At 43.2% G+C, this 57,671-nt stretch carries 53 protein-coding genes and 1 tRNA gene (1 of these 54 running past the window's edge); 36 read left to right on the forward strand and 18 right to left on the reverse strand.

The window, feature by feature from the left end; all coding sequences use genetic code 11:
• The 3 genes from ACTUJY_RS18305 to ACTUJY_RS18315 all read right to left on the reverse strand — a co-directional run.
• On the reverse strand, positions 1 to 657 hold a 657-nt coding region (locus ACTUJY_RS18305; RefSeq protein ID WP_463617580.1), incomplete at its 3' end, for an Ig-like domain-containing protein.
• Positions 658 to 901: 244 nt separating this feature from the next.
• Positions 902 to 1,093, reverse strand: coding sequence for a hypothetical protein (locus ACTUJY_RS18310; protein ID WP_463617581.1), 192 nt, complete (start codon positions 1,091 to 1,093; stop codon positions 902 to 904).
• A gap of 179 nt (positions 1,094 to 1,272) precedes the next feature.
• Complete coding sequence (locus ACTUJY_RS18315; protein ID WP_463617582.1) at positions 1,273 to 1,446, reverse strand: hypothetical protein; 174 nt, start codon at positions 1,444 to 1,446, stop codon at positions 1,273 to 1,275.
• Positions 1,447 to 1,727: 281 nt separating this feature from the next.
• On the opposite strand from ACTUJY_RS18315, the gene ACTUJY_RS18320 reads away from it, so the two are divergent.
• The 16 genes from ACTUJY_RS18320 to ACTUJY_RS18395 all read left to right on the forward strand — a co-directional run bounded on the left by ACTUJY_RS18320 (position 1,728) and on the right by ACTUJY_RS18395 (position 15,815).
• A complete protein-coding gene (locus ACTUJY_RS18320) occupies positions 1,728 to 2,003 on the forward strand; it encodes a hypothetical protein (protein WP_463617583.1) in 276 nt (91 codons plus the stop codon).
• 435 nt (positions 2,004 to 2,438) lie between these two features.
• Positions 2,439 to 2,993: a hypothetical protein gene (locus ACTUJY_RS18325; protein ID WP_463617584.1), complete on the forward strand. Its 555-nt coding sequence runs from the start codon at positions 2,439 to 2,441 to the stop codon at positions 2,991 to 2,993.
• Positions 2,993 to 5,083 (forward strand): DNA polymerase, encoded by a 2,091-nt coding sequence (locus ACTUJY_RS18330; RefSeq protein WP_463617585.1) that lies wholly within the window; start codon positions 2,993 to 2,995, stop codon positions 5,081 to 5,083. The genes ACTUJY_RS18325 and ACTUJY_RS18330 overlap by 1 nt, the downstream gene beginning before the upstream one ends.
• A gap of 21 nt (positions 5,084 to 5,104) precedes the next feature.
• A complete protein-coding gene (locus ACTUJY_RS18335; protein ID WP_463617586.1) occupies positions 5,105 to 5,407 on the forward strand; it encodes a hypothetical protein in 303 nt (100 codons plus the stop codon).
• A 105-nt stretch (positions 5,408 to 5,512) separates the two neighbouring features.
• Positions 5,513 to 5,719 (forward strand): hypothetical protein, encoded by a 207-nt coding sequence (locus tag ACTUJY_RS18340; RefSeq protein WP_463617587.1) that lies wholly within the window; start codon positions 5,513 to 5,515, stop codon positions 5,717 to 5,719.
• Between the two features lie 132 nt (positions 5,720 to 5,851).
• The gene (locus ACTUJY_RS18345; protein ID WP_463617588.1) at positions 5,852 to 8,365 is read left to right on the forward strand and encodes a DUF5906 domain-containing protein; all 2,514 of its coding nucleotides are present in this window, start codon (positions 5,852 to 5,854) and stop codon (positions 8,363 to 8,365) included.
• Between the two features lie 9 nt (positions 8,366 to 8,374).
• Positions 8,375 to 9,283, forward strand: a complete 909-nt coding sequence (locus tag ACTUJY_RS18350) for a RecB family exonuclease (RefSeq protein WP_463617589.1) — start codon at positions 8,375 to 8,377, stop codon at positions 9,281 to 9,283.
• Entirely contained in the window at positions 9,280 to 9,507 is a 228-nt protein-coding gene (locus tag ACTUJY_RS18355) for a glutaredoxin family protein (RefSeq protein WP_463617590.1), read from the forward strand. The genes ACTUJY_RS18350 and ACTUJY_RS18355 overlap by 4 nt, the downstream gene beginning before the upstream one ends.
• Entirely contained in the window at positions 9,507 to 10,868 is a 1,362-nt protein-coding gene (locus tag ACTUJY_RS18360) for an SNF2-related protein (protein ID WP_463617591.1), read from the forward strand. Before ACTUJY_RS18355 ends, ACTUJY_RS18360 begins: the two co-directional genes overlap by 1 nt.
• A 183-nt stretch (positions 10,869 to 11,051) precedes the next feature.
• Positions 11,052 to 11,399 (forward strand): hypothetical protein, encoded by a 348-nt coding sequence (locus ACTUJY_RS18365; RefSeq protein ID WP_463617592.1) that lies wholly within the window; start codon positions 11,052 to 11,054, stop codon positions 11,397 to 11,399.
• A gap of 3 nt (positions 11,400 to 11,402) precedes the next feature.
• Entirely contained in the window at positions 11,403 to 11,777 is a 375-nt protein-coding gene (locus tag ACTUJY_RS18370) for a gp33 family protein (protein ID WP_463617593.1), read from the forward strand.
• 80 nt (positions 11,778 to 11,857) lie between these two features.
• The gene (locus tag ACTUJY_RS18375) at positions 11,858 to 12,562 is read left to right on the forward strand and encodes a hypothetical protein (protein WP_463617594.1); all 705 of its coding nucleotides are present in this window, start codon (positions 11,858 to 11,860) and stop codon (positions 12,560 to 12,562) included.
• Between the two features lie 63 nt (positions 12,563 to 12,625).
• On the forward strand, positions 12,626 to 13,045 hold the full coding sequence (locus ACTUJY_RS18380) for a hypothetical protein (protein ID WP_463617595.1): 420 nt from the start codon (positions 12,626 to 12,628) through the stop codon (positions 13,043 to 13,045).
• Between the two features lie 50 nt (positions 13,046 to 13,095).
• Positions 13,096 to 13,719: a helix-turn-helix domain-containing protein gene (locus tag ACTUJY_RS18385; protein ID WP_463617596.1), complete on the forward strand. Its 624-nt coding sequence runs from the start codon at positions 13,096 to 13,098 to the stop codon at positions 13,717 to 13,719.
• 146 nt (positions 13,720 to 13,865) lie between these two features.
• A complete protein-coding gene (locus ACTUJY_RS18390; protein ID WP_463617597.1) occupies positions 13,866 to 14,273 on the forward strand; it encodes a DUF3310 domain-containing protein in 408 nt (135 codons plus the stop codon).
• A gap of 282 nt (positions 14,274 to 14,555) precedes the next feature.
• On the forward strand, positions 14,556 to 15,815 hold the full coding sequence (locus ACTUJY_RS18395) for a tyrosine-type recombinase/integrase (RefSeq protein ID WP_463617598.1): 1,260 nt from the start codon (positions 14,556 to 14,558) through the stop codon (positions 15,813 to 15,815).
• On the opposite strand, the gene ACTUJY_RS18400 is transcribed toward ACTUJY_RS18395, so the two are convergent.
• Positions 15,794 to 15,870, reverse strand: a tRNA-Pro gene (locus ACTUJY_RS18400). The genes ACTUJY_RS18395 and ACTUJY_RS18400 overlap by 22 nt on opposite strands.
• Positions 15,871 to 16,044: 174 nt before the next feature.
• Here ACTUJY_RS18400 and ACTUJY_RS18405 point away from each other — a divergent pair.
• The 7 genes from ACTUJY_RS18405 (at position 16,045) to ACTUJY_RS18435 (ending at position 28,167) form a co-directional block, all read left to right on the forward strand.
• On the forward strand, positions 16,045 to 18,252 hold the full coding sequence (locus ACTUJY_RS18405; RefSeq protein ID WP_463617599.1) for a M3 family metallopeptidase: 2,208 nt from the start codon (positions 16,045 to 16,047) through the stop codon (positions 18,250 to 18,252).
• A 73-nt stretch (positions 18,253 to 18,325) separates the two neighbouring features.
• Positions 18,326 to 20,497, forward strand: a complete 2,172-nt coding sequence (locus tag ACTUJY_RS18410) for a prolyl oligopeptidase family serine peptidase (protein ID WP_463617600.1) — start codon at positions 18,326 to 18,328, stop codon at positions 20,495 to 20,497.
• 261 nt (positions 20,498 to 20,758) lie between these two features.
• Positions 20,759 to 24,808, forward strand: coding sequence for an EAL domain-containing protein (locus ACTUJY_RS18415; RefSeq protein WP_463617601.1), 4,050 nt, complete (start codon positions 20,759 to 20,761; stop codon positions 24,806 to 24,808).
• 130 nt (positions 24,809 to 24,938) lie between these two features.
• Positions 24,939 to 26,105 (forward strand): MFS transporter, encoded by a 1,167-nt coding sequence (locus tag ACTUJY_RS18420; protein WP_463617602.1) that lies wholly within the window; start codon positions 24,939 to 24,941, stop codon positions 26,103 to 26,105.
• Position 26,106: 1 nt separating this feature from the next.
• Positions 26,107 to 26,310 carry a CPXCG motif-containing cysteine-rich protein gene (locus tag ACTUJY_RS18425; protein ID WP_463617603.1) on the forward strand — a complete coding sequence of 68 codons (204 nt, stop codon included), beginning with the start codon at positions 26,107 to 26,109 and terminating at the stop codon, positions 26,308 to 26,310.
• A gap of 63 nt (positions 26,311 to 26,373) precedes the next feature.
• A complete protein-coding gene (gene yaaA / locus ACTUJY_RS18430) occupies positions 26,374 to 27,150 on the forward strand; it encodes a peroxide stress protein YaaA (protein WP_463617604.1) in 777 nt (258 codons plus the stop codon).
• Between the two features lie 168 nt (positions 27,151 to 27,318).
• Positions 27,319 to 28,167 carry a DNA ligase gene (locus ACTUJY_RS18435; protein ID WP_463617605.1) on the forward strand — a complete coding sequence of 283 codons (849 nt, stop codon included), beginning with the start codon at positions 27,319 to 27,321 and terminating at the stop codon, positions 28,165 to 28,167.
• Between the two features lie 82 nt (positions 28,168 to 28,249).
• On the opposite strand, the gene ACTUJY_RS18440 is transcribed toward ACTUJY_RS18435, so the two are convergent.
• Together ACTUJY_RS18440 and ACTUJY_RS18445 are read right to left on the reverse strand one after the other, a co-directional pair.
• Positions 28,250 to 28,747 (reverse strand): DUF6942 family protein, encoded by a 498-nt coding sequence (locus ACTUJY_RS18440; protein WP_463617606.1) that lies wholly within the window; start codon positions 28,745 to 28,747, stop codon positions 28,250 to 28,252.
• Positions 28,747 to 29,118 (reverse strand): DUF2750 domain-containing protein, encoded by a 372-nt coding sequence (locus ACTUJY_RS18445; RefSeq protein WP_463617607.1) that lies wholly within the window; start codon positions 29,116 to 29,118, stop codon positions 28,747 to 28,749. The genes ACTUJY_RS18440 and ACTUJY_RS18445 overlap by 1 nt, the downstream gene beginning before the upstream one ends.
• Positions 29,119 to 29,242: 124 nt before the next feature.
• Between ACTUJY_RS18445 and ACTUJY_RS18450 the strand changes: the two genes are divergently transcribed.
• Positions 29,243 to 29,614, forward strand: a complete 372-nt coding sequence (locus ACTUJY_RS18450; protein WP_463617608.1) for a VOC family protein — start codon at positions 29,243 to 29,245, stop codon at positions 29,612 to 29,614.
• Between the two features lie 47 nt (positions 29,615 to 29,661).
• Here the strand turns inward: ACTUJY_RS18450 and ACTUJY_RS18455 are convergent, their stop codons facing one another.
• Positions 29,662 to 30,063 carry a YbaN family protein gene (locus ACTUJY_RS18455; RefSeq protein WP_463617609.1) on the reverse strand — a complete coding sequence of 134 codons (402 nt, stop codon included), beginning with the start codon at positions 30,061 to 30,063 and terminating at the stop codon, positions 29,662 to 29,664.
• Positions 30,064 to 30,233: 170 nt separating this feature from the next.
• Between ACTUJY_RS18455 and ACTUJY_RS18460 the strand changes: the two genes are divergently transcribed.
• Positions 30,234 to 32,252, forward strand: coding sequence for a M28 family peptidase (locus ACTUJY_RS18460; RefSeq protein WP_463617610.1), 2,019 nt, complete (start codon positions 30,234 to 30,236; stop codon positions 32,250 to 32,252).
• Between the two features lie 67 nt (positions 32,253 to 32,319).
• On the opposite strand, the gene ACTUJY_RS18465 is transcribed toward ACTUJY_RS18460, so the two are convergent.
• The 3 genes from ACTUJY_RS18465 to ACTUJY_RS18475 form a co-directional block, all read right to left on the reverse strand.
• Positions 32,320 to 33,228, reverse strand: coding sequence for a recombination-associated protein RdgC (locus ACTUJY_RS18465; protein WP_463617611.1), 909 nt, complete (start codon positions 33,226 to 33,228; stop codon positions 32,320 to 32,322).
• Positions 33,229 to 33,316: 88 nt separating this feature from the next.
• Complete coding sequence (locus tag ACTUJY_RS18470; RefSeq protein WP_463617612.1) at positions 33,317 to 33,874, reverse strand: DUF1415 domain-containing protein; 558 nt, start codon at positions 33,872 to 33,874, stop codon at positions 33,317 to 33,319.
• Positions 33,867 to 34,394: a prolyl-tRNA synthetase associated domain-containing protein gene (locus ACTUJY_RS18475; protein ID WP_463617613.1), complete on the reverse strand. Its 528-nt coding sequence runs from the start codon at positions 34,392 to 34,394 to the stop codon at positions 33,867 to 33,869. The genes ACTUJY_RS18470 and ACTUJY_RS18475 overlap by 8 nt, the downstream gene beginning before the upstream one ends.
• Positions 34,395 to 34,469: 75 nt before the next feature.
• Between ACTUJY_RS18475 and ACTUJY_RS18480 the strand changes: the two genes are divergently transcribed.
• Positions 34,470 to 35,135, forward strand: coding sequence for a type 1 glutamine amidotransferase (locus ACTUJY_RS18480; protein ID WP_463617614.1), 666 nt, complete (start codon positions 34,470 to 34,472; stop codon positions 35,133 to 35,135).
• A gap of 105 nt (positions 35,136 to 35,240) precedes the next feature.
• On the forward strand, positions 35,241 to 35,531 hold the full coding sequence (locus tag ACTUJY_RS18485; RefSeq protein ID WP_463617615.1) for a YebG family protein: 291 nt from the start codon (positions 35,241 to 35,243) through the stop codon (positions 35,529 to 35,531).
• A gap of 65 nt (positions 35,532 to 35,596) precedes the next feature.
• On the opposite strand, the gene ACTUJY_RS18490 is transcribed toward ACTUJY_RS18485, so the two are convergent.
• Positions 35,597 to 36,052 carry a DUF2141 domain-containing protein gene (locus ACTUJY_RS18490; protein ID WP_463617616.1) on the reverse strand — a complete coding sequence of 152 codons (456 nt, stop codon included), beginning with the start codon at positions 36,050 to 36,052 and terminating at the stop codon, positions 35,597 to 35,599.
• A 110-nt stretch (positions 36,053 to 36,162) separates the two neighbouring features.
• On the opposite strand from ACTUJY_RS18490, the gene ACTUJY_RS18495 reads away from it, so the two are divergent.
• From ACTUJY_RS18495 to ACTUJY_RS18520, 6 genes are all read left to right on the forward strand, one after another.
• Positions 36,163 to 36,759, forward strand: a complete 597-nt coding sequence (locus tag ACTUJY_RS18495) for a YdeI/OmpD-associated family protein (RefSeq protein WP_463617617.1) — start codon at positions 36,163 to 36,165, stop codon at positions 36,757 to 36,759.
• Positions 36,760 to 36,865: 106 nt separating this feature from the next.
• Positions 36,866 to 37,162 (forward strand): BufA1 family periplasmic bufferin-type metallophore, encoded by a 297-nt coding sequence (locus ACTUJY_RS18500; RefSeq protein ID WP_463617618.1) that lies wholly within the window; start codon positions 36,866 to 36,868, stop codon positions 37,160 to 37,162.
• 8 nt (positions 37,163 to 37,170) lie between these two features.
• Positions 37,171 to 38,055: an MbnB/TglH/ChrH family RiPP precursor modification enzyme gene (locus tag ACTUJY_RS18505; protein ID WP_463617619.1), complete on the forward strand. Its 885-nt coding sequence runs from the start codon at positions 37,171 to 37,173 to the stop codon at positions 38,053 to 38,055.
• Positions 38,030 to 38,761 carry an HvfC/BufC family peptide modification chaperone gene (locus ACTUJY_RS18510; RefSeq protein ID WP_463617620.1) on the forward strand — a complete coding sequence of 244 codons (732 nt, stop codon included), beginning with the start codon at positions 38,030 to 38,032 and terminating at the stop codon, positions 38,759 to 38,761. The genes ACTUJY_RS18505 and ACTUJY_RS18510 overlap by 26 nt, the downstream gene beginning before the upstream one ends.
• Before the next feature lie 324 nt (positions 38,762 to 39,085).
• Entirely contained in the window at positions 39,086 to 40,222 is a 1,137-nt protein-coding gene (locus ACTUJY_RS18515; RefSeq protein ID WP_463617621.1) for a S8 family serine peptidase, read from the forward strand.
• Between the two features lie 142 nt (positions 40,223 to 40,364).
• Positions 40,365 to 42,830 carry a DNA polymerase II gene (locus tag ACTUJY_RS18520; RefSeq protein WP_463617622.1) on the forward strand — a complete coding sequence of 822 codons (2,466 nt, stop codon included), beginning with the start codon at positions 40,365 to 40,367 and terminating at the stop codon, positions 42,828 to 42,830.
• A gap of 5 nt (positions 42,831 to 42,835) precedes the next feature.
• On the opposite strand, the gene ACTUJY_RS18525 is transcribed toward ACTUJY_RS18520, so the two are convergent.
• The 4 genes from ACTUJY_RS18525 to ACTUJY_RS18540 form a co-directional block, all read right to left on the reverse strand.
• Positions 42,836 to 43,357 (reverse strand): aminoacyl-tRNA deacylase, encoded by a 522-nt coding sequence (locus ACTUJY_RS18525; RefSeq protein ID WP_463617623.1) that lies wholly within the window; start codon positions 43,355 to 43,357, stop codon positions 42,836 to 42,838.
• A 209-nt stretch (positions 43,358 to 43,566) separates the two neighbouring features.
• Positions 43,567 to 43,773, reverse strand: coding sequence for a DUF2158 domain-containing protein (locus tag ACTUJY_RS18530; RefSeq protein WP_463617624.1), 207 nt, complete (start codon positions 43,771 to 43,773; stop codon positions 43,567 to 43,569).
• Positions 43,774 to 43,955: 182 nt separating this feature from the next.
• The gene (locus tag ACTUJY_RS18535) at positions 43,956 to 44,141 is read right to left on the reverse strand and encodes a hypothetical protein (RefSeq protein WP_463617625.1); all 186 of its coding nucleotides are present in this window, start codon (positions 44,139 to 44,141) and stop codon (positions 43,956 to 43,958) included.
• Positions 44,142 to 44,646: 505 nt separating this feature from the next.
• Positions 44,647 to 46,758, reverse strand: a complete 2,112-nt coding sequence (locus tag ACTUJY_RS18540) for a winged helix-turn-helix domain-containing protein (protein ID WP_463617626.1) — start codon at positions 46,756 to 46,758, stop codon at positions 44,647 to 44,649.
• An 867-nt stretch (positions 46,759 to 47,625) separates the two neighbouring features.
• On the opposite strand from ACTUJY_RS18540, the gene ACTUJY_RS18545 reads away from it, so the two are divergent.
• The gene (locus tag ACTUJY_RS18545; protein WP_463617627.1) at positions 47,626 to 48,129 is read left to right on the forward strand and encodes a GNAT family N-acetyltransferase; all 504 of its coding nucleotides are present in this window, start codon (positions 47,626 to 47,628) and stop codon (positions 48,127 to 48,129) included.
• 58 nt (positions 48,130 to 48,187) lie between these two features.
• The gene (locus tag ACTUJY_RS18550; RefSeq protein ID WP_463617628.1) at positions 48,188 to 48,991 is read left to right on the forward strand and encodes a response regulator; all 804 of its coding nucleotides are present in this window, start codon (positions 48,188 to 48,190) and stop codon (positions 48,989 to 48,991) included.
• A 15-nt stretch (positions 48,992 to 49,006) separates the two neighbouring features.
• On the opposite strand, the gene ACTUJY_RS18555 is transcribed toward ACTUJY_RS18550, so the two are convergent.
• The 3 genes from ACTUJY_RS18555 to ACTUJY_RS18565 all read right to left on the reverse strand — a co-directional run bounded on the left by ACTUJY_RS18555 (position 49,007) and on the right by ACTUJY_RS18565 (position 56,570).
• Positions 49,007 to 52,096: an efflux RND transporter permease subunit gene (locus ACTUJY_RS18555; RefSeq protein ID WP_463617629.1), complete on the reverse strand. Its 3,090-nt coding sequence runs from the start codon at positions 52,094 to 52,096 to the stop codon at positions 49,007 to 49,009.
• A 6-nt stretch (positions 52,097 to 52,102) separates the two neighbouring features.
• Positions 52,103 to 55,342, reverse strand: a complete 3,240-nt coding sequence (locus ACTUJY_RS18560; RefSeq protein WP_463617630.1) for an efflux RND transporter permease subunit — start codon at positions 55,340 to 55,342, stop codon at positions 52,103 to 52,105.
• Positions 55,343 to 55,472: 130 nt separating this feature from the next.
• Positions 55,473 to 56,570 carry an efflux RND transporter periplasmic adaptor subunit gene (locus tag ACTUJY_RS18565; protein ID WP_463617631.1) on the reverse strand — a complete coding sequence of 366 codons (1,098 nt, stop codon included), beginning with the start codon at positions 56,568 to 56,570 and terminating at the stop codon, positions 55,473 to 55,475.
• Positions 56,571 to 57,266: 696 nt separating this feature from the next.
• On the opposite strand from ACTUJY_RS18565, the gene ACTUJY_RS18570 reads away from it, so the two are divergent.
• A protein-coding gene (locus ACTUJY_RS18570) for an MATE family efflux transporter (RefSeq protein WP_463617632.1) crosses the window boundary here: on the forward strand, positions 57,267 to 57,671 show its 5' end (the start). The gene runs 1,005 nt beyond the window's last position; the window shows 405 of its 1,410 coding nt (coding positions 1-405); its start codon is at positions 57,267 to 57,269; the stop codon falls past the right edge of the window.

Genomic DNA, 57,671 nt, shown 5'->3' on the forward strand with positions numbered 1-57,671 from the left:
ATCATTAACGGCATTCACCGTGACCACAAAACTGTCACTGCGCGTTTTATTGCCATCGGACACGGTCACTGTAATGGTTGCACTGCCCGACTGATCCGCAGCTGGCGTAAAATACACCACTCGATTTGCACCGCTGCCACCAAAACTAATGTTACTGGTTGGGAACAAACTTGTGTTGCTTGAAGCTTTTGATAAGGTTAACGAACTGGCGCTGGTTTCCACATCACCAATGGTGAAGCTGGCACTTTGCTGGCCGGCGTCTTCATTAATGGTTCGATTGCCGATGTTGGAAATGGTGGGTTGATCATTAATACAACTGACCTGAACAGAAACATTTAATGTTTCAATGGTGACTCTTGATCTTCCGTATCTATCTGGCTCACCAACGTTGGCGGTGGTAATTGTAAAAGAGTCACCACCACAATAATTGCTATTAGGCGTGTATTTCACCTTATCGATGGTCGTGTCAACATACGTTGAACCGTGACTGGCTTCACTAACAGAAGTGTTCGTATCGGAATAACTGACCCCATAATTAGGGGGAAAAATAAGCAGTGTCGAATCTTCGTTAACCGTTAAGTTTGCCGAAGCAGCCGATAAAGTGGTAGCAAAAAACGCGGCCAAAAACAGACCGAGCGCAGATAAAACGCGGTGCATGAGTGTCCCCTGAAAAATCGGTGTGATACTTTTTTCGTTTACGAAATGTTTTTATTGGCGCAAACGGTTATTCATTTGGTGTCCCTGTGAAGCAACTACTCCCTGATGAGACGGCGCGAAGTATCGCAAAAGTGAAAAAGCCACTCAAGTAAGAGATCTCTCAAATGGATTACAGACAATCGCCTATTTGCGTTTTTATTTCTATCTGAGATACATCAAAAATCAAACGGAATAAAACGCCGTTTTAAAAAACTTTTAACCTCGAATCTCGCTCAATCCCATCGGCCAGTTGACGAAGGCGATCCGCCACTTCTTTCGCGGTCATTTGTTTTTCAAGACGAGCGCCATGATAGCGATCATTGATAAAAGAAATTGAAATCATTTTTCCAGAATCGTTTTCACAAACAATCTTCATATCCTTAAACGTAGGTTCCACAAAACTTCCTTAATAACTTCTAAAAAACTGTTGTTTATTACGCGCTTCCTTACGCAGCGCTGGAAGATCCTACTGAAGAAATTTTCCAACCGCAATAACAAAAAAAGCCCCTGATTCGGGGCTTTCTAACACTCGCATTGTGCGAGTTACAAAGTATGGGTATTACGGTCGGTTAACAATTACTGATGCACATCGAAGTATCCGGAAAATTCCTGGAACACTTGCAGCGCCTGTTCGTGAAACTGCAGCACATGGTGTTCATGTTCTGTCTGATCCTCGGACTCCAGCGCTTGATAGTACGACTTCAAACATCGCGCCATACTCAGTGCCATGGGTAATTGTTCATCAGTCATGTTGAACCTCTCTCCTAGCTTCGGTTAACAAGATCCAGTGGTTCAGGCCGGTGACGGCTTTCGGGGAACTGAAGGACAGAAATACTACTTGATTAAGTAGTTTATTGCAACCTGAAATACTCAATCCGCTGTACACCGCTTAAACAAAGGCCCACAGACAATCGACTGTTTTTTCACCTATACTTAGCCTGATTAAACGCCCTATATTGCCTATATTTAATTGACATTATAGACCTATATATTTATCATCCCTATCCACTTCAACACACAAGGACACTGCGATGAACTACCAAGACTATTACCAGGCCCTCTGCCAACACGACTGGTTCTTCAGCTACAGCGACGACCACAGCGCCTATCGCAAGGGTAGCAAGGAAGATACGCGATTACGTTCGATTGCGCGCTCTGACAGCATCGCCGATAAAATGTACTCCGCGTTTTGCAAACACCACCATGGTAGCCAAACGATTGATCTGCCTTCTCTCGATGAAGTGAAAGATTGGTTATTGGAACGTCGCATTCCACAAAACGACAACGCCTACCAGCAAGCGGCTTAATGGATCACACCATGCCCATCTGTCGTTTTATTTGTTTTAAATGCGATTTAAAAAAGGATAAAATAGTGAAAAGGACAAAACGGATACTGCCCTGTGACAATCCCAAGTGCAACGGACGCATGCTCAGACAATCGGTAACATCTGCGGAGCACTCTTTTCCCGCGACATAGTTTGTTAATTCTCAATTACGTTTTTTTCCCCGGCCTTCTATCACTGAAAACCCCGATGTTGGCCGGCTTTTTCACGCCCTAAAATCCGTAAAGGTTGAACCGCAAAGCGTCAAAGACCGAGCGGCGTACCTATAAACTCGGCGCCGTTGAGTCAGTAAGTGTTCTTGGCGGAAACGCTCAACGATGACACCCTGGTGAACCGCGTCGTGACCGGTCTTTGAGGCTTTATTTTACCACACAGGATTTTTAAAAACTGGAGCACCTTATGAAAAAAGTACGCACCGACTTGCGATTAAACGTCGCCCTTCGCAATGAATTTGCCGAAGCGGTGATTAACGAACAGTTCAAAGAAAAAGTGGTTGCCGTTCGCGATCTGACCGAGCAGCTGTGTCGCCATTTATTGGAAACTTATTGGCAACACTTTGGCGTCTCACACAATTGGGAGCACACGCACCCGCCGGGGATCACCCCATCCATCAAAGCACTCAATGTGTATTCGGGTGAAACGACACACGTACTGGAATTTGGTGAGCCCAGCACGATCCCTTTTGCGGTATTTATGGAACCGAAAAAATATTATTTCGAATTAGTTGATAACGACATGCAAAAAGACGTCGATACCGTACTTATGCGAAACAGCGAACTTAAAAGCGACATGGCCGAGAACCGTAATCGTTTGAAAGAGTTTTTAAGTCAGTTCACCTCGCCCGCCCGTGTTGTTGAAATCGCACCTGACCTTGAACGCTTTATGCCGAGCGAGTGGTTTGAAGACGTTGAAGATCACACCGTTACCCTTCACGATATTTTAATGGCCGCCTGATGAACAGCAAGTTACCAAGGATGGTTGAGCACAGCGCCCTGCTCACCTCGATTAAACAATTTTTTAAACTGGACGCCTTGTTGTTTCTCGACTGGGAAACCTTTTATCAATCGAAGCCTAAGGACGGTGAAAAAGCCTATTCGTTAAAAAACAGTACCTATTACGATTACATCTTCGATGAGCGATTTCAGCCCACCGGACTCGGCTTTGCATTTGATCTGGAGCCCTGGACCTATGTGCATCGACCCGAGGACATTAAAAAACAATTAAGCGCATGGAAATTAATGCGGTCACAAGGCCAAAGGATTGGCGTTATTGCCCACAACACCCAGTTTGATGCGAGCATTAATGTATGGCGTTACGGGTTCAAAGCGGACTTTTATTTTTGTACACAATTGATGCGCAAGTTTCACAGTGTGCATCGGAAAACTTCACTCGAAAAAACCTGCGAAGATGTGTGGCCGGATGATTTATCCATGCGCAAAGGTCGTGAGTTATCCAACTACGATGGCGTGCGTTATGAGGACATTCCCGAACACGATCAAAACCCGGAGAACCCGGATACGCTCGCCAGTTATTGTGTCAACGACAATCGTTTGATGCGCGAACTGTTTTTTCATTTCATGGCCAAAGGTTTTCCGCCCGGTGAAATTGAACTCATGCATGTGTCGTTGCGCGGCGCAGTCGAACCGCAATTTAATGTGCGCCGAGATTTATTAGGCGAAGTTATTGAGGATGAAACGCAGCGCGAACAAAGGGTTGTCGAAAACGCTGTTCGTTTTTGTGAAGACAATCAAATCCCTTTAAACGTCGAACGCGGCACCTTCAGCTCAAATCCGCAATACAAAATTTTGCTGGAACAATTCGGTGTCACAGTTCCAACGAAGCTTTCAAAAACGACGTTTCAGTTCACCCCTGCTTTGGGAAAAAACGATCCGGAATACATCCGCATGCAACTGGAACATCCGAAACTCAAGCCCTTGTATCAGGCGCGCGAAGTGGTGAAATCCACTCTCGCCAAAAGTCGCGCGGAAAAAATGACGACCGTTGCCAATCGCTTTCAACTGTTTAAAACCGAATTCGATGAATCTATTGCTTACAAGGCCGACATGCCGATGTTTTTAAATTATTACGGCGCCGAGAATACCGGTCGCTGGTCGGGTGGACAAAAACTCAACCAACAAAACTTACAACGCGGCTCCAAACACCGTCGTGCGCTTACCGCACAAACCGATCATGTTATTGCGGTGAACGATTTATCCAACATCGAACTGCGCGTGAATTTGTGGTTTTGTCAACAAAACGATCTGCTGCAAAAGTTTGAACAGGATCCGGATTTCGATATGTATTCGGATCTGGCCTCCGATATCTACAACCGATCCATTAATAAAAAAGACCATCCCGAAGAACGTCAGATCGGAAAAGCCGGCTCATTAGGTTTAGGTTTTGCAATGAGTTGGTACGGCTTTCAGCAATATTTAGCCGGAGGGCCATTGGGTATGGATCCCTTGTTCGTGTCCGATGACTTTGCGCAAAACGTGAAGCGTTCTTACGATTTGAAACACGCCGCCATCGTTGCCATGTGGCACACCATCAATCAACACGTACTGCCAACACTTGCGCACGGCGGTGAATACCGATTCGGTCGCAACGGTTGCGTTACGGTGATTAAAGATCAGATCCATTTGCCGAGTGGCCGCGTGCTGCAATATCCGAACACACGCGTGCAAGGTGAAGAAACCCAAACCGGTTTGCGGTTGCAGTATTCCTGCGACTCCACCAAATCGGATCGTTGGGGCCAACCGTTAACGCGCAATTTGCACAAAGGACTCATCATTGAAAATATTATTCAAGCACTCGCACGCGATCTGTTGGGTTGGCAAAAAGTGCAGATCAATCGCGCACTCGAACGCAAACAATTCGGTTGGGTGATTGGTTCGGTGCACGATGAAATTCTTGCCATGATCAAAGCCGCAAAAGCCGATGAAGGTTTTCAATTAATGCAACACTTTATGCAACAAAAACCCGACTGGGCGGCAGGCATTCCTTTGATGTCCGAAGGCGGTTACGCCCTCGACTATTCCAAGTAAATTTTTTAATACGGAGAACCCATGACGCAACACCTCAACGAACAGGTTAAAAGCGTTGTTGATGAACTGGAAAGTTTTGATACCACCGGTTACGACTATCTCAATGATGCTCTGGATATTGAGTTCATTTCCAATTCGCGCGGCCAGTACTTGGGTGCGCGAGTTTTGGTTACCTTTGGAGGACCGAACATCTGGGTCAATACCCGCCTACAACAGGTGGAAGGTTATTGGTGGAGTTCAGAGTTTCATGTCGCCTTTGAAGATAACATCGGACTCGATGACGCACTGGAAGAGCTGTTTGACTCAACGTCTCACCGATCGTAATTATCACCTATATTTCACCACCTATAATACCTATTTTATTGTTGCAAGCGACCTATATTATAGGTAAAATGACAGCCCTTCACTGATGAGATTGAGCTGTACCCTATGGATTGGATTGACCAGGCGTGTGAAACCGAAGCGCACATATTAAAGCTGCGCATCAAAGCACAAAGTGCACAGGCCAAGGAGCGGCCGTTACGCCCCATTCGTCGCTGCTACAACTGCAGTGAACCTTTTCCCGAGAACGATTTACGCCTTTTTTGCGACGCCGACTGTCGTATTGATTTTGAAAAATACGGGCAGGCTGCGTAAGTGGGTCTGTTAAAGTGCCATTTCCTCTCGGCGTCTCCGAGCGTTGGACCGCTGCGCAAGCAAATCGGCCTCAGCGATGGACGTTCGTACGCCTACCCCAACGCGCGGCTGTTAACCTCCATCGAAGAAACCGTGGCGATATCACCGCAAGGATTGCGCGATTACCGTGACCATTTGGAAACGCACGCAAGTTTGGGTCACGCACTCTATAAAGGTTTGTTCACTTATCCCCTGCGCAACGAAAGTCGCAAAGGACGTACCGACAAAGACGCGCTAACACAACTGTTGGTACTCGACATTGACGGCCTGCCCGTGCCGCATTTCAAACGCGGACCGGCAACTGGGATCAGCGTGCGTCAAGTGGCCGAGCACGTGCTGTCCCTGATGCCTTACGAATTACAAAACGTCAGTTTCGTTGCGGTCGGTTCTTCGTCGTTTGGTTTGAAAGACGATCAAGTGTCGATCCACATTCACATGCTGTTAAAACATCCGGTGTCACCAAGCAACTTAAAAACCTGGCTCACCAGTCTCAATTTCACGCAGCCCGGACTGTACGATCATCTGACACTGACGAGTGGCAAAGCGAACATCAAATCGATTGTTGATCCTTGCCTTGCTGATCCCTCACGCATTGTGTATTTAGCACCGCCATTTTTTGGACCGCAACAACCGAATCCCTTTGCCGATGATCGTGATCGCATTGTGTTGGTGGAAAAAGAACACGCAACACTTGATCTGTCCGCGCAATTTGCGCTGCTTGCGGAAAAAACCGCAGAGGTCACGCATAAGAAAACCGAAAAGTTTCGTGCACTTTTGAAAAAAGCCGGGATCAGCAAACGCAAATTCAAACGTGAAAAATTCAAGGTGAATGAATCGGAAGTTTGGGCCATTGCCGATCCCGAACCCATGATCATGGAACTGCACAGTTTCGACGACGATTACGTGCGGTACAACGTTAACGGCGGAACCTCCGGAGCCTGGTGGGTACGCCGTGACAATCCGGAAATTGTTTATTGTTTCAAACCCGACGAAGAACCTTTTTTATTTTCCAAAGCGGCCCCAGAAATGTACGCGCGTCACATCGAACGATTTGGCAGCGCGTATTCAGTGCAAACCACCGATGATGGTGTCACGCGTAAAATTCATCGACTGATGTTTATTGATCAATTGACCGATGCGTACATCACCTGCGAATACGATCCGGACAACGATGTGTTTATCGATGTGCGGGAGCGCAGAAACGCGGTGGTCTCCGGTGAGTGGATGAAAGATCACGGCATGGTGATCCCAGATCCGGTGCCCTCGGCTTACAAAGTCATGGTTCCCGAAAACCCGCAATCGCTGTACCGCGAAAACGGTCGCACCTACATCAACACCTTTCGACCCACAGTGTTTATGACCACAGAAAAAACGGCACCCTATCAAGGTTCTTACGGTAATGCCTGGTGCATTCAAGCCGACTGTCCGTTAATTACCGATCTGATTTTTCACATGCTTGGCAACGACTTCGAATGTTTCGAGCATTTCATTAATTGGTTAGCGTTTATTTTTCAAAAGAAAAACAAAACCGAAACCGGTTGGGTGGTTCACGGCACACAAGGCACGGGCAAAGGCCTCTTTTTCAAGAAAGTCATTCGTCCGTTATTCGGGGATCGTTATGCCACCATGCGCACGTTAGATCGCATCGCCGACGATCCCTTCAACGGCTGGATGGAAGAGTTGCTGTTTTTGTTTGTCGATGAATTCAATTTACGCAGCACTTCCTCCAGCGTCACCAAAACCGCCAACCTGTTAAAGAACATGGTCACCGAACCCACGCTCGCCCTGCGCAAAATGCAGCAGCAACAACGCGACATCCCCCATCGTACCAATTTGATGATGGCGACTAACGATTTCGATGCGCTCGATGCACGCGACAAACGCCGCTATAACATCGCCCCGCGTCAGGAGTTTGCGTTGGAAAATCGGGTCGCCTGCCCACAGCTCGACGAAGACGAAGCGGAATGGGCAACACGCGGTCATTTCAGTTTGCACCAAGCCGACCGACTTGCGTTCGACGCATTGCTCGCCGATGAACTCGATACCTTTGCCGCGTTTTTACGAGACTTTCAATACGACTTAACCAACGTCGCCAAAATTTTAAAGAATGACGCCAAAGAAAAAGCGCAACGCGCCAGCATGTCCGCTTCCGAATCCTTCTTCGACGATTTAAAGACCGGCAACTTCGCAGCCTTTGCAGACTTTCTGGATAAACCGGAAGCCGGATTAGGCCAGACCGATTTCATTCAGTTGAAAGAAGTCAAACGCATTTTGCGTGCCATGCTCTGTCATGTGAACACCGGCGAAACGGTTTACGTGTTGAAAGATGATCTGCGTACGCTCTACAGTTTTCTCGCCGGAAAACCCATCAATCAAAACGCTTTCGGTCGCATGGCCGGACAAAGCGGATTGCCGGAATTGCGTTGTAAAAATCCGGTAGGTCATCCACCCATGCCCTCGCGTCCGCGCTGCTTTCAAGTCAAATGGTTTTATCTGGAACAGGACGAACTCGACGCGCTCATTAAAGCGCATCTGAACACCGCGGATGTCACGCCGCTGGTTCCAAAAACCACCAGCGACAACCCAACGCACGCCACAGCCTGGTAAGGAAACGTTATGAATTTTGCTGATACTTTAAAATCACACGCGAAGGCCACCGGCCAGAAAACCATGATCCTGCCGGAGTCAAAGCCGATCACTAAATCCGACACCATGGCCGCGTTTGCCAACAACTTAAAACAGGCCAAAGCCACCGCGCCCAAGCTCGAAGAACGTATTGCTGTCTCGCAAACGGGTCCGGTTTCGGTGTGGAGTTTTTCAAGCTTAAAAAGTTTTGAAACTTGTCCCTGGTTGATCCATTTACAAAAAGTCGACAAACAGCCACAACCGGAAAGCCCCGCTGCCGACCGAGGGTCTTTGTTGCATAACGTGTGCGAGCAATACGTGCGCGGTGAAATCGACGAACTGGTCAACGATAAAAAAACACAGTTCTCGTTTTTTCAAAGCGACTTCGATGTGCTGCGTCATCAGTTTCAGGACGGTCGGATCCAATGCGAAGAACAATGGGGCATTCGTGACGATTGGTCGCCGTGCGATTGGAACGACGCCGAACTTTGGGGACGCGCCAAACTCGATGTGTTCGAACGCGAAAGCGGTACCAGTTGCCGCATCATCGATTACAAAACCGGACGTAAATTCGGCAACGAAATGAAACACGCCGATCAAGGGTTATCCTACGCCTTACACGCGTATCACCGTTATCCGGAACTGGATCATTTTCGCGTCGAATTCTGGTATTTGGATCACGCCGAAAAACTCATTAAAACCTTTAACCGTCGTCAACTCTCGGTGCTGCTGCCACGCTATCACAATCGCGCGGCGACCTTAACACAATGCCAGCACTTTCTACCGAAAACCAACGCACACAGTTGCCGCTTTTGTCCTTACGGCTCCAACACCAACAAAGACCATCGCGCTTACGGCACCGGCATTTGTGCACACGATCATTATCGAGGAATGGAATGATGAAACACCTTTTATTTACCGGAACCCATTGCGACGCTTGCGAATTGGCCAAGCGTGTCATTCACACCAAAAAACTGAGCGCGCATTTTGAATTTGTGAATGTAGAAGAGGATCCGCACGCAGCCCTGAACCACGGCATTCGGACTCTGCCCACGGTGTTGACCAATAACCATCGCTATCACGTCGGTGCGCGTGATGTGACTCAATTCGTTCGGAACCTGTAATGACTTTTGTCCCCTTTAAAGCGCAACACGCGTTTGCGAAACAGTGGTCGAAAACGCCGCGCCTGTTAAATTTATCCGACTGCGGAACCGGCAAAACCCTCGCCTGCATTCATGCGGTAAAAACCCACTGGCCAAACGCACGAGTTTTAGTGCTCGCGCCTTTGTCGATTTTAAAAAACGCCTGGGTCAACGATTTAACTTTCGGTTGGCCAGAAGCAACGCACAGCATCGCGTATCACGGCATAAAGCGACAAAAAAGTTTTGCCAGTGATGCCCAGTGGGTGATCACCAATCACGATGCGGTGAAAGAAATTGCGAAACACAACTGGCATCAAGATTTTGATGTGCTGATTGTCGATGAAGCCGATGCGTTTCGGAATCGTCAAACGCAACGTTCCAAAGCGCTGCAAAAAGTCGCGCGTCACATTCCCACTGTCACTCTGATGACCGGCACACCAACCCCGAAAAGCGTCACCGACATTTGGCATCTGGCGTATCTGATGGATAACGGCGAACGACTCGGTGTGAACTTTTTTCAGTTCCGCAATCAGATGTGTTCACCGAAACCCGTTCGCGGTGCACCGCCGGGTGTGATGCGCTGGCTCGACAAACCGGAAGCGAATGATTTAGTGACAGCCATGCTAGCCGACATCACCTTTCGCGTGCAGTTGAATGATGTTGTAGAACTGCCACAAACCATTACCCGCACCATCAAAGTCGATTTACCCAAATCCCTTCGACGCGATTACGAAACGATGCGCAAAGATTCGCTTCTGCAACTGAAAAACGGTGAATGCATCAACGCCCTGCACGCCGGCGTCAAAATGCAAAAGTTATTGCAGCTGGTTTCCGGTGGACTGTACAACGGTTTCGGTGAAGCGCGTGATCTGCATCCTGACCGTCACAAATTAGTTTTAGATCTGGTAGAAGAAACCGATCATGCGTTAGTCGCCTTTAACTGGAAACACCAAAAACAGGGACTCATTCGAGAAGCGCAACAACGCAAACTCGATTTCGCGGTGATTGACGGTGACACGCCGGTCAACGAACGCATCACCATTGTTGAGCAGTTTCAAGCGGGCGAGTTACAAGTCATTTTTGCGCATCCGCAATCGGCCGGTCACGGATTGACGCTAACAAAAGCCAATCGCGTGATTTGGGCGTCACCGCAACATCGCGCTGATTTGTACGAGCAATTCAATCACCGCATCGTACGCAACGGACAAACCCGTAAAACGGAAATCATTCACATTGCGGCCGACGACACGATAGAAACGCAAGTCTACGAAAAACTGATGGGCAAAAAAATTCGCATGGACGATTTGCTGAGTACTTTATCGGAGTTCGAGCAAGCCGCCTAAGGATTCTCTGGCACATGGAACGCTCGGTGTTCGTTTGCAGCTCAACCTCCTGCTATAAAAAACACACCGATGACTTTGAGTAATGTGCAAGCTAATGGCCAACAAGTTGAGCCATCTCATTCACGGTAGCCGCGCCGTGAGCGACAGAGCGGCCAACTTAAATAAGGATAAAGGAGACAACGCATGAGTCACGACACGGCCGAGCTGGCCACCTGGCATCATTACTTTTCTGAACAGATTTTACTGCAAGCGCCTTGGCTTGCCGATAACACCAGCCTCGGTGCTTTCTTTGCGATGGGCGAAGATCTTTTCCTGATGGATTTATTTTCTTACACCGAAGTGATCCAAAAGACATTCGATAACGCCTGGGAACACTGCAAAGATTTACCCGGCGTCGCTTTGTACGAGCTGCCGGAATTACTGGCAAAAACTTTTTGGCAATTGTATCAAGCCAACAATAACCGATGGCCAGAGTTAAAAGTATTCGAGAAAGCAATTCAAACCGTCATTACCGACTGGATGAAGGAATAAACCATGACCACACAAAAAGAATTAATCGAAGCGCTGTTCGATGTGCGCCGAGAAATTTCCGAATTGAACCAACGCATCAATCAACTCGATGAACGCAAAAGCGAACTCAATGCAGCGCTTTTAGCTTTGCTCACCGAACAAGGCGTCGACCAAACCACCATCAAAGGTTTGGGTTCGGTATCGATTAATGAAACAACAGTGCCGAGTGTTGAAAACTGGGACAGCTTCTATCGATACATCAAAGAACACGATGCGTTTTATTTATTAAACCGCGCACCGAACGCCGCCAGTTACCGCGAGGCACTGGAAATCGGTGAAGCCATTCCCGGTGTGGTGCCCTTTAAAAAGCGCACGCTCTCGGTTCGCAAAGCTGCTTAAACAATTTTTTGATTCAACGACTAACAATGTGACAGGGAAGCACACACTTCCAAAACCTAAACCAACGAAAGGAAATCCATATGACCCACCAATCTTTAACATTAACCGGAACCACCAACATCGCAGCACGCTCCGAGCGCGTCGGTCAGGGATCACAAAACGTTTCCGCCAGTGACATGGCCATTCCGCGTTTGAAACTGTTGCAAGCCATTAGCGGCGAAGTGACGCGCAGTGATCCAAAGTACGTCGAAGGCGCAGAAGCCGGAATGATTTTAAATTCACTCAACCGTGAACTCAGCACCAGTCTGTATGTGATCAATCTGCACTTCAGTCGTAAAACGGTGGTGTGGCGCAAGCGCAAAGCCGGTGGCGGTATGTTCGGCGTGTTCGACGATGAAGCGCAGGCCCTCGACGCCTTAGCCGAGGCCAAAGAGCCGCGAGAAAATTACGACATCAGTGAAAACCCAACACACCTGGTGTTGATCCTTTCAGACGAAGGTATGCCCAAAGGCATTGCCCTGCTCGATATGCCCGGCTCAAAAATCAAAGTTTCTAAAAAATGGAACTCATTGATTGCTGAACAGGAGGAAGCCGCTAACCCACGTTTCGGTTGTGTCTGGCAGCTGAAAGTTTGGCAGGACAAAAACAACGAAGGACCGTTTTACAACTTCGATGTGGAACTGGTGACGCAAGCGCCCGATGACATTTATCAAAGTGCGGTGGCGGCTTACGATAATTTCTTTGGCAAAACGTCGGTTGAAGTCGATTTGGCCGAAGCCGCTTAACCCATTGCAATCAACTTAAGGCTCACGTTTTGTGGGCCTTTATTTAAAAACAAGGAAGGATGTGTGATTGAAGCGGATTATACGGCCAGCGTTCACGCCCGGTTGCCAAAGAACATTTACCACTGGAAAATTTTTGATCCTTACTCAGGTGGCGTGCCCGATGCGTTTTATCGAAGGCTCGATGGCCCCGGTCGACCGCTCTGGGTGGAATACAAATTTTTAAAATCGCTGCCGAAACGCGATAGTACGCTCATCGTGCCGGAGCTTTCTGATCAACAAGCCCTGTGGCTGCACCAGGCGCTCGAAGCCGGTGAGCAGGCGATTGTCATTGTGGGTGTGGCAACAGAAAAAGTGGCTCGCGGCACCGGCGGTTTTGTGCTGACCCACAACGAATGGCTCACTGGTATTTCAACCCGTGAAGCAAAACGACGGCTGAAAAGCTATCAAGACATGACCTATATTATAGGTTCTCTATTGAAATAATATAGGTTATGCGATTAGAATATCCGTCCCCGAAACAAAAGGAACGCACGATGCGAAAGTCTGACAATCCAGAGTACGGTGCCAAAACACTAAAAGCGGTGCAGCGGATCTGGAAAAAACACAAACAGGAAACCAAAACCACTCAAAAAGAAATCTCCGATGCATTGGGCATGCGACAAGCGACCTTCAGCCAATACATCAATGGTGTCATTCCGCTCAATCAACAGTTTGTTGAAAAGTTTGCGACCCTTACCGAGTCGGATCCGAAAAACTACACTGACGTGGATAAACCCATTACGGAACCGTTGAAAGCAATGCCGTTGCCGATTGAGTACACCGTCAGCGGTAAAAAACCGAACGTTAAAAAAGTCATGGTTTCAACGACGGTGTCTTTGCCTGAGTGTTTAGGTGTGTTGGTGGACGTTCATGATCACCTAATGGGTTATGGCAGTGTGATCGTCATTGATCCCAACGCCGAAGTATCCAGTGGTGACTCGGTGTTATTGATTAAAAAAGATCAAGCCGTCATCGCCACTCTGCATTGTGAAAAGGACCAATGGCACGCGTTTACTCCGTCACTGACTGGCGTGAAGTGTCATAAGGTGAACAAGCAAGATTTCGTTCATCGTGTGGTATCCGTTTACTATCCCCCGAAAAAAGGCCCAACGTTTTAATTCATTCAGTTTAAGGAGAAACGCAACACAAAAACTTTTTTGCAGAAACTTAGACGCTTAACACTGAGACTCATCCCCTCAGTGTAAGTGCGTCACTAAAACACCGTACTGTGTTTGTATTTTTTATCAGGAGCAGGAGAAAGACATTGGAAGCACACACCGTAACCCACATCACTTTTTCAAACGAAATGGTGAACCATCCACCCCACTACAACCAACACGCCATTGAGTGTCAGGACTTTCGGCGCAAGCTCCCTGCTCCGTTAGCCGATGCCGCAAAATATCGCTGGCGCGCCGGTAACAAGTGGAACGCGCTCGAAGACCAACAGAAAATGGCCTGGTACATTCAGGATTATTTACTGCACCTCGACGATTTCAAAGACATCGATGCCAAAGTTGCCGAGCGTATGTCTGCACAAATTCTCGCGTGTTCGAAAACCATGTCCGACGATTGCGCGCTCACGCTGTTGAACATTGTTCGATTAGCGAGTGGCGACCGTGATGATGATCTCGACGCATGGCTCACCGACGTGACTGGGTTGCACTTCGCATAAACACAAAACATTTAACTGTTAAACAGGACGATGAGCCCCGCTCCAGGGGCTTTAACTAAGGACGGTGGTCATGGGCAACGTCGCCATAGAACCTAGAATATTACGACTCGAAGAAGCCAGAAACTATTGCGGTGCTGGTGAGAAAAGTTTTAACGCATATTTTCGTCCGTACCTCACGGAAATCCCCATCGGTCGACAAGGTGTCGGCTTTGATCGAAATGAATTGGATAAATTTTTAGATTGGCACATTGCTAACAACGGAATAAAAAGCAGGATTGGACAATGGCAAGAAACTCAAAAAGCAAAACCCAGGGTATTTACTATTCCAAGGGTGAATACATCATCGACAAAGTCTACAGAAAAGTGCGAATTCGCTGCAGCCTTGGACCGTGTAGCAAAAAAGAAGCAGTAAATAGACTAGAACTTGAAAAAAGAAAAATTGATAACGCTTTAATTTGGGGTAAAGCACCAGAGCGCACGTTAGGTGAAGCGATTATTAAATATCTGGAAGAAGCGACACATAAGTCTCTTGATACAGACATAAATATTGCTAAATCTTTTGCTAAGCACTCTTTCATTCTTAACCTTAACCTGTCGGAGATTCATGATGAAGCGCTACGACCTTACATAAAAGCCAGGCAGAGAGATAAAACAAAACACAATAAACCGGTTCGTAATAGTACAATCGGACGGGAAATTGAGTTAATTAGAAGAGTGTTAAATAAGGCAGCTAAAGTTTGGTGGTGCAAATTAACAAATAAACCTTGGTTACCACATGCTACACCAAAGTTAACAATTCCAAAGGATTCGTTGTATACCGAGACAGAAAGAAAAAAGAAAAAAGCTTATCCGTTATCTTGGTCAGAACAAGATCAGTTTTTTTCGCTTCTACCAGCTCAATTACAAAGAATGGCATTGGTGGCTGTTAATACCGGAAAACGGGATCAAGAAATCTGTGGTATGACTTGGGAAGACGAACGATACATTCCTGATCTCGATAAAAGTATTTTTATTGTTTGGGAGGATAGATCAAAAAATGGAGAGCCAACGGTATTAGTGCCAAATTCAATTGCTATGGAAGCTATCGAAAAACAACGTGGCCTTCATCCATATTATGTTTGGCCTTCGAAAGTAAAAGAAAATGCTCGCGTTCATAAAATACGATCACGTGCATGGGTTACTGCGTGGAAAAAAGCAGGTCTCCCTAGCGTTAACGAATACCGAACAGGACCACATAATCTTCGTCATACTTGCAGTCGCCGATTACGTGCAGCAGGCGTTTCAAATGAGACGAGAAAGGACATTTTAGGGCATAAAAGTAAGGACATTACTACACACTATTCAGCAGCAGAAATCGCAGAATTATTTGAAGCGGTAGAGAAGATTACAGTACGTAATGAAGGCATCATTTTGCGCTCTGTAACAGGGACAAATTTGCAAAAGTCCCCGAAATCTCCCCAAGGGTTTCAGAGCACAAAAAACAAACAGAACGTTAAATCATTGTTTTCAAAGGGAAAAAGTGGTCGGTGTGAGAGGATTTGAACCTCCGGCCCCTTCGTCCCGAACGAAGTGCGCTACCAGACTGCGCCACACACCGAAGCGAGAAGCTAACTCATTGACGAGTAAGAAAATATCCATCATTCGTAACATAGAAACTTATGCTCTTGCCGTCAATACCTAGATATTTAAATTCCTTAACATTTTTTGGGTATGTTCCCATCCGCAAAACCGCTACACTGGCGCAGTTTAATAATAAAGAGGCACTAGAACGATGAACGCTAAACTCACTTTACTCGCCGGTGTGGTTATGACCGCACTTATTGGCTGTGGGGAAAATCAATCGGAGTCCAACCAAATTAAAGCGGAAGCCCAGACCCAACAGCAACTTGAGCAACAACAATCGACAGAATTAAACTCAAACAACACCTTGCTTGCGGAGTGGACCGGTTCTTACCAAGGTGTTCCAGCTTTTGACAAAGTCAAGCTTGAAGACTTAAAGCCCGCATTTGAATATGGCATGCAACAACAGCTTAAAGAAATAGATGCCATCGCCAACAATACTCAAGCGCCTACCTTTGAAAATACCATTGTAGCGATGGAACGATCAGGTCAAACGCTTAATCGAATTTTCACTTATTGGGGCATTTGGCGCTCAAACATGTCGTCACCGGAATTTCGAGATATTCAGAAAGAATTAACCCCTAAGTTATCTGAGCTAACCTCTAAAATTAATCAAAATGAAAAGCTGTTCGCTCGGGTTAAAGCGGTTTATAACAGTGATGAAATGAATGCATTAAGAGCGGATCAACAACGTCTTGTGCAACTCACCTATGATGAGTTTGCTCGCAATGGTGCAACTCTCGATGCTGAAAAGAAAAAGCGTTATGCAGAAATCAATCAGCAATTAGCTGAGTTAGAGAACCAATTCTCCAACAACGTTCTTCATGATGAAGAAAACTACGTACTTTATTTGAATGATACGCAACTGAGTGGATTACCAGACTCATTTATAAAGTCAGCCGCATTAGCTGCAGAATCGCGTGGACAGAAAAACAAATACGCTATAACCAACACTCGCTCTTCCATGGATCCTTTTCTTACGTATTCCGATGAACGCGAACTGCGTGAAAAAGTTTGGAAAACATACTATAACCGAGGCGACAATGGTGACGAATATGATAACAATAATATCATTGCGCAAATATTGAAGTTACGCCATGAACGAGTTCAATTACTGGGGTATGAAAATTATGCCGAATGGCAACTCGAAAACCGAATGGCTAAAAATCCTGACAATGCGTTTAAATTAATGAAAGCCGTTTGGCCTGCCGCAATTGCACGAGTAAAAGAAGAAGTAGCCGACATGCAAGCCATTGCCGACGCTGAAAATGAAAAAGCCGGCAAGAAAAAAATCATTATTAAGCCTTGGGACTATCGCTATTACGCAGAAAAAGTACGTAAAGCCAAATACGATCTTAACTCAGAAGAAGTGAAACAATACTTGCAACTCGACAAACTGCGTGAAGCGATGTTCTACGTTGCAGGTCAGCTATTTAACTTCCAATTCACACCCGTTAAAGATGGTGAAGTGCCGGTATTCCATGAGGACGTTAAAGTATGGGAAGTCACCAATAAAATAAGTGGTGCGCATATAGGTTTATGGTACTTGGATCCTTTTGCACGTCCAGGTAAACGCTCGGGAGCTTGGGCTACAAGTTATCGAAGCCATACGACTTTTGACGGCCAGCAAAACGTATTGTCATCCAACAATTCAAACTTTATGAAAGGAGCGCCAGGTGAAGCAGTACTGGTTTCATGGGATGATGCCGAGACCTTTTTCCATGAATTTGGCCATTCTTTGCATGCCCTCTCATCAAAAGTCGTATACCCAACTTTAAACGGTGGTGTTCGAGATTACACGGAGTTTCAATCTCAACTTTTAGAGCGATGGTTATTAACCGACGAAGTCGTTAAGAATTACTTGGTGCATCATGAAACAGGAAAACCGATGCCTGCCGAATTGATTCAAAAAATTAAAAATGCGGATACATTTAATGAGGGCTTTAAAACAACGGAATATTTGGCCTCGGCAATGATAGACTTATTGCTACACACAACCGATCCTACACATATCGATCCCGATACATTTGAACGCGATACCTTAAAAGATTTAAACATGCCTGAAGAGGTCGTCATGCGACACCGAACGCCTCATTTTGGCCATATATTTTCTGGCGAAAGCTACTCTGCTGGATACTACGGCTATATTTGGGCAGAAGTGTTGACCTCCGATGCAGCCGAAGCATTTGCAGAAGCACCTGGAGGCTTTTACGACAAAAACGTTGCCAACAAGCTAGTAGAGCATTTGTTCTCAGTGCGCAACGCGGTGGATCCATCGGATGCTTATCGAGCGTTTAGAGGACGAGATGCGAATGTCAGTGCTCTCATGCGTGATCGCGGCTTTACGTCAAAACAATAAATATTCGTGAAGCTTTTCTCACGAAAAGTTTCACACTTATTTTTTTCCAATGATTAAAAACGAGAAACTACCCATGAACAAAACACTCATTGCGTTTTTATCTGTGGCTGTTTTAGCAGGTTGCTCTAAATCGCAAGAACAATCCACTGAGAATCGGCCCGAGCAAAAACACACTCAAAATCAAACTAAAACGACTCAACTTCAATACCCTCATACTCGAAAAAGTGAAATTGTTGATGAATATTTTGGCGAAAAAGTTGCCGACCCTTATCGATGGTTAGAAGACGACCGAAGCGAAGAAACAGCGCAATGGGTTGAAGCCCAAAACAAGGTTACTTTTGGCTTTCTTAATAAAATCAAGTACCGAGATGACATCAAGCAACGACTGGAAAAATTATGGAACTACGAAAAAGTCAGCTACCCATTCAAGGAAGGAAATTACAGCTATTTTTACAAAAATGACGGTCTACAAAATCAGAATGTTGTGTATCGAACCAATTCGGAAGGTGAAACCGAAGTTTTCCTAGACCCAAATAAATTCAGTGAAGATGGCACAACGTCACTTGATACATTGGCGTTTTCAAAGGATGGTAGCATAGCCGCATATACTATTTCAGAAGGCGGTAGTGATTGGCGAAAAATCATCATCATTGATGCGGAAACCAAACAGCAACTGGAAGCACCTATTGTCGATGTAAAGTTCAGTGGCATTTCTTGGAAAGGTAACGATGGATTTTTCTATTCCAGTTACGACAAGCCCGATGGTAGCGAACTTTCAGCGAAAACCGATCAACACAAACTCTACTATCACAAATTGGGAACAGCTCAACAAGATGATCAGGTTGTATTTGGTGGAACTGAAGAACAAAAGCATCGTTATGTTTGGGGAGAGGTCACCGAAGATGACAAGTACTTGTTGATCGCTGCGGCCATTTATACCAAAGGCAACCGGTTATTTTTAAAAGACCTCAGCGAAAATGATGCACCCTTGATTACCATTCAAGACAACATAGAATTAGACACGCATTTATTGGAATCAAAAGACAATACTCTTTATCTTGTGACCAACCGCGACGCCCCAAACAAAAAAGTGGTCACAGTCAGTACTGAAAACCCTGGCCCCGAAAACTGGAAAGACTTTATTCCTCATACTGAAAACGTATTAAATATTTCCAAAGGCGGAGGCTACTTTTTTGCAAACTATTTGGTAGATGCTATATCGCAAGTGAAACAATATGACTATCAAGGCAATTTAGTTCGCGAAATTGAGCTTCCAGGCATTGGGAATGTAAGAGGCTTTGAAGGAAAGAAAACAGACACAACTTTATATTACGGCTTCTCGAATTACAAAACCCCTTCTACCATTTACGCATACTCACTATCCGATGGTAAATCCGAAGTATATCAGAAGCCTGATATCGACTTTAAAAGCGAAGACTATGTATCAAAGCAAGTATTCTACACATCGAAAGATGGCACTCGAGTACCTATGATCATTACTCATAAAAAAGGACTGGAATTGAATGGCAAAAACCCCACTATCTTATATGGGTATGGTGGCTTTAATATCAGCTTAACGCCACGTTTTAGCGTTTCAACGGCTGTTTGGATGGAGCTTGGGGGTGTTTACGCAGTTGCCAATTTACGAGGTGGTGGTGAGTACGGAAAGGATTGGCATAAAGCCGGCACTCAGCAACACAAGCAAAACGTATTCGATGATTTTATTGCCGCTGCAGAATATTTGGTTAAAGACAAATACACCAGCTCAGATTATCTAGCCATTCATGGGGGTTCTAATGGTGGATTATTGGTAGGCGCGGTGATGACACAGCGGCCTGACTTGTTCCAGGTTGCACTTCCAGCGGTCGGCGTTTTAGACATGTTGCGCTATCACACCTTTACGGCGGGTGCCGGATGGGCGTACGACTATGGCACAGCCGAAGACAGTAAAGAAATGTACGAATATTTAAAAGAATACTCTCCGGTTCACAATGTGAAACCGGGCATTGAGTATCCAGCCACCATGGTCACCACCGCCGATCACGACGACCGTGTGGTACCGGCGCACTCCTTTAAATTCGCAGCAGAGTTACAAGCCAAGCACACAGGCACCAACCCCACCTTGATCCGTATTGAAACCAATGCAGGTCACGGAGCAGGTACTCCCACTAGCAAACGCATTGAGCTCGCCGCAGATATGTATGCCTTTGCTCTCTACAATATGGGCTACCACGATCTGCATTAAATGAAAGAAACAAAACCAATCCTCTAACTCTTGGGGATTGGTTCTTACCCCCCCTCTCCTCTTTACGACTCATACTCAGCAATCAACAAATCCATCCGCTTTAAGTAAGCTATACTTTGTTAATCAATGAAGGCTCTACTTTAACGCAATATGCGATTCACAAGGTGTGTTACGGTTTTCAAATTAATTTCTCTTACTCTGCTTCTTCTTCCATTTTATGGGTTTGCAAATGCAGATTTGTTAGGCACACCCGAACTAAAAGTGAAACACCTTCCCGAAAACTCGTTGTATCAAAATGCGTTCATCAACCATATCACGCCACTCGAGTCTGGCTTTTTATTATTTGCCACTCAGTCCGGAGCTCGACTTTACGACGGTTATCAGTTTATCCCGCTTACGCCTCAAAATGTCGATATTGAACAGTCTGCATTAAATAATGCTGTTCACTCTTCGCTTGAAGACTCAAATGGAACCATTTGGTTAGCAACGCAAACGGGACTGTATCGTCTTGTTCGAAATCAATCGCAATTAGAAAAAATACCATTAGAAATTAACCAAGATATTTCTAACGTTGATGTTCGTGAAATAATAGAAGACAAGAGTGGTCAGTTATGGCTTGGTACACTAAACGGAGTCATTCAACTGGATCCGACAACGCAAAACACCGTAACCTATCATTTAAAAAATAACGACGGAAATCAAATTCCGACAGGGAAGATTTTTACTTTACTGGAACATAAAAACAAAATTTGGATCGGAACCAATACCGGCCTTTACTTTATCGATCTGGCCGAGCCCGGCATAAAAAAAATTCACACTAAATTACCGAACACTTATATTACTTCAGGCGTCATTGTTGACAGCCATACTCTCTGGTTTGGTGCGGACGGTGTTGGCATTTACCAACTGAATACGAATACAGAAAACCTAACCAAACACACTCCGAGAAACAATAAACCATTTCAACTAAAGTCCAAGAACGTTTGGTACTTATTTAAAGACAGTTCCGAAAAAATATGGATTTCATATTGGAATGAAGGTGTTACCGTTTACGATCCAAAAACACAACAACAGTACAGCATAGAGCATCGAAGTCACGACAAAAGCGCTCTTCCCGGTGATTCCGTTGAAATGATAACCGGCGATCGCTCCGGTTTGGTTTGGATAGCCACTACTGAAGGCGCAGCACTGTTCGACCCTAAAACATTCCCGATTCAATATTTAAGACATATTAATGGAAAAAACATTAGTCTCGATGTCGCCAGCGTTTACAGTGTGGTAGAAGATAAGCAAAAAAATGTCTGGATTGGTACACCAAATGGACTTGACCGGTGGGATCCGGAAGCCAATAAATTACAGCACATTCATCATAAAGTTGAAGGACAACCAGACTCCAATATCGGGACCTTATGGAAAATAAAGAATGTCAATGAACAGTATCTTTTAATCGCCAGTGATTCCGGTGTTTATCGCTACGATAAAATACAGGATCGATTTAAAAAAATCACACTGAGCAACGCAACCAACATAGCACACTACGGTTTAATAGAGCTGCAATCACCTGAATTTATTACTGCCAGTAGTACTTCAAACCTTTACCGAGTCAATGCGTTAACGGAACAGAGCGAGTTGATCTTCGATGCAAGCCAGCAGAGTATTACACAACATAACGAATACTTTAATACTTTATTAGTTACTCGCGACGACTCTATTTGGCTTGGAAGTCCTACTGGTGTATATCGCGTTTCTTTTAAAAAAGGTTTTACTCAAGTCAAAAAAATTCATCATTATTTAAAAACTCACATCATTTACGATCTGCTCGAAGACAGTCAAGGACGAGTGTGGGTTGCAACCGCCAATGGAGGCATTCATATACTCACTCAAACGGAGTCAACGGTAAGCACTCGCCATATCACTCAAAAGCAAGGTCTGCCTAATAATGATGTTCGCAGTCTAACGCAAGTGAATGACGAAATATGGTTTACTACGATGAATAATCTTGGAAAAATTCACCACTCCACCTTCGATGTTCAGGTGTTTAACCAGATAAGCGCACGCGATCTCTACTTTTTTGAAGATTGCCACTTTCAATCGACTAATAACTTTTTGTATTTATGTGGTAGCGAAGTCGTTCGTGTAAGACCGACAGATTTAACTCTCGAAAAACGGCACTACCCAATACGTCTTACCAGCATCGAGCGAATGCATGAGCCCGATCATCGTTTTGCCCCCTTGCTTGAGCAACCCAATACTGAGTTTTATCCGGAAGACAGTTTATTGACGTTTAAATTCAGCCATTTGGCTTTATCGGCTTCAGAAAACCTTCGGTACCAATATCAACTTCTTGATTACGACAAAAACTGGTTAACACCTGGGCGTGGCCATAGCGCAAGTTACACCTATTTACCCAGCGGCCGTTACCAATTAAACGTACGATCGACGAATCAAGCGAATGAATGGTCAGCACCTAAAACGGTATTGGAGTTTACCGTTCATCCTCCATTTTGGAAGTCAAACTATGCGTATTTAATTTATGTAAGTATCAGCGCTATTCTAATACTTCTGTTAATTCGATATCGAAAGGAAAAACGTCGAAAAGAGCTCATCGCAATGGAAGCCATTCGGCAAAGCGAAGAAAAGCTCCGCGATGTGTTATGGGGAAGTGGCGATCAATTTTGGCGATGGGATTTGAACTCCAATATTTTATATCGAACATCAAACATCGAACTTGATGAGTTACCGAAAGAAGAAAGCTACCTTTGGTCAGAACAATTTAAACTCATTCACCCAGAGGATCAGGCATTAGTAAAAGAAATGATTGAACAATACCTCAAAGGACAAAGCGAATATTATGAGGTTCAATACCGAATGCGCAGCGTTGATGGAAAATCTTGGAACTGGCTGCTCTCTCGGGGCCGGATAGTCGAAAAAGATCAAGATGGCAAGCCGATTATGCTTGCTGGCACTACCAAAGATATTAATGAATTAAAAGTAACCGAGGGTCGTCTTCGTCACTTAGCTAATTTTGATCAACTCACGCAACTTCCAAACCGAGCTATGTTTCATGAACAAATGAAACACGCTATTCGATTGGCTAAACGCTTTAATGAAAAAGTTGCGCTGCTTTTTTTCGATCTCAATGGGTTTAAGATTATTAATGATTCATTAGGCCATGCCATTGGCGATCAATTGCTACAAGCTGTCGCACAACGACTTAAAATCATACTCAGAGAAACCGATAATATCGCCAGATTAGGTGGTGATGAATTTACTATCATTCTTGAGCGTGTCCATGATGAAGTAGAAATCAAACTTACTTTAGACCGCTTAATTCATGAAATTTCCAAGCCATTTGATTTACCACTACAAACAGTAATGACTTCAGCCAGTGTCGGTATCGCAGTTTTCCCCGACAATGGAAGCTCAACAGAAGCTTTACTGAAACATGCCGATATTGCCATGTATGAAGCGAAACGTAGCAGCAAAATTGACTACTGCTTCTTCAAAGAAGATATGAATGCTTCTTTAGCAAAACGACTCGATATCGAAAAGGATTTGGAAAATGCCATTACGAATGATGAGTTTGAGACATTCTTTCAACCCAGAGTGAGTGTGCTCACAAACCAGATCAAAGGATTTGAAGCTCTCATTCGCTGGCAACATCCAGAAAAAGGTTTAGTATCACCTGCCGACTTTATTCCTGTTGCGGAAGACAGTGGTAAAATCATTTATTTAGGCAGTTGGATACTTTTTGATGCCAGCAAACAATGTGCGAAATGGCACGCTCAAGGACATAAAGTTAATGTATCGATTAATATATCAGCGTTGCAGTTTCAACAGTCGGATCTCATTACCATCGTTAAACAAGCCATAGAAGCCGCAAAACTGCCGCCCGAATATTTAGAGCTTGAGATTACAGAGGGCACATTAATTCACAACTTAGATCATACACGCAGGGTACTTTATGACTTAAAGCAGCTTGGCATAAGAATCGCTTTAGATGACTTTGGCACCGGTTACTCCTCATTGTCTTACTTACAGCAGTTGCCCATTGACGTTTTAAAAATCGATCGCTCTTTTATAATTCAACTCAGCCGCTCAAGAAAATCCGCTATGCTATGTAAAGCCATTATTAATATGGCGCACAGTCTCGGTATGCAAGTGGTGGCAGAAGGCATCGAAACCAAAGAGCAGCTGGAGTTTTTAAAAGAATCGGACTGCGAAGAGTACCAAGGATTTTTATTTGGCAAGCCGCAACCCGCAGATGCTATTGCATTAAGCGTCGATAAAACACTTTCTGCTTGCAGTTAATTGAAAGCTACCGTTGAACTTTCGGTCTGTTCTTTGCTAAATTTTAAAACTTGTGCGCTTTCTGGAGCAAGTCATCGTTACACTCAAAAAGCAGTTCGGATACCTAATTATAATTATCGTTGCTGGTGAAATGATTTTCAGCCTGCCTTTTCATATTACACGTTTTTTCCGCCCTACCTTTCTGGAAACTTTTCAAATCAGCAATTCGGAACTGGGTGATGTTTTCGCACTGTACGGTATTGTGGCCATGCTAAGTTACTTTCCAGGTGGTTTAATAGCGGATAAGTTTCAACCCCAAAAATTGATGTCCTTTTCACTTTTCGCGACTGCACTCGGTGGTGTTTACCTCTATTCAATTCCAAGTGTCAATGGCCTGTATTTCCTGTTTGCTTACTGGGGCTTAACCAGCATATTGCTGTTTTGGGCGGCCATGATCAAATTCACTCGCATGACTGCAGGGCATGCTCATCAAGGCAAAGCCTTTGGCTTACTGGATGGCGGACGCGGTTTAATCGCGAGCCTTTTTGCTACAGCCGCTGTATTCTTGTTTGCCGTCCACTTAACCTCCGAAGCGGATACGTCCGCACACATCACCGCGCTTAAACAGGTAATATTACTTTATACATTCATAACAGCGTTAGCCGCGTTCATTGTGCTAACAATCAAAAGTGAACCAACAACACCAAGACCAAAAGAGACGAACGGCTTGACTTCCGTATTAAAAAGTCAACGCGTTTGGTTGCAAGGTGCGATTGTTATTTCGGCTTATTGCGGTTACAAAGCGCTGGATAACTATGGCCTTTATGCTGTCGAAGTACTGCGCATGTCTCATCTCGATGCCGCTGAATTTACCAGCTCACTCAGCTATTTACGGCCTCTGGGTGCAATTACAGCAGGGTTCTTAGCCGATCGTTGGCAGGCAAGTAAAGTGATTACCATAAGCTTTTTTCTGTTAGCCATACTATTTGCAACACTTTCTTTGTTGGGTACATTCATTATTATTGAAACGATCGTTCTGTTCAATTTAATGCTGTCCGGTTTTGCCGTATTTGCACTACGAGGAATTTACTTTGCCCTACTCCAGCAAAGCCAAGTGAAACCGCAAGTGACTGGCGCGGCCGTTGGTGTCATTTCCGTTATTGGTTACACTCCCGATGTCTTTTTCGCTCCCATCACTGGCAGAATTCTTGACGCGCACCCGGGGTTCATCGGGTTTCAACATTACTTTTTGGTTCTAACGTTGGTTTCGCTCGTCGGCTTAATAGCAACCCTTCAGCTCAACCGTTCAATGTCGTGAGATGGCTACGATAGCTCCCTATTGCGAATCGCCGGAGACGTGCCCCTATTGTGGAGAACCTATCACCTTGTTAATTGATTGCAGTGTGAGTCCGCAACAGTACGTTGAAGACTGCGAGGTGTGCTGCCGACCTATTCATATATTGATTGAAATTCATGCCGATGACTCAATCGCCATTCAGTTAAAAACCGAAAATGAGACCTGATCCTAAGCCTGATTTTTGATAAGCTTGCCCACTTTCCTTATTTTAGAAGTTGTTGTTTGCCTTATGTTGACGGTCATTTCGCCAGCCAAAAGCCTAGATTTTGAATGCCCTCTCGCTGCATCAAAATACACACAACCAGAGTTTCTGGTGCATTCTCAAGCACTGATTGAAGAGCTTAAGACATTAACCCATCAAGATGTTGCGGGGCTTATGAAACTCAGTGATACCCTCGCAGAGCTCAATGTTCACCGATTTCAGTCGTTCCATACGCCATTTACTCCAGAGAATGCACGACAAGCCGTGCTTGCTTTTCGTGGAGATGTTTACCAGGGCTTAGATGCCGACAGCATGAAATCAAAAGACTTCGACTATGCGCAAAAACATTTACGTATTCTTTCTGGTCTATATGGCTTACTAAAGCCACTGGATTTAATTCAACCTTACCGCTTGGAGATGGGTACTCGATTTGGTAACCGTCGCGGCAAAAATCTCTACGAATTTTGGGGTACCTTGATTCATGAACGGATTATTCAAGAGCTAAAGAAACACCCTTCCGCCCAACTGATCAACCTTGCGTCTAACGAATATTTTAAGGTCGTAAAAGCCAAACAATTGCCGTTTGAAGTGATCACTCCGGTATTTAAAGACTACAAAGGGGGTCAGTTCAAAGTCATTAGCTTTTTTGCCAAACGAGCCCGAGGAATGATGGCCCGTTTTATCATCGATCAGCGAATAGACATACCTGAAGGGTTACGCGAGTTTAATATTTCGGGTTATCAGTTCGACCAAAAATCAAGTAGCGACAACGAGTTAGTGTTTTTACGCAAAGAGCCACAATAAACGGCCGGCTAAATAACACTCTCGATGCTACTCGCTGTCAGATATTTCGCGTGATGAAATAGGCCGATCGCTGATCGCATTCATGCGCCCTTTCCTATCCCAAATGGCGATACAAAAAGCCATAATACACATCGACAAGGTAACTTATTCAATCAAGGACGATACATTATGGAAAGCCTAAAGCTGAGTTATTCAGCACTGTTAATCTCGCTTATTTGCCCAGCGATAAACGCCAACGCCCCCCTACAGCCTCCACTTCAACACGCTAAACATTACCTACCGCAGTCAGAGCTCACACAATTTTGGGTAAGTGAAAAACTCGATGGTGTTCGAGCCTATTGGAATGGCAAACGATTAATCACGCGAGCTGGCAATATCATTCACGCGCCGAATTGGTTCATTGAAAACTTCCCACAACAACCGCTCGATGGCGAGCTATGGATAGATCGCGGGCAGTTTGAACAGGTATCCGGCATTGTTCGTCGCCTCAAGCCAAATGATAAAGACTGGAAAAGTATCAAATATATGGTCTTCGACTTACCGGCAAGTCTGGAAACCTTCGACCAACGGAAAAACCAACTTCATTCCTTATTGCAACAAAGTCCAGCAAGGCACATTCTGCCTGTGAAGCAATTTCAGGTTACCGATCACCAATCGCTACAAGACGCTTTAGCAACGGTCATTGCCAAAGGCGGCGAAGGACTGATGCTACACCGTAAACACGCACTTTATCAGGCACGACGCAGCAGTGATTTACAAAAATTGAAACCGCACAACGACGCCGAAGCGAAAGTCATCGCTCACATATCAGGAAAAGGGAAATACCGAGGTAAATTGGGTGCCTTATTAGTAGAAACTAAAGACGGCATTCGATTTAAAATCGGCTCAGGCTTTTCCGATGCCGAGCGCAGTAACCCACCTGCCATTGGTTCTTGGATTACCTATCGCTATCGCGGAAAAACAAGTAAAAAAACACCCCGGTTTGCAACTTATTTAAGAATCTATAACGATCATTAAACCGCTAGGATAACGAGATGATCCCGCTCCAATATCGGAATATGACAATGAAAAACGACTAAACGCTCTGTCAGTAATCAATTCAATAACGTGTGGTTGCGTGTAGTGATTTGATAATCTCAACCAGTTGTTCTATTCGCTGGTTGCTTAACTGACGATAATCCAAATAAGGACTCACAATACGCGATTGGTTGGGGTGAACGGCGAAGTGTTCGTTCATCCACCGAAAAGGATTTTCTGGAAATAGTGATAAGGCGTGGGTTTTTCCGGCAATGATTTGAACTTCGGTAGTTGGTTCTACTGGCTTACTGAATAATAAGCAAACGTTAGATTCATTTCTTAATAGATTGTGATCACGATAATGTTGCCAACAGGTAAACTCCAAAGCGTTCAGTTGAAACATTAGCTTAGCAAGGCAATTGAAAATTTTTCGCCAATGATTACCACAATGCTGATTAATATGCTCAATCTTATGTTGATCCAAACCCACTACCGAGCTAAGACTTTCGTATTCATCCATAGAAGGACGATTCGCGATATAAACTTTTATTAATGCGTTTGGATTTCCGAATCCAACCATTAATCCGTTTCCAACAAGTCGAGCGACAACTCCAATGGTTCTACTTCCGCTCCTTCCAACTCGGCGGTCCAATTAACACCCACTAAAAGCCCATCTTTTTGCATGCCTGGCAACCAGTTATCGATGAAGTCATCCACGTCAACCGCTCGAGGCAAGTAACCGCTCCATTCATCGCTGCAAGCAGACTTTGCGAATGATTCCCGCGACCAAAAGGGCATCACTTCAATCTCGGAACTCTCTTCCGAACCGCAAAGCGCAAACTCCGCATTCTCATCGTTACCCGTCACTAATCCCCAAACGACCCCCGTATCAATTGCATCCTCTAAAAACAACTCATAATTTGAGTCAAAATCATCGCTCAGTTTTGTCATCTTTACCCTGTCCGAAAAAATCATTTATAGAACAAAATCTCAAAACACTACTGACAGTAGGCTGTCAGTAGCCTGAATTATAGTGTTCTGGAAGCTAACCTCAACTCATTTTAAGGAGTGTACCATGCAACACAAATTAACCTGGTGTGAAATTCCTGTCGTTGATATGCAACGCGCAATCACCTTTTATCAAGAAGTTCTTCAGTGCACAATAAAGGAAGAGCGAATGGAAAACTTCGATATGGCCATTTTCGAAGCCGACACGGAAGCCGTTTCTGGCATGTTAGTGAAAGGGCAAGGTTACATGCCTTCCACTACCGGCGCAGTAGTTTACTTACAAGGCGCTGGTGGAATTGATGCGACGCTTGCGCGCGCAGTTGCTAAGGGCAGTGAAGTACTTTGGCCAAAAACAGCAATAGACGGTGGTGAAAAAGGATTTTTCGCGCAGCTTATTGATAGTGAAGGAAATCGTATTGGTTTATACGGTATGAGTTAACTAAATCGAGGGGCTGAACCCTTCAGTCCCTTTGTCACTCCTGTTCATTACTTCTGCCACTCAGGTTCTGGCAAGCGCCAAATATACATAGAAACCAACAAAGCAATAACAGGTAATGACACCTTCACCCAAAACAATGGCACCAAGTAAATGGACAACGCCATCGATGACCATAAAACCAGTAAGGTATATATTTTGGCTTTGCGCGGGATCCCTGTGCCATCAATGTAACCCACAATATAACGACTCAGTAAGGGATGCTGTAATAGCCAATGATAAAACTTTTTTGAGCTACGTAAATAACAAGCTGCCGTTAACAACAAAAAAGGGGTCGTTGGCAACAGTGGAAGGAAAATACCCAATACGCCAAGCAACAAGGATACACTGCCAACGCACCAAAATAAGATGCGTAAGCTGCGACTTTGGGTAATTCGAGTAATTTCCGACAATGTCGGCTCCTAAAAAAATAAATAGTCACGCTCTAGAGTAACTAAGAGCTGTTTTGCCAAGCAGTTCACATACCGCTACATATTACCACTGAAAGTTGTGAATATTAACTTGTTGAACCAACCCTCCACTTTTACACTTTTTACAAATCCCACGAAAAGAACAGCCTCGCATGAAATTAAAAACTCTCTTTACGATAATAGCCCTTTCCTGTAGCTCACAATTAATTTTAGCCGACAATGCGCAGCTCAATACAAGCACGGCTCCCAATACAACAGCACAACCTGCCATTTTATCGATTGGCAATGATGCATTACTGAGCATGACCAAAGAAACAAAAGAACAATTGGGAATTACTCAAGTCAGTAATCCAACCAAACTAAAAAGCGATATCGCAATAATTAAAATTGAAGAAAACAAGCTAGAAAAGCTAAGCGCTTACATGCACGACCAATATCGACGATGCGGTGGTTATGTATGGCATGCTTCAATGAACGATGCATTAAATTACAAACAAGCGATTGTGCAAAAAAGCACAGCAAAAGCCGCAGACTACAGCATTAATAATCAAGAAACCGTTGCTGCTTTGTTAGCACAAATGACCCCAGCCAGTTTGTCATCAACTGTGACTAACATGGGCAGTTACAACAACCGATACTACACACAAAGCTCAGGCGTTGAAGCCGCAAACTGGTTAAAGTCATCTTGGGAAAGTTTGGCCAACACCCGTGACGATATCACTGTCGAGCTTTTTGAACACAGTGGTTGGGCACAACCTTCGGTCATCGCCACCATAACAGGAACAACTCATCCGGAAGAAGTCGTTGTTATTGGTGGACACCTAGATTCCATTAATTCTGGTGGAGGTTCAACGGCACGAGCACCAGGTTACGATGATAATGCATCGGGTATTGCCGTTATTTCCGAAACATTACGGGCCATTGTGTTAAGTGGCTATCAACCCGCAAAAACCGTAAAAATTATGGGATATGCCGCTGAAGAAGTTGGACTTCGTGGCTCTCACGAGATAGCGACGCATTATCGAAATACTAACGTGGACGTTATCGGTGCCGCTCAATTTGATATGACCGGTTACAAAGGTTCGGCAAACCTCGACATCGTCCTAATTTCTGACTACACCAATGCCGAACAAAATCACTTTATGACGCAATTAATGGATCACTACTTTCCTGAGCTGAATTACGCTTATGACCCTTGTGGCTATGCCTGCTCCGATCACGCCTCTTGGCACCAAAGCGGCTTTCCCGCATCGTTTCCATTTGAATCCGACTCTTCTGAATACAATCGTGATATTCATACCACGCGCGACAATCATTTTGATTCCGAACACGCGACCAACTTTTTAAAGTTAGCCATTGCCTACGTTGCAGAAATGGCAAAAGGCGAAGCCGATGCCGACAATGTTGATTCATCGAGCGTCGTTGAATTTGAGCGGTCGACTGCCGAACTCGAAGAAGCCAATATCATCAGCGTGAGAGTTAAACGAACGGGTCTTTACGATCAACCTGCGGCCGTAAATTTTCATACGGTAGATGGTACTGCTACAGCCGGAGAGAATTACCGCGCGTTAAGTGGCACATTACACTGGGAAGTGAATGATTCGGAAGATAAAGTGATCGAAGTGACGGCATTGTCACTCAATGAAGACAAGCATTTTTCTATCGTACTCAGTAATACCAGTGGAAATGCCGAGCTAGGAAACGCATCAACCTTAACGGTAAACATGATCAATCAATCCGTCAGTTATGTCGCGTTTTCTCAAGCCAATCTCGAGTTAAATGAATCCAGCACAGCGACTATCACGGTAACCCGCCTCGGTGATGCCGATCAGAGCGCGCGCGTGAGTTACAGTGCAATTAACGGAACAGCCATTGCAGGAACTCACTACACCGCGCTATCGGGCTTATTGCAGTGGGAAGAAGGCGACAGCAGTGAACGAGTCATCGAAATTTCAACGTTACCGACCGATCAAGATGTGGCGTTCGTACTTTCATTGCGTGATGTTAACGGAAATGCACAAATGGGCGATGTTTCGCAAGTAAATGTGACCATCAAAAATGTTGCTGACGATCAAGCGCAGGAAAACAATGGCTCGAGCAGCGGTGGTGGCATAGGCATCAGTTTTGCGCTTTTGGCATTGCTGTTTATTCGACGAAGCAAACACCTTTAATATCGTCAGACTTATGGATGGGCGAAGCGCAACGAGCCCATCCTTTATACACACTGAGTCCTTTAAATCACGACTCTTGCCCGCTTCTTACCTGAAACACTTGATAGAAGTCCTGCGTAAACTCAGAAATGGTTTGCGTCATCAATACAAAATCAGCATCAAACTTTGCCATCTTATCTTCAATGTCGAGTTCGTCGTTTTGGTTCAATAGTTCATCACCAAACTTAACGCTTTTAATTTGTAAGTCGTCCTGAATACTGCATTTGAGTAAATCGCGATAGAACACACCCAATTTGCTTACCCAGTAACCGTCTTCAATCAAGTCAGTGATCACCTGATTTTCCGATTCGTTATCTTTAAAACGTGCGACACGTTCATCTTGTGGGTCTTTTAACTCATAGTCGCCACTTAAACTCCACCCTTCTGGCAGTCCATTAAGCAACCACTGATTCATTGTTGCAGCTGGATTTTGTTCGGCATCGACCTTTACAGCACCTAACACACCTAACGAGTCCACTAATAAACTGATAAAAGTATCCGCTAAAGCAACGCTGCCCGCATTGACAACCATCAACCCGTTGCGGGTATCAATATAGCCGTGGGTATGACTAGCGCGGGTAAACGCTTTGGGCATCAGTAGCGCTAATATGTCTTCTTTGAATTGTTGCTTTTCCTTACGGAATACTTTTCGCCCCTGTTCCAGCTCGACTTCAGCAATGCGTTCTTCCAATGCTTCATTAATCATGGAAGGTGGAATGACCTTTTGCTCTTTGCGCATACAGAACAAAAAACAACCATTTGCGGTATACACCAACTCTTGCTCATTGCGATGCAGTGGCGAAATCCAGCCAACACTTTCTTTCGACTGACGGCCACAAGGCTGAAAGCGCTGAGTGTTTAATTTTTCAGCAAACTCCTGTTCATTCAGCTTAAAATCTTCGACAAATCGATACAGTTGTAAATTTCGGAACCACATAATACATCTCAATCATAAATCGGCCGGCTATTATGCCCAAGCGAAGTGGGTTTTGCACTCTTGACTTCTCCACTCTTCAGCCAACATGCTATTTCTTATCGAAACAGGACTGGTACAACGCTTGAAAGTACGCCAAGCCTTTTTTACGGGCGTGCTGGATATTACGTTGAGGAATTTTTTCAGGTGATGTCACTTTCGTTAAAGCCAGCTCCACACTGGCTTCGCGTAAAATATGGAGCGTAGGGAAAGGTGCGCGGTTTGTGTAATTTTCCGGGTCGTCCGTTTTGCACCCTTCAAAACAATATTCGGGATGAAAGTGCGCAAGCTGGTACAGACCTTCATAGCCTTGTTGCTCAAGTAATCCCTCCCCCATTTGCGCCAGCGTCCAAAACTCATCGAACGAAACAAAGCCTTGCTCGAAAATGACTAAGGTGGTTTCAACTTCCGGGTGATGATCAAGGTACATGCATTGTTGAACCAGTTCTTGCAAAGCATTTGTTAGCTCTGAAGCAAAGGAACAGTAATAACGAATGCTTTGCTCTGCGAAAACCGGTTGCGCAAACGGACAGAAGTTTTCACCAATCACCACACGTTGCAACCACCGTTGCATTATCTGCACACTACGCGGCTCCGAAGTATTAATCACAGTTTTCTCCAATTTGCGGGATCTCAATAAATGATGGCGAATGCCCAGTTCGAATGAAAAAGCGTTCCAGATCAGTGCGCGCCAGCACATAGGTTTCGGTATTAATCAAAGGATGACAATGAAGATGTGATTCGCCCTCTGCCCCTTGATCAATCCATATCGCTTGATCAATCCACAACTCCACCGCATTCTGATCATCGTTTATTAAAGCCAACATGGACACACAACCTGGCTTAACATGCAAAAGACGCATAAGTCGCTCTGCCGATGCAAAACCCAATCGCGAAACCGATGCTCGTTTCGACAAAGTTTTTAAATCAACCTGTTTGTTATGAGCGGTAATGAGCAAAAAGTGTCGGCGACCGTAATTGTCACGCAAAAATAAATTTTTTAACCGTGTTCCCTTACGCTCAACCAAGTGACGATCAGCATCTTCACAGGTTTCCAAGGGTGGGTGCTGATATTGGGTGTAAGGAATGTCCCATTCAAAGAGTACTTTATCGAGTTGTTGTTTATTCACAGATTTTCAGATTGCTCAATTACCCAGACTGGGTTTAAATGACTCAGTCATTCATGATAACGGAAACTTTTTAAAATGAGTAACCGCATCACGATTATTCAGCACGCTGAGAAAGAAGGTCCCGGATACATTAACGATTGGGCGCAGCAACGCGATGTACATTTGGAAGTCTTACTTGCACCGAATCAGGCATTGCCGAGTCTTGCGGAAATAAAGTCCAGCGCGCCACTGGGCGTGATCTTGTTAGGTGGTGAAATGAATGTGAAAGATGCCTCACATTTGACCTGGCTACAACAGGAAATCGACTGGATAAAACAACTCACTCACACATCAACACCCGTGTTAGGTATTTGCCTAGGAGCACAACTACTCGCCACGGCACTCGGAGCGTCGGTCACCAAGCTATCGAAAATGGAATTCGGTTGGAAGACCATGCGCTTTCATTCTTTGCCTGTGGAATTAAGTTTTTTTAAAGATCTTAATTACGCTTTCGAAGCTCACAGCTTTCAATTTGGCATTCCCAAGCCTGCAGCTTTATTGGCATCCTCCGAGCAGTGCCCTCATCAAATTTTTTATCAAGCTTCCCACTGTTTGGGCCTTCAGTGTCACTTGGAATGGACACCGGAACACATCCAATCTTTGTTTCCGAACTATTCGCCACCTGACGATGCCAATGATAAACATCGACAAGCCCGCACTGTATTATTTCAATTACTCGATGAATATTTTTTGGCTAATTGAGCGTTAAATTGACAGCCGTTAAAAAAGCACTTGCTTAAAACTACTTAAGTAAGTAGTATTCCTTTCGTCGCTTAAATTAACAACAAGCAATTGGAGTAAACCCAAATGGCAGTGGTGACTTTATTTATGTCCGATCGAGATACATCTAAAACCTTTACTGATAAAAAAGAAGCCGACCAATACGATAAAATGTTGGAACTGGCAGAAAATGTTAGCGCCTGGATGGAACAAAAAATTGAAGGATTAACGGAAGATCAAGTTGAAGCCATCGGTATGTTAATTGCCGAGAACAAAGACTTGTTGGCGAAAGCCATTAAAGGTAAACCCGAGGTATTGCTGACTGAATCAGAGCAAGAAAACGACGACAACGTCACTCCCCTCGCAGCAAACGAATAATTGCTATTAGCGAAGAGAGCGTTGCTCAGGGAATGAGCGTTGCTTGCGTCCTACCCATCAAATGCCTATTGCAAATGAATTTCTATCTCACGATTTTCGGACATTTCAAACATAGAGTCATCGAAACTGGCAGGCCCCATAAAGCCTTTAGCATCATTGCTGAAACCATAATCTTCTGAAGGTGCACCAAACAAATTTTTATCCAGTTTGCCATTATCGTTTTCATCATGAAATAATTTAATCGCGTACTTACCTGCCGTTAAAGGCTCAAATGAAAATGTCATTTGCTTGGCATCTACGGCTTTTTTGACAGCCAGCAGATATTCACCAGACTCATCAAAGGACTCTTGCGAATTATAAATTACCGCCATCAAATGACCTTTTAAATTATCGAACCCCGAAACTTTCACCGTTAGCTGCAATTTTTCTTGCTCCACGGATAACGGTTCAGCAACTATTTGTTTTGAAACTAACAAAAATGGCGTTAATGCCACCAACAAATATCTCACAAAGCAATTCATCGTTTCCCCTTTATCGTTTGCATCAAAAATAATGCAGACTATGATAATCAAAATGCGGATCTAAAAAATGTGCTTAAAGTCATGCCTTTTTCGACTGAGGAGGTAACTACATGACCGTTGATGACTATATCAAAAAGCATGAGCATTGGCGAAAAGAGCTTTCCATACTCCGAGAGCTGTTGCTTGAAGCGGACTTCGAAGAAACCATCAAATGGAGTGCCCCAGTTTATACCAAAAATAAGAAAAATCTGGTGGGACTGGGAGCTTTTAAACAACACCTCGGTCTGTGGTTTTTTCAGGGAGCCCTATTAGAAGATAAACATGAAAAATTGAGTAATGCCCAAGATGGAAAAACCAAAGCGATGCGTCAGTGGCGCTTTAATAGCCTGGATGATATCACTGAAAATCTATTTGTCATCCGCGATTACCTTCATGAAACACTGCTCCACCACCAACAAGGCAACTCGATTGAAGCAGCCAAACCCAACAGTAAATTATTGACCATTCCTCAGGAGCTGGAAGATGCGCTCAATCAAAACAGTGCACTTAAAAAAGCTTACGGTCAATTAACGCCCTACAAGCAAAAAGAATACGCGGAACATATTGCCAATGCAAAACGAGAATCCACTCGACACAACCGATTAGAAAAAGCGATCCCACTTATCATGAAAGGAGTTGGATTACATGATAAATATCGAAACTGTTGAGCACGTTATTCCCGTGCTTTATATACTTAAAGAAGAGATTTGTAGAAAAACCGAAGCCACAATAACAGTGACATCTTTTTTAACTCGCAAAACTTAGGAGCGAACAATGAATGAGAATTTAAAACGTACGTTGACAAGTATCGCAGCAGTTGGAGTGAGTTTGTCGGTAAATGCCGTACCCGAGCAGCCGACTCATTGGGAAAAATGCGCGGGAATAGCAAAAGCGGGAAAAAATGACTGTGGTTCGCTAAATGGCAGCCATGGTTGTGCGGGTCAAGCACCTAAAGACAACGATCCTAACGAGTGGGTTTATGTACCCCAAGGTACTTGTGAAAAAATTGTTGGCGGAAAAGTTGTGAAAGTTAAGCCCGCTAAAACCGCACGCGCAGAAAAAACCAATTGACAACCACTATGTTGCGCAATTCAGTTTCTTTGTCAGGTATTGTTGGTTTAGGTTTACGCGAACAACATTTAGATGCTATTGCGCAACACAACCACCCTATAACCTGGTTTGAACTGCTTATCGACAACTGGTTAGCCGATGGTGGGTTTACTTATAATGCGGTTCGCTCGTTATCTGAGCGCTACGCACTGACCTTCCATGGTGTAGGACTGTCGCTAGGCTCAGTGGATCCTTTGAACTTTAGCTACTTAAAAAAAGTTAAACGGCTACTCGATGATACATCCGCTATTTGGTACTCCGAACACTGCAGTTTTTCGCAATTTCAACAGCAGCAATTACCAGACTTATTTCCACTGCCTTATACATTAGAGACTCTAGAGCATCTAGTTCAGCGTATTCATCAAGTACAAGACTATTTAAATCGTCCTTTATTAATTGAAAATATCAGTTTTTATGTGCAACATCCTGATGATGAACTTTCAGAGATAGAGCTTCTTAATGCCCTTTGTCAACGAACCGGTTGTTTTTTACTACTCGATTTAAATAATTTATATGTAAACGCAACCAACCACATTTGGAATCTACAAAATTATATTCGAAATTTACGACCTCAATATATTAAACAACTTCACCTTGGTGGTTACCATAGAAAAGGCGTGCAATTAGTTGACAGCCATAGCAGCGCGCCTTGTGAAAAAGTCTGGAAATTATTTTCTCAATATTTAACCGAATTCGATCCTTCTGTACCAATTCTCATTGAGTGGGATAACCAACTGCCTCCGTTTAGTCACTTGGTTCAGCTGCAGCAAAAAGCTCAGCACTTAGTGGATTGGCATGCAAAAAACTCAGTTTCCGAAAAAGGTGAACATGCAACTAAAACAATGGCAGGCTAACTTCTTTGATCAAGTGCTCAATAGTAGAAGTAATATACATCCAAACAATAAAGAAATGGATATTTACCAAGCCAATCATCAACAAGGTTTAGTTAGCTGGCTCGTAAAAATTTTCCCCAATACGAAAAAGATAGTAGGCGACTCAATTTTCAAAGAATTGGCTTTCAACTATCGAGATCGCATCGAACCTTATTTAACACCTGACTCAACCTATGGTAAAACTTTTCCTATATATTTAGCAAAAGAACAGACCGACAACCCAAAGTTATTTGAACTACCGTTCTTATCCGATATTGCTGCTTTCGATTGGCTTCAGCATCAAACTTATTATGCTCCATCGCGCTCTGTTTGGCCGCATAAAGATTATTGTCAATTAACGCATTCGCAACAAGAAAACCTGGTATTGCTTCTAAGTCGCGACCTTGGGTTTATACTCTCCTCTTGGGCAATTCGTTCGGTATTGGAATCGAGTTTTCGAAAGTACCAGCCATCTCAAATCAAACGACAGGAAACATGTATTCTGATAGAACGACCTCAACTAAAAGTTAGCTATCAAATAATTTCTCGTCAACAATTTGATCTTCTAGCACTGATAAAACAGGGAAAGTCATTATATGAAATAAGTGCTTTAGCCAACCATTTGTTAAATGAAGTGACAACACTTATTACTCACGGATGGATCGAAGGGTTTAAAAAACCTAGCTAAGTGTTAGCTCGAACGCACTGAAAAATACTGCATAGCAACATCCGCTTTTAAGAAAACAAAGTATTTCCTAAAAAAATATCGCTTTTAATAATATATTCAAATATCTACTTGCTCTTACATTCATATCATTTCACCTAATTCCGACTTGTTCTATTCCAAAAACGACATAACGGTATATAAACCAAAATTCCCTAAGTTTTAAATTAAAACTTCCGCTTTTTGACAAGTTGAAAATTCCAAATCCCGTTAAATACTTTCATAGGGACCTTCTCCCGGAAGTAACACTAATAGAAAATTAACTTTCGTCTACAAAGGGGTATACCAATGCGAAAATCGCTACTGATAGCAAGCATGACAACAGCGCTTTCAACATCGATAACACTGAATGCTGAAACACCCAGCCATGCCGCTAGCCAAGACCTGTTCGAAATTAATAACACCTGCATAGTCCGATTCAATCAATCGATGGATAAGTTTGATGTGGAAGGAAGAGCCAGAGGTATGGTGGCAGCCGCAAATGCACAGGCTAAGCATATATACAAACACACCATTAAAGGCTTTGCAGTAAATATGAATTGCGACAAAGCAAGAGCTGCATTTAAAAATAATACAGAAGTTCAAAGCTTTGAACCTGACGGACTTGTCGTTGCGTTTCCGAAACCTGACAAACCTGGAGGTGGTGGCAATGGTCCTCAATCCACACCTTGGTCGGTTACGCGCGTTGGCGGTCCGTGGGATGGCAGTGGTCAAACCGCCTGGATACTGGATACTGGGATCGATTTGGATCATGCGGATTTAAATGTAGACAGTAGCAGAGGTTTCAGTGCTTTTAACAAAGGTAAAGATGCTGGCTTTGATGACGGACACGGCCACGGCACTCATGTTGCTGGAACCGTCGCCGCAATAGACAATGACATCGATGTGGTTGGCATTGCCGCGGGAGCAACGGTTGTCCCTATAAAAGTATTAAACTCTCGAGGTTCAGGCAGTTACTCCGGCATCATCGCGGGTGTTGAACACGTTGCTGCGAATGGCAGCGCAGGAGATTGTGCCAATATGAGCCTAGGCGGCGGTAAAAGCAATGCATTAAATGACGCCGTTAAAAGTGCCGCACAACAAGGTATTTTATTTGCCTTGGCTGCCGGTAATGAATCGCAAAATGCAGACAATGTTTCTCCTGCGAGTGCTAATCACAATAATATTTTTACCATTTCAGCAACCGACTCTAGCGACGAATTCGCTTACTTTTCCAACTATGGAAACCCTCCGGTCGATTATGCCGCTCCCGGAGTTAGCATACTTTCTTTGAAAAGAGGTGGTGGCACCACAACGATGTCGGGGACTTCTATGGCTTCACCCGCAGCTTGTGCCGTTATCATGCTTAAAAATGGAAATCCTTCAAGTGACGGTACTGCCAGTGGAGATCCTGATGGTAACCCCGATCCTATTATTCATTTGTAGCCCCCGTACTCGTTCAATTATTTTCGGTTAAATACACAGCCCCTTTTTGGGGCTTTTTCATTTCCACAAAATAGCCCCTGTAAAGCCATCTAGTGATAAACTACGGCTCAAATGAGTTCGAACAATTGACGCTTTATCCTCTATGCAACAGACTCTCAAAGGTTTCTTACTGACACGCCATTGGGAAGAACGATTCATCAACGGTCACCAACAAACGGTTCTCTGCTTTTGGATAAAAGCAGAAAAAGGGCCTATAAAGATTGAAGTTTCCCAACAACAACCCGTCTTTTTTATTGCTCAATCTCTTATCAAAAAGGCAAATAAAGTATTAGATTCCGAACTTGGTTTAAACCGATATCGAATTCAAAAGGTATCGCTTCAATCCTTTAAATTTGAAAAGTTATGTGCCGTTTATTTTTATTCGCAGCGAGATCTATACGTTGCACGAAAGCAGCTGCGCGACAGTCATATATTTCCTTTAGAAGCCGATATTCAACCAACGGATCGGTATTTAATGGAGCGCTTTATTCGTGGGGGATTACAACTGCAAGGAACATTAAAGTCCAATAAACATTATTTAACGTTCTTAAATCCAAAACTGACCCCCACTCCATTTAAACCCAAATTTAGCGTGCTGTCTCTCGATATTGAAACCTCAATGGTTGGCGAAAAGCTCTATTCCATTGCTCTTTTAATGACTTCAACCGATTCACCGGTACAATCAGCAAACGACGTTTATATGGTTGATCCATCACGAGCCGGTCATAAAGAAGGCGATATCACATATTTTACCGATGAGAAAAGTTTGCTGACTCACTTTATTCAACGAATTCATACTTTAGACCCAGATATTGTTATAGGCTGGAATGTCGTTAACTTTGATTTGCGCTTTCTGCAAAAAAAAGCCGAACAATTAAACATAAGGTTTGCCTTTGGCCGCGAAAACGCATTGATTGACTGGCGTCAGTCTCGTAGCAATAATGAGCATTATACGTTAACGGTGCCGGGGCGCGTGATATTGGACGGTATTGATACGTTACGCTCAGCAACCTATAACTTCGAGAGTTTCTCTCTGCAATACGTGGCAAACGAGTTGCTTGAACGTGGAAAGTTGATTGCGCATTCAGATAGCCGAGGCGAAGAAATCACACGTTTATATAATGAAAATAAAACCGCACTGGCCGCATACAATCTCGAAGACTGCCAATTGGTCTGGGACATATTTAGAAAAACAAAATTAATTAGCTTTGCTGTTGAAAGAGCTCAACTCACAGGGTTGGCAATGGATCGCTTTGGTGGTTCAGTCGCTTCATTCGATAACCGCTATTTACCTTTGTTGCATCGAAAAGGCTATGTTGCCCCCAATTTAGCTTCAGAACCAGAAAACATCGGTAGCCCTGGTGGTTATGTCATGGACTCCTTTCCTGGCATTTACGATCATGTTCTGGTTCTGGATTTCAAGAGCTTGTACCCGAGTATTATACGTACGTTTAAAATCGACCCGATGGGATTGATAGAAGGGTTAAAAAAAGAAAGTCATAAGGCATTCAAAAATCAGCAGCAAACACCGATTTCCGATTACAACACTTTAGTCCCTGGCTTTAATGGCGCGGTCTTTCATAAATCGAATAATATATTGCCTGAGTTAATTGCAGAACTATGGCAAGCGCGAGACGATGCAAAACAGGAAAATGACCGTGCATTGTCACAGGCGATTAAAATTTTGATGAACTCTTTTTATGGTGTGTTAGGAACCCCAGGTTGTCGTTTTTTTGATTTTCGTTTACCCAGTTCTATCACGTTACGTGGACATCATATTTTATATCGCACAAAACAAGAAATCGAACGTAAAGGCTTTAAAGTTATTTATGGTGACACCGACTCCGTATTTGTATGGCTTAAAGGTTATCATCGTAACATTGCCATACACACCATTCGAGAATTGGGTCAACAATTAGCGGTTGAACTGAACCATTGGTGGCAGCAAACGTTAAAAAGTGAGTTTGGTATTGAAAGTTATTTGGAACTGGAATTTGAAACTCACTTTAAACGCTTTATAATGCCGACCATACGAGGATCAGAAAAAGGTTCGAAAAAACGGTATGCCGGTCTACAAGTGTTTAAAAATGGGAAAGAAACAATTATTTTTAAAGGCTTGGAAAGTGTCCGCACCGATTGGACAATATTAGCGCGTCAATTTCAAAGAGAACTTTATCAGAAAATATTTCATGATCAAGATTACGAAGATTATATTCGCCAGCTTGTTCAGTCTATTCGTAACGGTGATCAAGATGAACGTCTCGTCTATCGAAAACGCATACGAAGAAAGCTATCGGACTATCAAAAAAATGTACCGCCTCATGTGCAAGCCGCTCATATTGCTGAACAAGAACGTTCAAAACGCGGTTTGCCTTCCTGTTATAAAAATGGAGGCTGGATTGAATATCTACTGACGACTAATGGACCTCAACCTATTGAGTTTTGTCAATCACCACTAGATTACGAGCTCTATATTGAACGCCAAATTAAGCCCATTGCCGATGGAATTTTGCATTTCATCGGCAACAGTTTCGACAGCATTTTCGATCGCCAAATTGGTTTATTTTAAATTTATTATATCCAATGCCAAGGTTTTGAATGCTTTTTTTGTCCTTCGACCGTCAAACTGGCCGATTGATATCCCTTTTCAATGACCTTGGCCTGTGTTAACTCACAAAAGTCGACGGTATTCATCTGAATCAATTGGGTATGGGTTCCCCCATTAAATGTGATTTCAAACCGGTTAAATAACTCTTTGGCAATACAAACATCCATTCCATACAAATTGCCCAAAGGCGGCATTGCTCCCACTTCACACTGCGGAAACAAGTCCTGAAAATCTTCTTCTGGGACAATAGTCACTTCATTAACTTTCAACTCTATCGATAAAGGAATGGGTGCAATAACGCAGTCTGCAGGAATCAGTACTAGTGTTTTCCTATCATTTGCATTCACTACCACAACTTTTGTTAGCTCATAACTGGCCAAATGGGCTGAATGAGCGGTTTCGCGTGCTGTAATAGACTTTGGATGATGAATAACTTGGTAAGGGACGCTTTGCGACTCAAGGTACTCGATGGGTTTTGGAACGTACATGTAAGCCTCCATGACGAACAAAGAACGTAAGGCTTCTATAGTTTAACGCTGAATCTTTATTCAGATCGAGAATAATGATACTTTTTTCATCGCTTTTTATTCTATATATAATTTGGTAATGAGAATTACTTTTCTGAGAAAAAATAGCATTAGCGATATCGCAGGTAAATCCTCGATATCGCCATTTACTGACATTTCGAAAGAAGAAATTAAATCGCTACTTGTTTAAGAGTTGATGATCGGAAAACATCTTTCTTTAAGGTCGTACCAACAAACCACTTGCAAACGACGTCTTCTTCTTCAAACCCTTGGGTGGCGTATTGTTGTTTTTGCTCTACCGGTAAATCACCCAAAAATGAAAACACGGTCATCTTGGTACCACCTGAATTTAATTGAACTATGTCACCTCTTCTCATAGTGCCTCCTAAATGTAAGTTGTTAATGAAATGAACTAAAGATCTTTGTTATTTATTGGTTTAAAGCGATCTTTAGTTAGTTAGTACTCACTCCACAGCTTATTAAAAGTGGTTCATTTTTGCTTTTAATAAGTTTTGTAATAAGGAACGGCTTCCTTGCCTTAGGTTATTGAGTAAACGGTTTACTCTGCATCATCTTTGCAGCTGGGCCAATTTGCACACATCGTTGCAGAATCTTTATTTTCAACAGCTTCAACAATAATGCTTTGAATTTCTGCTTTTTCATATGAAATGAATGAATTTGAATGCTCGAGTGGCATTGCTGGAATAAAGCTTAGAATAAAGTACACAAAATTTAAGTTAGTCATATTTCACCTCATTTGCCGTCGTGATCCCAATGGACATTGACACTAAATGTACACAACTTGAGATGTGAATACAGTGAATTTATTGTGAAGAAGATGAGAATTTCGAGATAATTGCGCTATTTTTATTACTCAAGACAAATATCCAGATTTATTCTGTATAAAAATCAGCTTCGACTTTAATGACCGCAAAAATGTCATCTCTCAAATCAAAACGCTAGAGCGTATTCAGCGATTGTCCCCTGGTGAGTAAAAACATAAAGGTTAAAAAAAATTTGTTATTCGACCATTTTTGCCTAACTTAACGAAAACCAAACTGTTCCATCAATATCCGTTATCACATAGTTTAAAAATAGAATGTACTCAAACTAAAGTCACATTGAATTAATCGACTTCAGTTTCAAAAAGTTGTTAATTGCGCAACAATACACCAAGAAATTCGGTGACAATGCCTACAGAATACTCGACAGCATCATTCCATTGACATCCGTTAAGTTAATGCTCTCCTTTACTTCGTATGCTTGTTGGTTAAAAATGTTAAATCAACATCAGACTCTCTCGCTTTCACAGATAAAAGCCACTCATTTTGATATGGCATTGAAAAAGAGTAAATCTCAGAACTCAACTTCACTTCTTCCGCATTATTTGAGTTATGAGGTAAAAAGAAAAGTTTCTTATTCGAAGCAAAATACAACCCTCTCTCGGTAGTCTCCCACCGATAAGTTCTATTGAGAGCAACGTCAAAAGGCAAATATACTTCTGCATGATTTTCTCCATGCTTTATCCGCCAAAAACCTTTATCCCTTAAGTTTGCAACATAGCTAATAGGCTGATCAAGTACATCGATTGCTATATAGGTTTCAATTGGAGTCTTCGCTTTTGATAAAGTAAAATCACTCGCATTTAGAATCATAAGTTCCCACTTTTCCATGTCTTTCAACAAAACGTATGCTTCGTCTATTTTTTTCGTCCACTGAAAATTTGTAAAAAACTTATCCTCAGTACTCCACACTATCGAAAAATCATCTAGGTTTATTATGAACCATCGACCTGCAGCGGTACCCCCTAACTTACTTCCATCCGAATTAAAGTTTAAATCAGTAAACCGGATTGTATTTTTAATATTGGTAATTTGAACGGGTCTGTTATTTCCTTTTTTATACCAAACTTGATAAAGCCCCGTGCGGTTTGAAATCCAAGCCACTTGAGAACCGTCTTTTGATACCGCTGGATAAAAGTCTTTATGTGAAGAGCTTTCGTAAAGTTCCGAAACCCCACTTTTTAAATTTAAGCGCTCTAGATCTCGATTTTGTGGAGAGCCGGTTTGAACGATGAGACCATCTTTATACGGCATAGGTGACTTGAACGGTATGGATAACTTTGCAAATACTTCTTTCTGTTCAGTCTTAATCCAAAATTTCACAATATTATTAAATTCGTCCCTATAAACAATTGCATTATCACTATCGGACCATTCAACCGTGTGTAAAGTCAGTTCGACCGAATCAACAAGCTTGGTTTCGCGAGATTTAGTATCGTAGAGCCAAATTTCCGTCGAAGCCCAATTTCTATTTCGTAATATGGCTAAATGATTACCATTTTTTGAAACCGCGAAATAATAATCGCCTTTACCACTAGGAGGAGGAACAGCAATTGGCCAACTTTCAGTATTACTAAAGGATTGTGAATATATGATAAAGGGTTCATTGACTGTCTTCGCAGTTGTGAAGTACATACCATTACCATCAGACCAAATTTCGGCGTGTGAAGTCGTCGACTTTCGACTGCACTTTCCCAACGTCTTAATATTATTCAAGGTTAGCGAATCTTTTTCAAACGTTCCAATTTTAAAAAAACACTCTTCATCGGTAAACTGACTAAACACAATACTTTGATCATTATTAGCCCATCGAGGCATTCGAGTACTAAATTCATTACCGATAAGTGGAATCAGTTCACCGGTTTCCATATTTCGTATATATATCTGCCACATCTCAGTGTTATGCAATTGATAATCAAATAACATCCACTTGTTATCACTCGATAGCGATGGGTATGATTCAATGCCCTTTAAATGGGTAAGACTTTGAGCTTCAGTAAATGTGTTAGGTGAAAATTGGATGACGTCGTTATAGAAATATTTATAAACAATACTAAGGGAGGCAATTACGATGACCAAAAGAATTAAATAATGAATATTTTTTTTAATGTTAGATAAATTAATTTGTACCTTTTCATCCAAAACATCCACTTCAGCAACCAACCGATACCCATGCCCCAATCGGTTCTCAATAACCACTTTTTCCTTTGCCGTATCATCAAATAATTTCCGTAAAACCGTAACTTGCTTACGAGCAGAAGAATCATCTTTATATTGATGCCCATAAATAAATTTATGCACCTCATTTACAGATACGTAGGAGTTCGTATTCTCCAATAAGAGAATTAAAAGCTTGATTGAGTTCGGAGTGATGTTACGTCGTTCGCCTTTTGGCGTGATCACGATTTTTTCATTAAAGTCGACGGTGTAACCTGCAACTTTAACCGGATGTGAACTCCAATCCTCATAAAGGTCGTATTGACTCTCGCTATCCCTTTCAATGGATGGCAATTCACTCATATGAACGGACTCGATTCGTTAAACTGGGTTAAATTTGTTCAATTATTATTATAGTTTTCAAGTAGATACGGCACCTGGAGGACATTCTAGCACCTATGAGTGTTGGATTTAATAGAAATTTTTAGCTCGGATAAGGAAAAATTAACATTGAAAATTTAATTAAATTGCGTTTGTTTAAGATATTATTTCACAATACATATCTCTCTAACGAGATACTTGAGCTTAAACGCATAGTACTAAGTCAAATGGCGGAACGGTGAAAATGCTCGTTATCAAAATCCGGGCAACTCCTCTGACTGACTTAAAATATTCCTGTTCATACGATTATAAATTTCTAAAAAGCACTCAAACCACTTTCAATTGAAAATATCGCAGTAACCAATTTAAATACCAAGATCAGGCATAACCTACAATTCAAATGAGTCAATTCTACAGTGTTCATTACACTCATTTTCACACGACGCCTTCCTTGGCTCCTTGTGATAAAAATAAATCCGAATCGTTTCGTATCTATTCATCCACTAAAGAAAAAAGCCTGTAGCTAAGCACTCGTTCAATGCTACAGGCCAGGAGGGTGAGCAAATAAATCAGGGTGAATAATCATATGCTCACTTTAACTTCAGAGGCTAAGTGCCCAAAACCTCTGAAAGCACCAGAAAGTCAAACGTTTCGAATCCTGGTATTCCGTCGGAAATCACCCATCAGACACCCCTGCCTAAACATGGATGATGCCGACAAAGTAATACTATCAAAACAACAACTATTTAAGCAAGTAGTATTAATATAAATAGTCTATAAAGCCTGTTAGGTGACCTGTTTAGATAAGATCGCTAAAATAAGCGCTTTTATTTCAGCGGAATTGTTCGCATGACTTTGAATATCAATCCAGTTACGGATGAGCAGCAGCTAAAAGAAGTGGAAGAGCTCGCCAATACTATTTGGCATCAGCACTATACGCCAATCATAGGTAAGGCTCAGGTGATCTACATGCTCGATAAGTTTCAAAGTATTCGTGCGATGAAAGAGCAAATCGAACAGGACCATTATCGTTACTTTGAAATACGAGATAATCAAATATTGATAGGATACTTCTCGGTGCAATTGCAAGACAAGACGTTATTTCTGAGTAAACTCTATCTCTCATCAAACCAACGTGGAAAAGGTTATGCCCGCCAAGCCATGGCATTTATTGGTAACCACGCTCGCCTAAAAGGTGCCAGTACCATTCGGTTGACCGTAAACAAATACAATAAAAACTCGATTGCTGCCTATCAATCTTTGGGGTTCAATATTATCGAAGAAGCCGTATTTGACATTGGCCAAGGGTATGTGATGGATGACTTTGTTATGGAAAAGCCACTAGTAAGCTAACTGATAAAAGATCAACTACACTTATCAGAGTGTGCGCTCGGGCGATAAATGACATGCCATGAAATCATTCAATATTCTGGTAATCGATGATGCCAGCATGATCCGAGACCTGATCAAAAAATTTGTCCGAGATTATTTTCCCGGCGCAAAAATATTTGATGCCCATAATGGTCAATCAGGAAAATCGGTGTTACTGCATCAAGACATCGATATGGTATTGTGCGACTGGGAAATGCCAGAAATGAACGGTATTGAACTGCTTGCTTGGTTTCGTCAGGAAAAACGCTACAAAGACCTTCCCTTTATTATGGTTACCAGTCGAGGGGATAAAGAGTATGTCCTCGAAGCCATTCAAGCAGGTGTTAGCGATTACTTGGTAAAACCTTTCAATCGTCAACAATTTGCCGAAAAAGTAGAACGCGCGTTAAAACGACACGGTATAAAAGGCAAAATGGCAGAGCCTGAGCGAACCGCTTCGTCTTCGTTAGAAGTTTTAACCGGAAAAAAGACGACTCCACCCTCTAAACCGAAACCAAAAAAACCATTACCGAAAGGTGTTGCGTTAATCCGTACACCCGAAGGAGAAGCTCGTTGCGCGGTAAAACAACTGGATAAAAATTATTGTCTGGGTGTTTTTAAACGCGTCGACTATATTCCACAACTACTAGAGCCTGTTTCAGTCGACATCGAATTTAAACAAGACGATGAGTCGAAAGTCATGCGCATCAATGGGTTTATTCAATCCATAACAGCTACTGAAAACACACCAGACAGTCAATTAATTCAACTGAAAGTCACTTTTATGGATGAAGATCCTCAAAAGCATCAATTAATTGAAGAATATGTCAGTCAATTCAACTAACCGATGCATCATGAATCAACGTTGAGAGTCAACCGTATCCATACCCGTGCCAAACACTTTCGCTTTTATCTTTGAAGCTTCCTGCCAACGGTTACGCCCCCATTGACTCAAATTATCCAGCCCCACATAAATAGTCGGCAAAATTAAAAGGCTAACAACGGTAGAAAATGCTAATCCTCCGATAACCGCACGAGCCATAGGATAATAGGGCGGTGAGTTGGCATCACCTCCGATGGTTGTATCCCCCATACTTAACGGAATTAAACCTAAAATGGTTGTAGCCACGGTCATTAAAATCGGCCGTAGCCGATCACGTCCACCTTGCAAAATGGCGGCATTTCTTGGCATGCCCTGCCTACGCAAGTGATTAATATGATCAACTAAAACAATACCATTGTTCACAACAACGCCCATTAAAACTAATATCCCGATCATCGCCATGACCGAAAATTGAGTTTGGGTGATAAAGAAAAACCAGAACACACCAACAACCGCATAGCCTATCGAACTGATCACGGCTAACGGAAACAGCATGGATTCAAACAGTGCCGCCATTACCACAAAAATCATCACGACGGCCAACATCATATTCCATAACATAATGTTGTCGGTGTCTTCTTCACGTTGAAAAGCTTGTCCCAAGTTCCACTGATAACCACTGGGTAAAGATACAGTTTTCATAACACGCTCAATTTCCTTTCGTGCCTCATCCATAGTGATTTCATCTTCCAGGTTAGCGATAACACCAATACTGGTTTGCCGGTTTCGTCGTTGAATGATATTTGATGCTTGCTTTGACTTGAAGTCAGCAATACTTGCTAATGGAATCGCTCTGGCATTTGGGCGTGTCAACATTAAATGCTTCAAATCCATTACTGATCGATGATCCTTCTGCCCAAATTCGAGAACAATATCAACCTCATGATCATTACCGCGATAGGAACGTAAAGGTTGCCCTCGAATGGCAACCGATATCATTTGCGCAACTTGCGCCGGATCCAATTGCACATTTTGAGCTTTGGTTCGATTCACAATAACCTGCAGCTCACGATCTTTCGATGTCGCTTCGGATTGTGCATCATAAATTCCTTCCACAGTATTCAGTATTCGCGCCACTTCCTGGCTTAACTCCCGTAACCGGTCCGTCGACTCTCCAGTAACGTAAATTTTCACGCCCTCTTCCTGACCACGATTACGTTCAAAACTCGGCTTACCAATGGGTATTTTGGGTAAATGGTCTTCAATAAACTTTCGAATGTCAGAGACTGATTTTGTAGCGTGCTCTTTATCTTTTAGCAAAATTGTCGACTGCGCCAGGTCATTTCGGTAATAACTGTACACCGTATCAATGTCCAGTTCATCCTTGTGTTGATACAAAAAGGCTTCAATTTTATTGACGGATTCTTCCACACGTTCAATCGTGTATTGACTATCAATGTGGTAGGGTAAAAAAAGCCTACGCTTGGTATCGTCTACAAAGTTATCTTTTGTCACAAACTGTGCAGGAATAGCAACACTAACAATGATTAAAAATGCACACAGGCCCGAAATCGCAGGATGATTCAGAGACCAACTCAAAAACCTTTCGTAACGGTCCATCAACTTATTAATCCATAGGCTCGATCTTTCTCGGCTTTTAATTTTAAATTTGGAAAGCAATAGAGGTATTACGGTTAATGCGATAAACAGTGACGCCGCTAACGCAATCACTATGGTAATGGCAACATGACTCAGAAATACGGTTACGTCGACTTTTTCCCCAACAATATTTGGAAGAAAAACAATGGCCGTTGTGATTGTTCCTGCAAATACAGCCACCCCGACTTCTTTTACTCCAAGCGAAATCGCTTTTTGATTATCATTCGGATATTTTTCCTGATAACGAAAGATACTTTCTGTTACCACGACGGCATTATCAACCAGCATTCCAATTGCTAGCATCAGACCCATCATCGATAAAATATTCAGTGAAACATTAAAGAAAAACATGAAGGCCAGAGTAATGGTTAACGAAAATGGAACCGCCAACGCAACGATCAAAGTTGAAGTCACTTCACGCAAGAAAAAATAAAGCACAATGATGGATAAGCAAAAGCCAATAATACCTGAAATGCTGATGTCTCTTAACGAACGAGTTACACCCTCTGCCTGGTTATCCATCGTGAATAGTTTTATGCCTTCAAAAGCTGGATCATTTTCCGCTTGCTCAATGGTTTTCAATACTTGAGTGGCGACCTCAACCAAGTTAGCATTCGCTTCTCGAGTTATCGACATACCTATCGCGTAATCTCGTCCCAAATGCCGTCCTTCTTGTGGAATAGGTTGCTCTAAAACAATATCCGCGATGTCCGATAAACGAATACCCCGCTGATTGACCACCAAGTTTTCAATATCTTCGATGCTTCGATACTCGCCCAAGGGCTTTACACGATATCGCAGTTCACCGTCAGTAATTCTTCCTGCGGATAACGAAAAATTTTCTTTCTGCAGTTGACTTGCAAGCTGGTTGATATCAATGCCATAAGCACTGACTTTATCTGCGATTAACTGAATTTTTATTTGACGTTTATCGACACCATAAAGATCCACCTTAGACACACCATCGATTCGCTCAATCGGACGTTTGAGTTTTCTGTCCAACATATCGTAAGCATTGGACAAATCACGCTCTGATGAAATGCGCAACTGCAACACCGGCATATCACCGGTACCGCCTGTGAATACAAATATGCGTTGCAAATCATCCGGTAGTTGACTGCGAATAGCATCTATTTTTTCTCTTGCCTCAACACCTTTAATTCGCGCATTTTGGTCCCAATCAAACTGTAAAAAAATCTGCGCGTTGTTATCCGTTGTCGTTGAATATAGGTTTTGAATGGAGCTCATGGTCGCCAGCACTTCTTCCAACGGTCGAGTGATGGTTTCTTCAATCTCTTCGGCGGATGAATTTGGATAGGGCACTTGAATAAAAATGCCCGGAAAGTTAATGGCAGGAAAATACTCTAAAGGAAGCAGCTTGGATGTCATGGCTCCGGTTACTAAAAAGCAAACGAAGAACATCAAGGTTGTCACCGGCCGTTTTAATGCGAGTTGCGTCAGTTTCATCTACCGTTACTCCCCGCGATCCATTACGCAATACAATACAGGGATCACTACCAAGGTCAGTAGGGTTGAAACGAGCAATCCTCCGATCACGGTTATTGCCATGGGTGCCCGTATTTCGGCTCCTTCTCCAAAGCCGAGAGCCAGCGGAAGCATTCCCAAAGTGGTCGTCAATGTTGTCATAACAATCGGCCTTAGCCTCGCCTCACCCGCTTCTTTAACGGCATCAAGTTTTTCCTTTCCTTCCGCTCGCAGCTGGTTGATTTTATCGATGAGCACAATAGCATTGTTAACCACAATACCGGCGAGCATGATAAGGCCGATAAAAACCACAACACTGATCGTTGTTCCCGTAACAAATAAGCCATAAACTGCACCAACTAAAGCCAAAGGCACACTGAATAAAATTACGAATGGATGCAATAACGATTCAAACTGCGACGCCATCACCAAGTACACAAGGAAAATGGCCAGCGCCAGTGCTAGTTTTAAAGAGTCAAAAGAAACTTTCATCTCTTCGTTCTGCCCCCCAATCCGTACTTCAACGCCCTTAACCTTTGGTAATTGGTCGATGAGCTGTTGTAATTCAGCAGCACCTTCTCCCAAATCTCCGTAATTTAGATTAGCGTTGATTATGGCAACGCGCTCCTGCGAAATACGATTAATTTCACTCGGTCCAATGGCGACGTGAATATCTGCAATGGCATCTAAAGTAATGGGCCGCTCAGATTGCGGGTTAATAATCAGCTTTCGAATATCTTCTACCGAGGATCGATCTTTTTCTTGAACGCGAACCAACACATCAATTTTTCGATCTCGAAACGCATACTTAGTAGCCACGTCTCCGCGCAGTTGAGTAACTACTTTTCTCGCAATGTCAGGGACGTTCAATCCCAGATGAGCGGCCTTTTGATGATCAAATTTAATTTGAACCTCGGGATGCCCTTTTTGAATGGTTGACTTAATATCACTGAAGCGATCACTTTCAGACATCAATTGGATTAATCGACTATTTTGTTGCTTTAATTTATCAAGATTAAAGCCACTGATTTCCACCTCTAATGGTGTTTTGAACGTAAACAGCGCCGGCTTTTCGATATTAATTTCAACATCTGGAATTTGTTGCAGTCTCTCTCTTAACGCCCGAATAACGTGCTGCTCCTTTTCACCAGAAACAGGTTTTGAAATGACCACATTGAGTTCACCGCGGTACTCGCCCCCTTTTTCCGGACTGGAGTCCAAACGATTTCCGGTGCCAGCTACCGAATAGGTCCGCTCAACATACTCTACTTTACTCGCGAGTTGTTGCGCTTTCTGAATAATTTGGTCTGTTTGATCGAGCGGTGTACCTGAAGGCGCTTTGATTTCAATTAATAATTCGCCCTGTGACAACGCGGGAATCAACTCAACACCAATACGATTTACTAATAACACGCTGGAGCCAAAAGCGAGGATTGCAATGAACAGCACCAAAACTTTATGTTGAAGTGATTGATTTAGCAGTCGTCGATAGATTTTTTCTAATCCCTGATAAACAAAGTTAAAGGGCACAACTAAAAACAGGAATAAATAACGCATACTTTTACTCACGGCAGCTGCAACAATTTGCACGCTACCAAGTAAATACCTGGGCACAACAAAAAATAAAAACCTGAGCGGCGCCAGAAGTATTCGCTTCCATAGGCGTTCTTCGGTTTGCAATGAAGACTGTGGCACAGCAGGCGTCATACGCGACACATGCGCGCCAGACGCAGAAACCATTGGAATAAACGTCAGTGCCATTAACAGCGAAACCAGTAAAGCAAAAGTAACCGTAAGCGCCTGATCACTAAACAGTTGTCCTGCAATTCCTTCAACAAAAACAAGAGGCAGGAATACCGCAATGGTTGTCATGGTTGCTGCAAAAATAGCACCAGCAACTTCTCGCGTACCTTGTCTTGCTGCAGTTACGCTGTCGATACCCAACTCTTTTTTCTTGGCAATATTTTCCAGTACAACAATAGCATTATCCACGAGTAAGCCTACCGCCAGTGCCAATCCACCCAATGACATAATGTTCATGGTAATGTTGAAGCCGTACATCATATTGAAACTGATGATGACAGAAATCGGTATGGCTAACGATATGATCAACGTTGATTTAAAGTTTCGCAAAAACAAATACAACACGATCATAGCAAGCAGACCACCAAGCATCGCATTAAAGATAACTTCGTTAATTGCCTGCTCAATAAAGTTGGCTTGATTGTAAATTTCTTGCAAAACTCTGTCTTCTGACAGGTTGCTTTTGATAATTTTCAATCGAGAATTCAGTCGTTTGGCGACCGTAACGGTATTGGCATCGCCTTCCTTATAAATGGCGATCTCCACGGCTTCTATGCCATCAAGTCGTGTAATGGCTTCTCGCTCTTTGTACTTTTGTTGAACGGTGGCAATGTCACGCAGGTAAATGGGTTTTCCGTCTTGTGATGAAATTATGGAACCGGCAATTTCATCAACCGATTGATATTGATTGATAGTACGTACTAGAAACTGCTGACTGCCTTCTTCCAGTCGACCGCCAGACAAATTCACATTTTCGGCTTTTAATCGACCCGCGACCTGCTCAATGGAAAGATTTAGCTGACTCAACTTTTGCTGATCCACCAGCACTTGTACTTCGTCTTCCAGGCCACCGCTGACTTTAACAGCCGCAACACCTTCAATAGACTCCAATCGTCGTTTTATTTCTTCTTCAGCGTACCGACGTAATTCGATTAACTCAGCTTCGTTCAACAATCGATTTGTCACCGAACCATCACTTTGCTTTCCCGACATCGATAATCGAACAATTGGCGCCAACGATGGATTAAAACGCAATAAACTGGGCCGTTGTACATCGAGTGGCAATTGCACAATGTCAAGCTTTTCTCGAACATCCAAGCCCGCCATTCCCATATCGGCGCCCCAATTAAATTCCAACAACACATCCGACTGTCCTGCACGAGATATGGAACGAATTTGTCTTAAATTTTTAACAACACCGAGCGACTCTTCAATAGGCTTGGTGATCAGGTTTTCAATTTCTGCCGGTGCGGCACCTGGGTATTCCGTTCGAACCGTTAAGCTGGGGTAAGACAGGTCGGGTAGCAACGTTAGCCCTAAACGACCTAATAACACAAAGCCAAAAATAAGCAATGCGATAGTAAACATAGAAACGGTGACAGGGCGCCGGGTAGAAACATCAACAATAGAAGCAGTCAAACTCATTCAGGAAGTTCCGTAAAAAGGAGAAAAGCCAAATACAAATACTGAATGGTGTGCATTAAACGTGGTTAATAAATCTTTGCAGTCCACTTACGCACGTCAGCATTTGCAATTCTATTTTTATTAATTTTAATTAATCAACACTATTGGCGGTGCTAGCCAATTCAGACTTTGCTGTTCCAGCATTGAGTACTTCGACCTTACTGTCATTTTTCAGACTGTTTTGTCCTGCAATCACCACCTGATCGCCGGCATTCAATCCACCAAGTACTTCAATTTTAAGACTGTCTTCAAAGCCCGTTGTCACTTCCTGTTTTTTTGCAAGGCCATCTTTTACAACATAAACCGATGGAACCTCCGAGTCTGCAATTAAAGCGTTTTTATCAACCAGTAAGGTATCAGAATGGTTAGCATAAATAATACCGACACGACCAAACATTCCCGGCTTCAGTAGTCGCTCAGGATCGTTTACTTCAACGGTCACTTTAAATGTACCGCTGGTTGCATCAACGATTGGTGCGATACGAATCACTTCTCCATGGAACTGACTGCCTTTTCGCGCATCAACACTCACCCAAGCCTTTTGTTTCACCTTTAACTTATGCAGTTCACTTTCGGGCACATGAATTACGGCATGCAAAGGATCAAAATCGGTAACCCGAAATAAAGGATCGTTCGCTCTTACCATATTGCCTACTTTAACCAATCTTTCCGAAACCACACCATCAATAGGAGCAACGATGGTTGCAAAAGTCAGTTCCAATTTAGCCAATTCAAAAGCGGCCATTTGCGCTTCGTAATCAAACTTTAAGCGCTCGTAAGTATCGGAACTGACCATTTTCTTTTCGTAAATGCGCTTGTTTCTTTCCAGCTCCGCTTTCAACCTTCGTAAGTTAGCTTCTGAACGTTTTAATTCAAGTTCAAGACGATCGGTATTCAGTTGCGCCAATACTTGACCCGCTTCAACATAGTCGCCTTCTTCTACCAAAATTTTGGTAATAATTTCACTCGACTTAGCAACAACAGTAGCTTCCTGCTCCGCTTCCAGTGACGTGGTATTGGAATAAATCGCATTCACATCACCACGCACCACTGAGCTGACTTCAACAGGTACCGCAACTTGCTCTTTCTTTTCTTTGTTATTGTCTGCATCCTTATCTTGGCCAGAGTTACTGCAGGCGGTAAGCAGTAACACAGTCATTGCGGATAACACTAAAGACGAAGCTTTCATAACTTTTTCCATTTTCACGTAAAATTCAGTTTCAGGTTAAGTCTGTGTTATACATATATACAACACCAATTCACTTAGATACAAACCCTAGTTTGTAACCAAATTTGCCGCTTCAGATCCTTACGAGTCAGTCACTGCACTTTCACTTTAAAAACGTCATGGCGGCCTGAAACAACTTTGCTCAAGAGAGCATATTTAATGCCAACAGTCTATCTTGTTGATTTATATGCGTTTTTAGATTATTGATTCAGCATGCATTTGGGTGTTTTGGTTTATTTCACCAAAAAATAGTATTCCACAACCTTGATACGACCAAAGCGCCAGAATAGATTCGAATGAACTGTTAACAATGATGTCTTTCGACTTCGGGTCATCACGACTTCACCTTTGAAATCATTTACTCATTGACAACATTAAAAACGGGTGGCATCTTGTCGGCACTTTTCACAACCGAGGTCAAACCCATGAACAATTTGCCTGTCATCGTTCAGCTGGATGAAGTGTCCTGTCTCTCGGTTGTTCTCTGCAATAGTCGCGTTAACTAACAACGCAATCTCCGCGAAGACTCAATCGAGACTCTGAACATTCGGAGTGGTTGGCTGCGCTATTTATCAGCTTAGCCCAACATCCTTTCTTTATTAATTCAAAAATTTAAGCCGGCGAAATCCGTTATTCGTCGCAATCAAGGATTTTGATATGACAAATCACAATGAAAACAAACAATCATGGTTTGCTTTATTCAAGCAAGCTTTAAAAGGCAATGTTGAATACGATTTAACGCAAGGTTCTATTGGCAAAGCTGCATTTTTGCTGGCTGTTCCTATGGTTTTGGAAATGGCGATGGAATCCATCTTTGCGGTCGTTGATATTTTCTTTGTTTCCGGGCTAGGAGCAGAAGCAATTGCGGTTGTTGGACTGACAGAAGCGGTCATTACGTTACTCTACGCCATCGCTATCGGATTGAGCATGGCCGTTACTGCCATGGTTGCTCGACGAATTGGAGAAAAGAAAAATGAAGACGCCAACTTAGTTGCCGGCCAAACACTGTGGGCTGGCTTATTGGTCGCTTTTGTCGTAGGCAGCACAGGCATTTTCTTCGCA

The organism is Pleionea sp. WD8-19 (genome assembly GCF_055326765.1).

Bases quoted from the DNA above. Each gene is read 5' to 3' on its own strand.
- ACTUJY_RS18510 (WP_463617620.1), top strand. From the start codon at position 38,030: ATGCAACTAAAACAATGGCAGGCTAACTTCTTTGATCAAGTGCTCAAT.
- ACTUJY_RS18445 (WP_463617607.1), bottom strand. From the start codon at position 29,118: ATGACAAAACTGAGCGATGATTTTGACTCAAATTATGAGTTGTTTTTA.
- ACTUJY_RS18450 (WP_463617608.1), top strand. From the start codon at position 29,243: ATGCAACACAAATTAACCTGGTGTGAAATTCCTGTCGTTGATATGCAA.
- ACTUJY_RS18530 (WP_463617624.1), bottom strand. From the start codon at position 43,773: ATGAGAAGAGGTGACATAGTTCAATTAAATTCAGGTGGTACCAAGATG.
- ACTUJY_RS18355 (WP_463617590.1), top strand. From the start codon at position 9,280: ATGATGAAACACCTTTTATTTACCGGAACCCATTGCGACGCTTGCGAA.
- ACTUJY_RS18480 (WP_463617614.1), top strand. From the start codon at position 34,470: ATGAGTAACCGCATCACGATTATTCAGCACGCTGAGAAAGAAGGTCCC.
- ACTUJY_RS18520 (WP_463617622.1), top strand. From the start codon at position 40,365: ATGCAACAGACTCTCAAAGGTTTCTTACTGACACGCCATTGGGAAGAA.
- ACTUJY_RS18515 (WP_463617621.1), top strand. From the start codon at position 39,086: ATGCGAAAATCGCTACTGATAGCAAGCATGACAACAGCGCTTTCAACA.
- ACTUJY_RS18460 (WP_463617610.1), top strand. From the start codon at position 30,234: ATGAAATTAAAAACTCTCTTTACGATAATAGCCCTTTCCTGTAGCTCA.
- ACTUJY_RS18350 (WP_463617589.1), top strand. From the start codon at position 8,375: ATGAATTTTGCTGATACTTTAAAATCACACGCGAAGGCCACCGGCCAG.
- ACTUJY_RS18540 (WP_463617626.1), bottom strand. From the start codon at position 46,758: ATGAGTGAATTGCCATCCATTGAAAGGGATAGCGAGAGTCAATACGAC.
- ACTUJY_RS18565 (WP_463617631.1), bottom strand. From the start codon at position 56,570: ATGAAAGCTTCGTCTTTAGTGTTATCCGCAATGACTGTGTTACTGCTT.
- ACTUJY_RS18325 (WP_463617584.1), top strand. From the start codon at position 2,439: ATGAAAAAAGTACGCACCGACTTGCGATTAAACGTCGCCCTTCGCAAT.
- ACTUJY_RS18495 (WP_463617617.1), top strand. From the start codon at position 36,163: ATGACCGTTGATGACTATATCAAAAAGCATGAGCATTGGCGAAAAGAG.
- ACTUJY_RS18405 (WP_463617599.1), top strand. From the start codon at position 16,045: ATGAACGCTAAACTCACTTTACTCGCCGGTGTGGTTATGACCGCACTT.
- yaaA (WP_463617604.1), top strand. From the start codon at position 26,374: ATGTTGACGGTCATTTCGCCAGCCAAAAGCCTAGATTTTGAATGCCCT.
- ACTUJY_RS18525 (WP_463617623.1), bottom strand. From the start codon at position 43,357: ATGTACGTTCCAAAACCCATCGAGTACCTTGAGTCGCAAAGCGTCCCT.
- ACTUJY_RS18375 (WP_463617594.1), top strand. From the start codon at position 11,858: ATGACCCACCAATCTTTAACATTAACCGGAACCACCAACATCGCAGCA.
- ACTUJY_RS18425 (WP_463617603.1), top strand. From the start codon at position 26,107: ATGGCTACGATAGCTCCCTATTGCGAATCGCCGGAGACGTGCCCCTAT.
- ACTUJY_RS18550 (WP_463617628.1), top strand. From the start codon at position 48,188: ATGAAATCATTCAATATTCTGGTAATCGATGATGCCAGCATGATCCGA.
- ACTUJY_RS18320 (WP_463617583.1), top strand. From the start codon at position 1,728: ATGAACTACCAAGACTATTACCAGGCCCTCTGCCAACACGACTGGTTC.
- ACTUJY_RS18555 (WP_463617629.1), bottom strand. From the start codon at position 52,096: ATGAAACTGACGCAACTCGCATTAAAACGGCCGGTGACAACCTTGATG.
- ACTUJY_RS18500 (WP_463617618.1), top strand. From the start codon at position 36,866: ATGAATGAGAATTTAAAACGTACGTTGACAAGTATCGCAGCAGTTGGA.
- ACTUJY_RS18465 (WP_463617611.1), bottom strand. From the start codon at position 33,228: ATGTGGTTCCGAAATTTACAACTGTATCGATTTGTCGAAGATTTTAAG.
- ACTUJY_RS18370 (WP_463617593.1), top strand. From the start codon at position 11,403: ATGACCACACAAAAAGAATTAATCGAAGCGCTGTTCGATGTGCGCCGA.
- ACTUJY_RS18330 (WP_463617585.1), top strand. From the start codon at position 2,993: ATGAACAGCAAGTTACCAAGGATGGTTGAGCACAGCGCCCTGCTCACC.
- ACTUJY_RS18365 (WP_463617592.1), top strand. From the start codon at position 11,052: ATGAGTCACGACACGGCCGAGCTGGCCACCTGGCATCATTACTTTTCT.
- ACTUJY_RS18395 (WP_463617598.1), top strand. From the start codon at position 14,556: ATGGCAAGAAACTCAAAAAGCAAAACCCAGGGTATTTACTATTCCAAG.
- ACTUJY_RS18535 (WP_463617625.1), bottom strand. From the start codon at position 44,141: ATGACTAACTTAAATTTTGTGTACTTTATTCTAAGCTTTATTCCAGCA.
- ACTUJY_RS18505 (WP_463617619.1), top strand. From the start codon at position 37,171: ATGTTGCGCAATTCAGTTTCTTTGTCAGGTATTGTTGGTTTAGGTTTA.
- ACTUJY_RS18560 (WP_463617630.1), bottom strand. From the start codon at position 55,342: ATGAGTTTGACTGCTTCTATTGTTGATGTTTCTACCCGGCGCCCTGTC.
- ACTUJY_RS18420 (WP_463617602.1), top strand. From the start codon at position 24,939: ATGATTTTCAGCCTGCCTTTTCATATTACACGTTTTTTCCGCCCTACC.
- ACTUJY_RS18335 (WP_463617586.1), top strand. From the start codon at position 5,105: ATGACGCAACACCTCAACGAACAGGTTAAAAGCGTTGTTGATGAACTG.
- ACTUJY_RS18485 (WP_463617615.1), top strand. From the start codon at position 35,241: ATGGCAGTGGTGACTTTATTTATGTCCGATCGAGATACATCTAAAACC.
- ACTUJY_RS18490 (WP_463617616.1), bottom strand. From the start codon at position 36,052: ATGAATTGCTTTGTGAGATATTTGTTGGTGGCATTAACGCCATTTTTG.
- ACTUJY_RS18385 (WP_463617596.1), top strand. From the start codon at position 13,096: ATGCGAAAGTCTGACAATCCAGAGTACGGTGCCAAAACACTAAAAGCG.
- ACTUJY_RS18435 (WP_463617605.1), top strand. From the start codon at position 27,319: ATGGAAAGCCTAAAGCTGAGTTATTCAGCACTGTTAATCTCGCTTATT.
- ACTUJY_RS18340 (WP_463617587.1), top strand. From the start codon at position 5,513: ATGGATTGGATTGACCAGGCGTGTGAAACCGAAGCGCACATATTAAAG.
- ACTUJY_RS18410 (WP_463617600.1), top strand. From the start codon at position 18,326: ATGAACAAAACACTCATTGCGTTTTTATCTGTGGCTGTTTTAGCAGGT.
- ACTUJY_RS18440 (WP_463617606.1), bottom strand. From the start codon at position 28,747: ATGGTTGGATTCGGAAATCCAAACGCATTAATAAAAGTTTATATCGCG.
- ACTUJY_RS18315 (WP_463617582.1), bottom strand. From the start codon at position 1,446: ATGACTGATGAACAATTACCCATGGCACTGAGTATGGCGCGATGTTTG.
- ACTUJY_RS18360 (WP_463617591.1), top strand. From the start codon at position 9,507: ATGACTTTTGTCCCCTTTAAAGCGCAACACGCGTTTGCGAAACAGTGG.
- ACTUJY_RS18545 (WP_463617627.1), top strand. From the start codon at position 47,626: ATGACTTTGAATATCAATCCAGTTACGGATGAGCAGCAGCTAAAAGAA.